At 31.8% G+C, this 57,671-nt stretch carries 44 protein-coding genes (2 of these 44 running past the window's edge); 36 read left to right on the forward strand and 8 right to left on the reverse strand.

The genetic code is table 11. From position 1 onward, the window contains the following. Positions 1 to 2,206, reverse strand: the 5' portion of a protein-coding gene (locus DWV06_RS03980; RefSeq protein WP_115480865.1) for a bifunctional metallophosphatase/5'-nucleotidase. It extends 98 nt beyond the left edge of the window; the window shows 2,206 of its 2,304 coding nt (coding positions 1–2,206); its start codon is at positions 2,204 to 2,206; its stop codon lies off the left edge, out of view. A gap of 228 nt (positions 2,207 to 2,434) precedes the next feature. On the opposite strand from DWV06_RS03980, the gene DWV06_RS03985 reads away from it, so the two are divergent. Continuing rightward, positions 2,435 to 5,035: a cation-translocating P-type ATPase gene (locus tag DWV06_RS03985; protein ID WP_115480866.1), complete on the forward strand. Its 2,601-nt coding sequence runs from the start codon at positions 2,435 to 2,437 to the stop codon at positions 5,033 to 5,035. A 103-nt stretch (positions 5,036 to 5,138) separates the two neighbouring features. On the opposite strand, the gene DWV06_RS03990 is transcribed toward DWV06_RS03985, so the two are convergent. After that, positions 5,139 to 5,867 (reverse strand): LytR/AlgR family response regulator transcription factor, encoded by a 729-nt coding sequence (locus DWV06_RS03990; protein WP_115480867.1) that lies wholly within the window; start codon positions 5,865 to 5,867, stop codon positions 5,139 to 5,141. 315 nt (positions 5,868 to 6,182) lie between these two features. On the opposite strand from DWV06_RS03990, the gene DWV06_RS03995 reads away from it, so the two are divergent. Next, positions 6,183 to 6,755 (forward strand): accessory gene regulator ArgB-like protein, encoded by a 573-nt coding sequence (locus DWV06_RS03995; protein WP_115480868.1) that lies wholly within the window; start codon positions 6,183 to 6,185, stop codon positions 6,753 to 6,755. A gap of 3 nt (positions 6,756 to 6,758) precedes the next feature. Here DWV06_RS03995 and DWV06_RS04000 read toward each other — a convergent pair whose 3' ends face one another. Continuing rightward, entirely contained in the window at positions 6,759 to 8,078 is a 1,320-nt protein-coding gene (locus DWV06_RS04000) for a sensor histidine kinase (RefSeq protein ID WP_115480869.1), read from the reverse strand. Between the two features lie 158 nt (positions 8,079 to 8,236). Between DWV06_RS04000 and DWV06_RS18315 the strand changes: the two genes are divergently transcribed. From DWV06_RS18315 to DWV06_RS04060, 14 genes are all read left to right on the forward strand, one after another. Beyond that, complete coding sequence (locus DWV06_RS18315; protein ID WP_155522616.1) at positions 8,237 to 8,398, forward strand: hypothetical protein; 162 nt, start codon at positions 8,237 to 8,239, stop codon at positions 8,396 to 8,398. A 369-nt stretch (positions 8,399 to 8,767) separates the two neighbouring features. After that, the gene (locus tag DWV06_RS04005) at positions 8,768 to 9,859 is read left to right on the forward strand and encodes a VanZ family protein (RefSeq protein WP_115480870.1); all 1,092 of its coding nucleotides are present in this window, start codon (positions 8,768 to 8,770) and stop codon (positions 9,857 to 9,859) included. 263 nt (positions 9,860 to 10,122) lie between these two features. After that, complete coding sequence (slmA, locus tag DWV06_RS04010) at positions 10,123 to 10,335, forward strand: salivaricin M family lantibiotic (RefSeq protein ID WP_115480871.1); 213 nt, start codon at positions 10,123 to 10,125, stop codon at positions 10,333 to 10,335. A gap of 35 nt (positions 10,336 to 10,370) precedes the next feature. Further along, positions 10,371 to 10,580: a salivaricin M family lantibiotic gene (slmA, locus tag DWV06_RS04015; protein WP_115480872.1), complete on the forward strand. Its 210-nt coding sequence runs from the start codon at positions 10,371 to 10,373 to the stop codon at positions 10,578 to 10,580. A gap of 42 nt (positions 10,581 to 10,622) precedes the next feature. After that, the gene (gene slmA / locus DWV06_RS04020) at positions 10,623 to 10,832 is read left to right on the forward strand and encodes a salivaricin M family lantibiotic (RefSeq protein ID WP_115480873.1); all 210 of its coding nucleotides are present in this window, start codon (positions 10,623 to 10,625) and stop codon (positions 10,830 to 10,832) included. A 45-nt stretch (positions 10,833 to 10,877) separates the two neighbouring features. Beyond that, a complete protein-coding gene (gene slmA, locus DWV06_RS04025; RefSeq protein ID WP_115480874.1) occupies positions 10,878 to 11,093 on the forward strand; it encodes a salivaricin M family lantibiotic in 216 nt (71 codons plus the stop codon). A 96-nt stretch (positions 11,094 to 11,189) separates the two neighbouring features. Next, positions 11,190 to 14,306, forward strand: a complete 3,117-nt coding sequence (gene lanM, locus DWV06_RS04030; RefSeq protein WP_115480875.1) for a type 2 lanthipeptide synthetase LanM — start codon at positions 11,190 to 11,192, stop codon at positions 14,304 to 14,306. A gap of 24 nt (positions 14,307 to 14,330) precedes the next feature. Continuing rightward, positions 14,331 to 15,083 carry an ABC transporter ATP-binding protein gene (locus tag DWV06_RS04035; RefSeq protein ID WP_115480876.1) on the forward strand — a complete coding sequence of 251 codons (753 nt, stop codon included), beginning with the start codon at positions 14,331 to 14,333 and terminating at the stop codon, positions 15,081 to 15,083. 1 nt (position 15,084) lies between these two features. Beyond that, the gene (locus DWV06_RS04040) at positions 15,085 to 17,109 is read left to right on the forward strand and encodes an ABC transporter permease (RefSeq protein ID WP_115480877.1); all 2,025 of its coding nucleotides are present in this window, start codon (positions 15,085 to 15,087) and stop codon (positions 17,107 to 17,109) included. Between the two features lie 25 nt (positions 17,110 to 17,134). After that, positions 17,135 to 17,257 (forward strand): hypothetical protein, encoded by a 123-nt coding sequence (locus DWV06_RS18890; RefSeq protein ID WP_268877868.1) that lies wholly within the window; start codon positions 17,135 to 17,137, stop codon positions 17,255 to 17,257. Between the two features lie 129 nt (positions 17,258 to 17,386). Beyond that, a complete protein-coding gene (locus tag DWV06_RS04045) occupies positions 17,387 to 19,540 on the forward strand; it encodes a peptidase domain-containing ABC transporter (protein ID WP_162300570.1) in 2,154 nt (717 codons plus the stop codon). A 12-nt stretch (positions 19,541 to 19,552) separates the two neighbouring features. Continuing rightward, a complete protein-coding gene (locus DWV06_RS04050; RefSeq protein WP_115480879.1) occupies positions 19,553 to 19,741 on the forward strand; it encodes a hypothetical protein in 189 nt (62 codons plus the stop codon). 14 nt (positions 19,742 to 19,755) lie between these two features. Next, positions 19,756 to 21,906 (forward strand): peptidase domain-containing ABC transporter, encoded by a 2,151-nt coding sequence (locus tag DWV06_RS04055; RefSeq protein ID WP_115480880.1) that lies wholly within the window; start codon positions 19,756 to 19,758, stop codon positions 21,904 to 21,906. Positions 21,907 to 21,997: 91 nt separating this feature from the next. Beyond that, on the forward strand, positions 21,998 to 22,261 hold the full coding sequence (locus tag DWV06_RS04060; protein ID WP_115480881.1) for a DUF3795 domain-containing protein: 264 nt from the start codon (positions 21,998 to 22,000) through the stop codon (positions 22,259 to 22,261). A 9-nt stretch (positions 22,262 to 22,270) separates the two neighbouring features. On the opposite strand, the gene DWV06_RS04065 is transcribed toward DWV06_RS04060, so the two are convergent. Then, positions 22,271 to 23,350, reverse strand: a complete 1,080-nt coding sequence (locus DWV06_RS04065; protein ID WP_115480882.1) for a CdaR family transcriptional regulator — start codon at positions 23,348 to 23,350, stop codon at positions 22,271 to 22,273. Between the two features lie 158 nt (positions 23,351 to 23,508). Here DWV06_RS04065 and DWV06_RS04070 point away from each other — a divergent pair, with 158 nt between their 5' ends. Both DWV06_RS04070 and DWV06_RS04075 read left to right on the forward strand, forming a co-directional pair. After that, positions 23,509 to 24,657 (forward strand): glycerate kinase family protein, encoded by a 1,149-nt coding sequence (locus tag DWV06_RS04070; RefSeq protein ID WP_115480883.1) that lies wholly within the window; start codon positions 23,509 to 23,511, stop codon positions 24,655 to 24,657. A gap of 12 nt (positions 24,658 to 24,669) precedes the next feature. Continuing rightward, positions 24,670 to 25,926 (forward strand): GntP family permease, encoded by a 1,257-nt coding sequence (locus DWV06_RS04075; RefSeq protein ID WP_115480884.1) that lies wholly within the window; start codon positions 24,670 to 24,672, stop codon positions 25,924 to 25,926. A 117-nt stretch (positions 25,927 to 26,043) separates the two neighbouring features. Here DWV06_RS04075 and DWV06_RS04080 read toward each other — a convergent pair whose 3' ends face one another. Next, complete coding sequence (locus DWV06_RS04080; RefSeq protein WP_115480885.1) at positions 26,044 to 26,499, reverse strand: Hsp20/alpha crystallin family protein; 456 nt, start codon at positions 26,497 to 26,499, stop codon at positions 26,044 to 26,046. 247 nt (positions 26,500 to 26,746) lie between these two features. Between DWV06_RS04080 and DWV06_RS04085 the strand changes: the two genes are divergently transcribed. The 5 genes from DWV06_RS04085 (at position 26,747) to DWV06_RS04105 (ending at position 33,156) form a co-directional block, all read left to right on the forward strand. After that, positions 26,747 to 27,412, forward strand: coding sequence for a response regulator transcription factor (locus DWV06_RS04085; RefSeq protein WP_115480990.1), 666 nt, complete (start codon positions 26,747 to 26,749; stop codon positions 27,410 to 27,412). Further along, on the forward strand, positions 27,409 to 28,413 hold the full coding sequence (locus DWV06_RS04090) for a sensor histidine kinase (protein WP_115480886.1): 1,005 nt from the start codon (positions 27,409 to 27,411) through the stop codon (positions 28,411 to 28,413). Before DWV06_RS04085 ends, DWV06_RS04090 begins: the two co-directional genes overlap by 4 nt. A gap of 113 nt (positions 28,414 to 28,526) precedes the next feature. After that, positions 28,527 to 30,419 carry a serine hydrolase domain-containing protein gene (locus DWV06_RS04095; RefSeq protein ID WP_115480887.1) on the forward strand — a complete coding sequence of 631 codons (1,893 nt, stop codon included), beginning with the start codon at positions 28,527 to 28,529 and terminating at the stop codon, positions 30,417 to 30,419. 27 nt (positions 30,420 to 30,446) lie between these two features. Further along, positions 30,447 to 31,199 carry an ABC transporter ATP-binding protein gene (locus tag DWV06_RS04100; RefSeq protein WP_115480888.1) on the forward strand — a complete coding sequence of 251 codons (753 nt, stop codon included), beginning with the start codon at positions 30,447 to 30,449 and terminating at the stop codon, positions 31,197 to 31,199. A gap of 1 nt (position 31,200) precedes the next feature. Beyond that, entirely contained in the window at positions 31,201 to 33,156 is a 1,956-nt protein-coding gene (locus tag DWV06_RS04105; protein ID WP_115480889.1) for an ABC transporter permease, read from the forward strand. Positions 33,157 to 33,237: 81 nt separating this feature from the next. Here DWV06_RS04105 and DWV06_RS18895 read toward each other — a convergent pair whose 3' ends face one another. Continuing rightward, entirely contained in the window at positions 33,238 to 33,372 is a 135-nt protein-coding gene (locus DWV06_RS18895) for a hypothetical protein (protein ID WP_268877869.1), read from the reverse strand. Between the two features lie 94 nt (positions 33,373 to 33,466). Then, positions 33,467 to 33,784 (reverse strand): winged helix-turn-helix transcriptional regulator, encoded by a 318-nt coding sequence (locus DWV06_RS04110; protein ID WP_115480890.1) that lies wholly within the window; start codon positions 33,782 to 33,784, stop codon positions 33,467 to 33,469. 104 nt (positions 33,785 to 33,888) lie between these two features. Here DWV06_RS04110 and DWV06_RS04115 point away from each other — a divergent pair, with 104 nt between their 5' ends. Next, positions 33,889 to 34,425: a flavin reductase family protein gene (locus DWV06_RS04115; protein WP_115480891.1), complete on the forward strand. Its 537-nt coding sequence runs from the start codon at positions 33,889 to 33,891 to the stop codon at positions 34,423 to 34,425. Between the two features lie 75 nt (positions 34,426 to 34,500). On the opposite strand, the gene DWV06_RS04120 is transcribed toward DWV06_RS04115, so the two are convergent. Continuing rightward, complete coding sequence (locus DWV06_RS04120) at positions 34,501 to 35,481, reverse strand: endonuclease/exonuclease/phosphatase family protein (protein ID WP_115480892.1); 981 nt, start codon at positions 35,479 to 35,481, stop codon at positions 34,501 to 34,503. 329 nt (positions 35,482 to 35,810) lie between these two features. On the opposite strand from DWV06_RS04120, the gene DWV06_RS04125 reads away from it, so the two are divergent. The 12 genes from DWV06_RS04125 to DWV06_RS04180 form a co-directional block, all read left to right on the forward strand. Beyond that, entirely contained in the window at positions 35,811 to 43,151 is a 7,341-nt protein-coding gene (locus DWV06_RS04125; RefSeq protein ID WP_115480893.1) for a non-ribosomal peptide synthetase, read from the forward strand. 63 nt (positions 43,152 to 43,214) lie between these two features. Beyond that, the gene (locus DWV06_RS04130) at positions 43,215 to 44,987 is read left to right on the forward strand and encodes a carbamoyltransferase family protein (RefSeq protein ID WP_115480894.1); all 1,773 of its coding nucleotides are present in this window, start codon (positions 43,215 to 43,217) and stop codon (positions 44,985 to 44,987) included. A 19-nt stretch (positions 44,988 to 45,006) separates the two neighbouring features. Then, the gene (locus DWV06_RS04135) at positions 45,007 to 47,145 is read left to right on the forward strand and encodes a hypothetical protein (RefSeq protein ID WP_115480895.1); all 2,139 of its coding nucleotides are present in this window, start codon (positions 45,007 to 45,009) and stop codon (positions 47,143 to 47,145) included. 41 nt (positions 47,146 to 47,186) lie between these two features. After that, positions 47,187 to 48,290 (forward strand): U32 family peptidase, encoded by a 1,104-nt coding sequence (locus DWV06_RS04140; protein ID WP_115480896.1) that lies wholly within the window; start codon positions 47,187 to 47,189, stop codon positions 48,288 to 48,290. A gap of 3 nt (positions 48,291 to 48,293) precedes the next feature. Further along, positions 48,294 to 49,319, forward strand: coding sequence for a methyltransferase (locus DWV06_RS04145; RefSeq protein WP_115480897.1), 1,026 nt, complete (start codon positions 48,294 to 48,296; stop codon positions 49,317 to 49,319). A 21-nt stretch (positions 49,320 to 49,340) separates the two neighbouring features. Beyond that, a complete protein-coding gene (locus DWV06_RS04150) occupies positions 49,341 to 50,681 on the forward strand; it encodes an MATE family efflux transporter (protein WP_115480898.1) in 1,341 nt (446 codons plus the stop codon). A 59-nt stretch (positions 50,682 to 50,740) separates the two neighbouring features. After that, positions 50,741 to 51,568, forward strand: a complete 828-nt coding sequence (aroF, locus tag DWV06_RS04155; RefSeq protein ID WP_115480899.1) for a 3-deoxy-7-phosphoheptulonate synthase — start codon at positions 50,741 to 50,743, stop codon at positions 51,566 to 51,568. An 11-nt stretch (positions 51,569 to 51,579) separates the two neighbouring features. Next, positions 51,580 to 52,281 carry an AroM family protein gene (locus tag DWV06_RS04160; RefSeq protein WP_162300571.1) on the forward strand — a complete coding sequence of 234 codons (702 nt, stop codon included), beginning with the start codon at positions 51,580 to 51,582 and terminating at the stop codon, positions 52,279 to 52,281. 159 nt (positions 52,282 to 52,440) lie between these two features. Beyond that, positions 52,441 to 53,274: an AraC family transcriptional regulator gene (locus DWV06_RS04165; RefSeq protein ID WP_115480901.1), complete on the forward strand. Its 834-nt coding sequence runs from the start codon at positions 52,441 to 52,443 to the stop codon at positions 53,272 to 53,274. 285 nt (positions 53,275 to 53,559) lie between these two features. Then, the gene (locus DWV06_RS04170; protein WP_115480902.1) at positions 53,560 to 55,362 is read left to right on the forward strand and encodes an ABC transporter ATP-binding protein; all 1,803 of its coding nucleotides are present in this window, start codon (positions 53,560 to 53,562) and stop codon (positions 55,360 to 55,362) included. Then, a complete protein-coding gene (locus DWV06_RS04175; protein ID WP_115480903.1) occupies positions 55,355 to 57,103 on the forward strand; it encodes an ABC transporter ATP-binding protein in 1,749 nt (582 codons plus the stop codon). The genes DWV06_RS04170 and DWV06_RS04175 overlap by 8 nt, the downstream gene beginning before the upstream one ends. A 203-nt stretch (positions 57,104 to 57,306) precedes the next feature. After that, on the forward strand, positions 57,307 to 57,671 hold the 5' end (the start) of the coding sequence (locus DWV06_RS04180) for a beta-glucoside-specific PTS transporter subunit IIABC (RefSeq protein ID WP_115480904.1). The gene runs 1,513 nt beyond the window's last position; only the first 365 of its 1,878 coding nucleotides appear in the window; it begins with the start codon at positions 57,307 to 57,309; the stop codon falls past the right edge of the window.

Here is a 57,671-nt window from a genome sequence, read left to right on the forward strand (position 1 = left end):
TAGGATTCGCAGTTGAAGAATTCTCCTTTTTTGCTGAAATACTCAAAGCAATCTCTTTTTTTGATATTAATAAAGAAGCATTGGCAATTAAGTCTTTTTGAGCTTCTGTTAGATTTTTAAAAGATTCTAATGCAGCATTAACGGTATCGACATTGGAGGAGGTAATATTAAAAGGAAGCGCTAATATTTTCTTCATCATATGATGAGCAATTTTTTGTTCGTCAGATTGTGCTGTCATTTCACTGGCAGCAGCTGTCTTACCGATTATATCGTTAACATAGGCTGCGTTACAATTATCGTTATGGTAGACATAAATAGTATGTGCACCTGAAGTGAGATTTGTTATTGTTAGTATACCATTTTCATCTGTAGTCCCATATGCGGCAGAAGTATTGTCTAAATTGTAAAGGACTTGTTTGTTAGCGATTGTACCATTTTTATCCGTCAATGTAATGGCAGCTATGTAATTTGGATAAATAAAATCTGTGTCTACACAAATACGATTTTGACTATTCGGGTAAGAGAAAGTTCCATTTCCCTGGTTGGTCAGTTTTTTTATATAATTTGCTGTGATAACATCCAGCGCATCACCTTCACCAATATTTTTTATATCTGAAAGCATGGTATAACCATCACCGCCAGCATTTTCATAGTCGTTAGTAGCAAGGACAATCTTGGTTGAGGTATCGTTGCGGTCTAATGTCTGCATATCACTTCCATCCGAATTGAGAAGTACAATCTGCTTAATACGGTTACCTGTCACAGCCGGAGTTAGCGATGTATTGGAAGGTGAACCATTTGGATTGTAAGAGAAGCGCATGCCCGAAACCTGAGGGAACCGCCCGTCTGCTCCAGATATGACGCCGGTGGTTAAATCCTGCCCGCCAATTTTTGAAACGCCATTTTCTAAAATTTGGTATAGTATGTTAGGAGTGACTTCTTTTAAAGAAAGAAGATTGCCAAATGGCAATACAGTACTCACATGTCCAAAAGTGATATCCCCCGCAGGGATAGATTCGCGTACCCCTCCACCATTTTCCAATGCAACGACAGGAAGATTTGCGACATTAGTATCAGCAATATGCTCTCTGGCATTATCAGCCATTGCATCTGCCACCAAATCACCCAGATTACTTTCTACTAATCGTGCAACTGATGTATCATCTACTACACCCCCCCATAATACAGAAGAGGTATGACCTATGACTTTCTGAAATTGTGTGGATTGTTTATTACTCAGATCTTCTGCAAGAGTCTTGATAGCAGGGTCGGGTGTATAGGTTTTTTGTGCATCGGCCGGATTGATCAGAGTTTCTTTTGATGAAACCTCCCCATTGTCTGAAACGGTAACATCAATTCTTCCAAGTGCTTCTCCATAACAACCTACTTGGGCTATTAAGGTACCATTAACAACATTATTCTCTACCGTATGGCTATGAGCATCAATCAATATGTTCAATCCAGAAAGTTGATTTGCTATGTCAATGCTGTTGGGTGAAGCTGTTGGTTCATTACCGATGTGCATGATTCCAACGATCACCTGAGCGCCTTCTGCTTTGAGCTTGTTGATTTCTTGTTGTGAAATGGTGATAGGATCTTCGAACGTTACACTGGATGTGGAGTCTTTTAGATAAGAAGGATTGGTTTTGTATGCGGTTTCAGGGGTCGTAATTCCAAAAAATCCCACTTTAATGCCATTTACCATTTTGATTAAATTGCATCCATTGTTTTCGGTTATTCCTATTCCTTTTATATCTTTTAAAAAAGGCAATTTATTGTATATTGTATTTGCCGAGAGGATAGGATAGTTAGCATTTTTAACATTGGTCAGCGCCGCGTTCAGCCCGAAATCGAATTCATGATTACCCAGTACTCCAACATCATAGCGTGCTGCATTGGTAAGTTTGATAACATCTTTACCCTTGCTGATGTTGGCAAATGGTACTCCTTGTGTTGAATCGCCAGCGTCGACCAGTAACGAATCAGGTACACTGTTACGGATGGCTGCTACATAGTCCATTCCAATTGTTGTCAATGTTCCAGCACTGTTGTATTCATCAATTAAATGGCCGTGTAAGTCATTGGTATGAAAAATCGTAATCGTAGTAGTAGCGGTATCGGCTATTACCATTGAAGATGTACCCGCAAAAATGAAGAATGTGATTGACATGAATCCTGTAAGAAATTTGATAAGATATTTTTTCATACTTCCCTCCAATTTTTTGATATAACCCATTATTTACAATTTATATTATATGATAGATTCAATTTTCAAGATATCATGATAAAGTAATTTTTATATTTAATCTAGGTAAAATTTATAAAAAGTAGCTAAAAATTAAGAAATATAGGAATGCTATTAAATATACACAGGATCAGCTTTACAAGATTGGAATAAAAGAAAAGAGTAACAGAAAGAAAGGAAGAAATCGCTATGGTGGATTTTTACAGAAAAACAGGTAAAGAGGTGATGCAGCAATTAAATATTACAGACCAGGGATTAAACACAGATGATGTAAATAACCGTAGAAATGACTATGGTTTTAATGAATTAGAAGAAAAAGACAGGCAGAGTGTAATCAAAGTTTTCTTTGAACAGTTCAAAGACTTTCTAGTCATTATTTTAATTATAGCAGCTGTTGTATCCGCTTTTTTAGGGAAAATTGAAAGTACTTTAGTTATTTTAGTTGTAGTTATAGTGAATGCTATTTTGGGAGCTGCCCAACATCTTAAAGCAGAGCAGGCATTAAAAAGTCTTAGAGCATTATCTTCACCCACTGCAAAAGTACTTAGAGATAATCAGAAGATCGAAATTCCTTCAAGAGAGATCGTGGTAGGTGATATTTTATTTATTGAAGCAGGGGACTATATTAGTGCTGACGGAAGAATACTTGAATCATATAGTTTACAGGCAAATGAAAGTTCATTAACCGGAGAAGCAGAAGGGGTACTTAAAATCACGGATGTCATTGAAGCAGAACATGTTGCTATTGGAGATAGAAAGAATATGGTATTTTCCGGTAGTTTTGCAACCTATGGAAGAGCGGTAGTGATAGTGACTGCAATAGGAATGAAGACTGAAATAGGAAAAATAGCAAGTCTTCTAGAAAGTGCCCAGGAAAAGAAAACACCTTTACAAGTCAACCTGGATATTTTCGGGAAAAGACTCGCTATCATTATACTGGCAATATCTGCTTTCATTTTTGGTCTAAATATTCTAAGAGGAACTCCTTTTGTTGAATCCTTGATGTTTGCTGTATCTCTTGCAGTAGCAGCAATACCGGAAGCTCTAAGTTCTATTGTGACCATTGTATTGGCACTTGGAACTCAAAAAATGGCTAAGGAAAATGCCATTATCAGAAAGTTACATTCTGTCGAAAGTTTAGGAAGCATCTCGATTATATGTTCAGATAAAACAGGGACACTGACACAGAATAAAATGACAGTACAAAAAGTATTTGTTGATGATAAAGTCAGAGATTATAATGAATTAGATCAAAGAACGGAACTTGAGAAAAAGCTTATTTTGACAGCGTTATTATGTAATGATGCTGTAACCATTGAGAATAAAGAAATGGGTGATCCTACAGAAATAGCACTTGTGAATTTAGGAGATTTATATGATTTAGATGAATTGGATATTCGGGAAAAATATACCAGGCTAGGAGAAATCCCCTTTGACTCCGATAGAAAATTGATGAGTACATTACACGAAATAGAAGGAAGAACTGTCATGATAACAAAGGGAGCATTGGATGTACTAATAGAAAGAACAATTTCAATAGAAAAGTCAGATGGTATATATTCTTTTACTGAAAAGGAAAAAGAAAATGTAAAGAGTATTAATTATGATTTTTCAAAAAATGGACTTAGAGTGTTGGCATTTGCCTATAAAGAAGTTGATAAAGATAAAAAGATTGAGCTTGAAGATGAAAAAGAATTGATTTTTATTGGGCTTATCGCTATGATGGACCCACCTAGAAAAGAATCCAAGCAAGCAGTAGCCGATTGTATGCAAGCAGGAATCAAACCTATAATGATAACAGGAGATCATAAGGTCACGGCGTCAGCAATTGCCAAACAGATTGGGATTTTAGCAGATGAATCAGGAGCAATGAATGGGCATGAACTTGATAATCTTACGGATGAGGAATTAAAGAGTAAAGTAGAAGAGGTCTTTGTATATGCCAGAGTATCACCAGAGCACAAGATCAGAATAGTAAAAGCCTGGCAGGAGAAAGGAAATGTAGTCGCTATGACAGGAGACGGAGTAAATGACGCACCAGCCCTCAAACAAGCTGATATTGGAATAGCTATGGGAATTACAGGTACTGAAGTAGCTAAGGATTCAGCAGCTATGGTATTAGCAGACGACAATTTTTCAACGATTATAAAAGCAATAGCGAACGGAAGAAGTATATATTCAAATATAAAAAATGCAATAAAATTTTTACTATCCGGAAATACAGCAGGTATACTTTCTGTATTATACGCTTCTATAGCAGCCCTCCCTATTCCATTTGCGCCGGTACATTTACTTTTTATTAACTTAGTAACAGACAGTCTGCCTGCAATTGCAATAGGACTTGAACCCCATAATGATAGCATCATGGAGGAAAAGCCCAGAAAAATGAATACTCCAATATTAGATAAATCTTTTGGTGTTACAGTGTTAATTGAGGGGACGCTCATTGCTCTAAGCACAATGACAGCATTTCATTTAGGATTATCCTATGGTGACCCACTGGTAGCAAGTACGATGGCCTTTGCTACTTTGTGTCTTTCAAGACTGCTTCATAGCTTTAATTCTAGATCCAAGGAATCTGTTTTCAAGATTGGTTTCTTTACGAATAAATATTTATTACTATCAGTAGCTATCGGATATTTATTACTTAAGATCGTTCTGATATTTGAACCAATTAAAGATACCTTTGAGGTCGCCTCATTGTCTGGGGAACAGTATGCTATTGTATATCTACTATCTTTTATGCCGCTTGTTGTGGTTCAAGTTTATAAGTTGATTTTTAAGAAATGAGTATTAGCTAGAATCCTTTGATTATTAGATTGTATATATAGCCTAAAATAAAAAAGACATTGTAAGTTTAAACGCTTACAGTGTCTTTTGATTTAAATGAGTATTATTTATCGAGTAATCCTTTAGCTAAACGATTAGAAATAAGACAATTATCATAGTTTGACATATGTACAACATGATTTTTTAAATCAATTTCTTTTATATGTTCCCGATTAATCAAAAAAGAGCGATGACACCGATAAAACCGTTCATCTAGTGTATCCGCAATTTCTTTTAATTTTCCGCTAAATTCCAATACACGCGTTTTTGTATGAATCATTATTTTATGAACGTTGAGAGATGTTTCAAAGTAAATAATATCATTATAATCAATGCTGATTCTTTTATCTCCAAATTTGAATGTAAAATTCTTTTGAATAGAATTATTGGAAGACGAGTATCTATCTACTGCATCTAAAATACATTGATGAATTCTTGTATGAATTTGATCTATATCATCTTTAAGTATAAAATCCATAGCTTCTACTTTATACATAAAAGTCATATAGCTCATTTCGGAGTGAGTGGTTATAAAGATAATGAATCCACGTGGATCATATTTTCTGATTTCTTGTGCTAAAGTTAGACCGGTCAGATCCGAATTTAAATCAATATCAAAAAAATAGATCCCTACTTCTTTAGAGAGTTTAACCTTTTCTAGTATTTTATGAGGATTTGTATCGGCTAATGCAAGCTGTAAGTCTAAATCTTCAATCAAAAGTACATTATTTACAATATCTGAAATTTTTTTTAGTTGTTTAGGATTATCTTCGCATATAAAAACATTCATCATTGCACTTTCCTCCATTACGTAATAATAAAACAGTATAATACCTGTATTTTAGCAGCAATCATTTATGTAAACATTTTAATATAAGTATAAGAAATGTGTCTAGATATGTCAATTAAAATATTAAAAATGCGCTTAAGATGCTTTATTGATATTTATGACAAAAATAATCGACGTTTAAGATGTAATTAACGACGTTTAGGACAATAAAATTAATTGCTGAAGATATATGATATGCTGTATAAAATACAGAGATTTTACAAAATAGTTATATTTATATAGTAAAATTGTTAAGATAAAGGAAGGAAATATCGATATATGGATAAGTTTGAGCACATGTTAGCATTAAAACTCACAAAGTGGATGAATCGATTTTATCCAAGAGAAGAATGTGAACAAGTTGTAATCGCCTATGGAATAGAAGTTTTTATAGATAACATATTTAAATTAATTGTATATATGTTTATTGCAATATATTTAGGAATTGTAAAAGAAAGTATTCTAATGTTATTGCTTTTTGCTATTCTTCGTAAGTTGGCAGGAGGAATGCATTTTGATAAAAATATTGTATGTTTTTTAGTTACAGGTATTTTTATAGTAGGTGGAGCATATCTTAGTAAAATTATTTCTATTAATTATATAATATCGAGCATCGTATTATTGATATCCGGTTTAATATTGTTAAAATATGCACCATCTGGTACGAAGAAAAACCCGGTAGTACCAGAAAAAATGAAACCACTAAAAATAAAAACAGTAATTACATTTGTTGTCTATGTAATTACTGCTATTATTTTAAAAGATAAAATTTTATATAACATGGTAATGATTGTTTCAGTAGTAGTAAGTATAGCTGTTTTACCGGTTGTAAATAGAAAATATAAAGAATAAATATTATAAATTCATAATTTCTAAATGCTGAATAAACAAATCATTTGGCATAGAAGTTTCGTGAAGGACATTTTTATATGTTTTTAGTATTTGTTTTACATTATATAAACCAAGTCCGCGATTTGACCCTTTTGTTGAAACGGAAATTTGGTTTATCTGTGTAAGGGAAATCTGATGATTTATAAAATTATTTGTAATTATAACAGCAATTGAAGTTTCAGTTTTTATTATACTAAAATTTAACTGAGGTAGTTTTGTTTCTAAAGATCCTTCAATAGCATTATCAAGGAAAATACCAAGTATTCGAGATAAATCAACGATATCCATAGATATATTTTCAATTGGTTCTGAAATATCAATAAATACTTGAATACCAAGTTCATAAGCATAGATAAATTTGGATGAAAGCAGACCTTTTAATGCAGGAATTTCAATTTTTCCAAGTTGAGACAGTCTTTCATTATTTACAGTTATTTGTTCCTTTGTTGGAAGTATTTTTTCATTAAAATAAGTTTCTAATCCATTATAATCTTTGGATTCTATGTAACCATATAAGGAAGATAAAACATTAATGTAATCATGTTTAAATGTACGTAGATTAGAGTACATAGTTTCTATATTTGAAGTATATTCTTTTAAGTTTTTGAATTCAGTTTCTTTTAATGCAAGCTTACTTTTTTCGGAGTAAGTGCGGAATGTTATAATTAAAATTATAGTTGACGATAGAAAGTAAAGTAAAAAAAGAATAGAATTAAAAGTCGTATTTTCATCGGTGTATCCTACTTTTTGCCCCCAGATAATATTAAAAGCATAAATAAGTGCACATATACTAAGGTGAGACAGGATAAGAATCCAAGCTTCTTTGCGGAAAATGGAAGTGTTTAATTTTCTCATATAATAACGAATAAGTTTTCCAACAAAATAGGAGAAAATTGCGGAAATAATTATAATACTTATACAATATATCAAATAATAACGGAGTATTATTGTATCTGCTCTACTAAGTGAAACATTAAACAAATTTTGGATTATATGCGTACATAAATTGGATAATTGTACATTTATGATATAAGCAGCAGGTATAATAAAAAAATTTTTAATTGTATTTTTGATAAAGAAAATATGGTATAAAATTAAACTTAATAGTAAGCTAATAATTACAATATTGCCCAATTTAGTAGCTATTATAGCATTTAATAGAATAAGTAAAAAAATATAAAATTTATTTTTAAAAGTATATGTAAATAATGATAAATTTAAAATACATATATAATATGATAAAACACTACTGGTTAGAGATAATAAACTTATTAATAAATTCATTTTAAAGGAACTCCTTTTTTATAATTAAATAATATTATAACATAAATGCACTAGAAATGAACATTTAAGATAAAAAAAAAGTCGTTTAGGAAGAATATGTGATATTTTTGAAAATATATAATAGAATTAAAAAAGATAAATATTGAAGGAGGATAATTATGAAGGTGATATTAAAAAAAGTTATATGTAGTTTAGGAAATAAGATTATTGAAAATGAAGAAAAAATGGAAGGTAAAAGTACTTCAATTTTTTATTATGAAAAAGAAATTCCTAAAGAAGTTGAAATATTGAGGTATGGAAAAAGAAATAAAAGATTTTAGTAGTATGTTGTTTAAATAGTAAAATTGTTTGAAATAAAAAGAAAAAATAGAGTCCTGCATTTTAAATAAGTGTTATAGGCTCTATTTTTTTTACCTATTATTGCATTAACTTATAAGGATGAATTAGGTAAAAATCTAAATAACTAAAAGAAGTAGTATAATAAGTGTAAAAGATAAATTATCTATCGATTGTGAATATTCTGAAAAAGTTTATTTTACTTGCCAATTTTTGGTTGTCATAATATAATGAATTTTGCTGATCTGATTATGTTTACTTTAATTTGCTGAGGTAAATGTAGTATTAAAAACATTTAGGGAGTTTAAAAGTTACACAAATGTCAAAAAACATTAAGAAAGGGGTATTATAGTATGTATGTTTATTTAAATCCTATCGCAAATGGTATAATGATATCATTACTATTATTGTATGCACTTTTTATACCATTGACTATTTATCAATATCGAAAGGATGGAAGACTTCAATTTAGAAAAAATATAGTTATTGGATCTTTTGTGCTATATATGATTACAGCTTGGTTTATGACTATTTTTCCATTACCGGACATAGAACAAGTGAGACAAATGAAACCAATGCAAGCAAATTTTTGTCCATTTTTATTTGTTAAAACGTTTTTAAATCATTCTGGATTTGTTTTAAGTCAACCTTCGACATGGTTAAAATCGTTATCAACCAAAAGCTTTTATACCGTAGCATTTAATTTCGTTCTTACGATGCCGTTTGGAGTATATCTAAAAAAGTATTTTAAGTGTAGTATATTCAAAACGATTATGTTTGGTTTTTTACTAAGCTTTTTCTATGAAATGACACAATATACGGGGCTTTATGGAATTTATCCCAAGGCTTACCGTTTTCCTGATGTAGATGATTTGATTGTTAATACACTTGGAGCAGCAGGAGGATTTTATTTAACTAATCGTATTGAACGGTTTTTACCTAATATGGATAGGGATAAAAACAATTTGGTTTATAAGAATGTTGGATTGTTTCAAAGAATAATAGCATTTTTGCTTGACACATTATTAGCACAGATGTTATATACGATAAGTTGTCCTATAATAAACATTATGTTAGGAATTCCATCATCTTGGAATATTATATTATTAGTTTTATTTGATTGTATTATTTTTTTATTTATTCCACTTATATTTCAAGGAAGTACATTGGGAATGGTTATTCTAAAAGTCAGAGTTGACAGTGAAGGTGAACGGCCAATTACTTTAGGGCAGATATGGGGCAGAAATGGATTAGTGCTGCTTATCTTTCGTTTGTTACCGGATTTAAGTGTAAACTATAACAATAGTACGATGCTGCAATTTGGTTCACAGATTTTGGTGCTTCTATCATTAGGCTGTCTTTTCATTGGTATAATAAGAAAACAGAAAAATTTAATTTTTTATGAGCATTGGACCAAGACTACTCTAAAAAAATTAAGTTCCTAATTAGATGAAAAGAGTTATTTATTATGATACAAAATATAAGGAGCTGTTGTTATATGACTTATTTATTGTCATTGAAGCAACAGCTCTTTTGCTTTTAACTTTAAAGTAATTACAAAACGTTTATGACGAATAAAAGTAAATTTTTTGTCTTGTTTATTCACTAATTCAATAAACTAATATATTTATTACAAGTATAATTATAAAGAGTATTCCTTTGATATACTCTCCTTGTAAACAAAAACAACAAAAAAGGAGAGAGAAAAATGAGCAAAGAGACATTAAGAAATCCATTAAACCAAAACGAAGAAGGAAAAAGTCCAATTAATGGAGTAGTAGAAGAAATCAAAGACCAAGATTTGGATGAAAAGGCAGGAGCAGGAATATCCACAGCAATTCAATTGACACTAGCGGGAAAATGTGGAAAAATGCCAACAGTTTCATATGAGTGTACAACAAATCATGTGTCTTGTAAGTAAAGAATGATAAAACATACTATAAAGGAGAGAGAAAAATGAGCAAAGAAACATTAAGAAATCCATTAGATCAAAAAGAAGAGGCAAAAAGCGCAATTAACGGAGTAGTAGAAGAAATTAAGGGACAAGATTTGGATGAAAAAGCAGGAGCAGGAATATCCACAGCAATTCAATTAACAATAGCAGGAAAGTGTGGAAAGATGCCAACAATTTCATATGAGTGTACATCAAATAATGTATCTTGTTAGTAATTAGTAAAATAAAAAACATGTCATAAAGGAGAGAGAAAAATGAGCAAAGAAACATTAAGAAATCCACAAAATCAAAAAGAAGAGGGTAAAAGCCCAATTAACGGAGTAGTAGAAGAAATTAAAGGACAGGATCTGGATGAAAAAGCAGGAGCAGGAATATCCACAGCAATTCAGTTAACTATAGCAGGAAAGTGTGGAAAGATGCCAACAATTTCATATGAGTGTACGTCAAATAATGTATCTTGCTAATTATATGGTAAAAGAATAATAAGCAACTATAAAGGAGAGAGAAAAATGAGTAAAGAAACATTAAGAAATCCATTGGACCAAAAAGAAGAAGTAACAAGTCCAATTAACGGAGTGGTAGAAGAAATCAAAGACCAAGATTTGGATGAAAAAGCAGGAGCAGGACTTATATCCACAGCACTTCGATTGACAATAGCAGGAAAATGTGGAGCAGTGCCAACATATTCATATGAGTGTACACATCCTCATCGTTCATGTGCATAATTTCAAGTAAAAATAGATCTAAGGCTAGATTCTTCAATACTAGAAAATCTAGCCTTGGATACAAGAAACAAAAGGAATAGAGGTGGAGGAAGTATCATGGAGAATTGTATAGAATATAGTCAAAAATACGAAACTGAAAAGGAAAAAATTCTAAGTTTTTGGAATCGATTATTTCCTGAAAAAAAAGAGAATAATGTACTCGGAAATCTTTTAGAAAAAATATCTGGAAAAACAGCAGAAGATTTCTTGAACAATTATTTTAAGGAAGAAGAAGTTTTAGATGAAATTAAACAGATGTTTTCTGATATAAATAAAAGTTACTATATTGACATATTAGATGAAATTTTAACTAAACAAAAAAACAGATGGTCATTTTTCTTTAAACCAATATTACTTTTGCATATGGATAAAATAATGGAATTAGTAAAATTAGGTGATATTTTAGAAAATGAAGAATGTTTTATAGAAAGTGTGCTTGAGAATATTATTGGTAAATTGACAGCATTAAGTTATCGAACTATTATTCAAGAAATAAATGTAGCAAAAATAGATGAGCGCTTAGAAGGAAAGACAAGCGTAGAACGTGGTACATATTATACAAATAAACTATTAAAAGATATGCAATATTTAAAAGAGGTATATTTGGTATATCCGGAATTGTATAAAGAAATGAGAAGGACAGTTTCTTATAGTATAAACTATGTACATGAAATTTTATTGAATACAAAAAAGTATATAAACGAGTTAGAAAGAACATTAAATGATGGAAAGCCATTAGGTAAAATTAACAGCATTATCCTAGGAAATGGAGATACACATAATAATGGTAAAACAGTAGCAACAGTAAAATTTGGTCAAAAGATACTTATGTATAAGCCTAGGAGTTTTGCTATGGAAAGAAGCTATGACGCATTTTTAAATTGGGTAAATAAAAGAATACCAGACTTTAGTCCATTAAAAAGCTGTAAAACATATAGTATCAAAGAAGCAGGATGGATGGAATTTGTTGAACATAAGGAATGTAAGACAAAGCATGAAATAGGTGAATTTTATTTAAAAACCGGTGAATTATTATGCTTGTTGTATACATTAAATTCAAAGGATTGTCATTGTGAAAATTTAATAGCAAATGGTAAATATCCGATTTTTATTGACTTGGAAACATTACTTCATACAAATGAATATGATAAGGAAGAAGAATATGATTCTGTAGAGGCATATATCCATAATTATATTCAAAATTCAGTTAACAGTGTATTAATTTTGCCATCATTATTGCAGAACTTTAATACGAATGAAGTAATGGAAATAGGAGCTATAGGATCAGGAAAAGCCAAAAAGTCTCCATTTAAAACTCAAAAAATCACTAATTTTGATAGTGATACAATTTCAGTAGAAAATGTTTATAAGGAAATTCCAGAATCAGGTAATTACCCTCTTTATAAGGGTGAACAAATTGGTGGTAATGGATATATAGGACATGTAAAACAAGGATTTATCAGTACCTATCAATGGATATTAAATAATAAAGAAGAGTATATTGAGAAAATAAAAGAACTATTTAGTAATGTAGAATGTAGAGTCATCTATAAAGCAACAAATGATTATACACAATTAATGTCAACAAGTTATCATCCTGACTTATTACATAATAAGATGGATCGTATAGTTTATTTTCATAGAATTGGTATTTTAATAAAAAATAATGAAAAATTTGATGAAAAGAAAATTTATCAGACTGAAATTGAAGCAATGCTCAATGGGGATGTGCCTTCATTTAATATCATTGCAGACAGTAAAAAAGCAACAAATTTTAAAAATGAAGTAGTTTATGATAAATATAAAAAAAGTATCATAGAAACAGTGGAAGAAAAAATACAAAAGTTAAGTGCGATAGATTTAGAAAGACAAGCAGCATTAATATATTTAAGCTATATAGGCTGTAAAATGAAAACAGATCTACCGGTAAAAACAAATACTCAATTTACATCGACTGGTTCTTTAGATATCAATTGTGATTATTTAAAAGAAGCTCGTATAATTGGAGAAAAAATCATAGAGCGAGGTTTTTCGGTAACAGTAAATAATAAAGTAGAAAATAGTTGGATTTGTTATATTGGTTTTGGAGATGATTATTATTCGATAAACCCGGTTGGGTGGGATTTATATAAAGGAAATTGTGGAATAGCTTTGTATTTCATGTATTTAGGGAAGACATTGAAAGAAGAAAAATATATTCAATATGCAAAAGATACATTGAATTCAGTAGAAAGAATGATTAATTTGAATCATGTGGAAGATATTGAAACAATGGGACTTGGTGTATTTACAGGGATATATTCATATGTTTTTGTTACTCATAAGTTTATTAAATTAAATGTTTATAATAAAGCTGAATTAAAACAAGTATGGAATTATATTTACAAAATATTAGAGTTTACAGAGGTTAATATTAGTAAGCAGGACAGAATTGATATTCTTTCCGGGATTAGTGGAATTATGGGTATCTTAATTTCAATTTATGATAACCTTGATAAATTGTATCAGGATGTTGTAAAAAATATTCTAATTAAAATTGTAAATAAATTAAAGCAAGAAGCAATTCAAATATCTGAAGAAGAGATTTCATGGACTGATAATGGTGACATTGGTTATGCTCATGGGAATGCAGGCATTATGAGTCAATTGGCTAGGTGTTATGATATTATAAAGGATCCTGAGATTTTAATTATAATACATAAGTCGCTAAATTATGAAAGAAATATTCGTTTCAATAAGGAAAGTAATATGTGGATAATTAGAGAGAATACGCATTATTACTCATGGTGTAATGGAATTGCAGGGCTATTATTATCTAAAATAATATTACATCAATCAAGTGCAAAAGATGAAAAATTAATGGGAGAGATTAAATTACTTATTAATCAGCTTAAAAAATATGGATTTGGAAATGATTACAGCATTTGTCATGGAGATATAGGAAGTGTTTCTATTTTAAGATATGCAGCAGATTTCATGTATGATAATATGCTGGAAAAGCAATGTGCTTATACAGTGAATAATTTTGTTCAAAACCATCTTTTTGGACAAGCTGACAGTTTATATGCCCTCGAAGATTGGGGGTTAATGGTTGGAAGTGCAAGTAAAGGCATGGGATTATTAGATGAATTTAATCATGGTAATATAATTGCAGATTTATTATGTTTAAAATAAATAATTATAGAAAAGAGGAAAAATATGAGCAAAATATTACAAGTAACAAATATATATAAAGAATATGGAACAAAAGAAAATCGTACAAAAGCGATAAATGATATTTCATTTCAAGTAGAAACAGGCGAATTTGTTGGAATTATGGGACCTTCAGGTTCTGGAAAATCTACGCTATTAAATTGTATTTCAACTATTGATACGATTACAGCAGGACAGATAAAGATCAGCAATAGAGAAATTACCTCTTTGAAAAGTCGTGAAGTTGCTGCATTTCGAAGAGAAAATCTTGGATTTATATTCCAACACTTTAATTTATTAGATACTTTAACAGCATATGAAAATATAGCATTAGCATTATCTATTATGAAAAGATCGACAGACGAAATAAAAGCAAAAATACATAAGGTAGCAAAAACACTGGATATTGAAGAAGTATTACATAAGTATCCCTATCAAATGTCAGGAGGACAACAACAGAGAGTCTCAGCAGCAAGGGCTATTGTAAGCAATCCTTCTTTGATATTAGCAGATGAACCAACAGGTGCACTGGATTCACGTTCTGCTAAGATGCTTCTTAATAATTTGGAGACGATGAATGAACAGATGAAAGCTACGATTTTAATGGTAACCCACGATTCCTTTACTGCAAGTTACTGTAAAAGAATACTTTTTATTAAAGATGGTAGGATTTACAAGGAATTACTTCGTTGTAACGACAACAGAAAATTATTTTTTGATAAAATAATGGATGTGGTTGCTGATTTAGGAGGTGAATAGAATGTACTTGAAAATGATATGGAATAATGTAAGGAAGAATTTTAAAGATTATAGTATATATTTTCTGACTTTAATGATAGCGGTAGCTTTATTCTATGCATTTAATTCATTGGGATCTCAGTCTGCATTTCAAACAGAAACTAGTAATGCTGCATCTAATATGTCAAAACAGTTAGTATCTTTACTTTCAATATTATCTAAGTTTATTGCTGTTATTTTAGCTTTTCTAATCATATATGCGAATAACTTTTTGTTAAAGCGAAGAAAAAAAGAGTTGGGTATTTATATGCTCTTAGGAATGGAAAATCGTAAAATTTCCAGTATATTTGTAGGGGAAACAATTCTGATCGGTGTAATTTCTTTTATAACCGGAATTGCAGTCGGCTGTGTATTATCTCAAGGGATTTCAGCGATAGCATTGAAAATGTTTGCAATTGATTTATCAAAATACCAGTTTGTATTTTCGGTGCCATCATTAATCAATACACTTATTTGTTTTGCAATTATATTTCTGGTAGTCATTCTTTTTAACGTAAGAACTGTTTCGAGGGTTAAATTAATTGATTTATTAAATGCAGGAAGAAAAAATGAAAGTTTGACAATTAAAAGTATGAAAGCATTATTGAGTATTCTATTGCTAGGAATTCTTTTACTTTCTATGGTTGCATTTTTTGTTTACAAAAAAAATGGGTTAAGTCCAGATTCGCCAATATTTACAATCAGCTTTTTACTTGCCATTTTAGGTACTGGGTGTGTGATTTATTCTTTTTTTGGAGTTTTGTTATATATTCTACAAAGAAATTCGAAATGGTATTTTAAAGATATAAATACATTTTTGATTCGACAGATTAGTTCTAAAATCCAAACAAATTATCTGACGATTACAGTGGTATGTTTATTGCTGACAGCAACCATTTGTATAGTATCAACGGGAATGGGTATGGCTTTTACCTTAAACAGTAATTCAAATGCCGCTACTCCATATGATGTATCTATCATACAGGATTTAGATAAAGAAAAAGTAGGTGAAGGAGAGACCATACAGGAGTATTTATTAAGTCAAGGAGTAGATTTAAATAAGTATTTAGGTGAACAAGTAGAAATAAGCACATATGAGGATAAAACATGTACTTATACTCAACTGATCGAAGAGACAGATGATTTGTGGGATTTCGATAAAAATCTTCCGGATAAAACGGTACCTATAATATCTATTACTGATTACAATAAAATATTGAAAAGTCAGGGAAAAAGTCCATTGGATTTAGAGGAAGGGACATATCTATTAAATTGTAAATATAAAGGAACGGAAAAGTTGTTACAGTCTTTTTTAAAAAATAGCGGAGTGATTAAAATTGCAGATAAAACATTGAAACCCGCACAAGATAAGATAAAAGAAGAAATTTATTATTTGACAAGTATTGGATTAAATGATCAAGGAACTTTAATTGTACCGGATTCAGTTGTTATAAATCTACATAAAATTAGGGTTATTGAAAATGGAATGATTAAAAAAGGAAGTGATCCGCAGAAATTTGATAATGCATTGGTTCGTCTTATTGGAGATCCCCAAAATCCGTATACATTTTTGACAAAAACGCTTATATGTGATGCATATTATGGAATGTTTGCAATGGTTGCATTTGTTTGTTGTTATATTGGAATTGTATTTTTAATTATTTGTGTAGCAATATTATCTTTACAACAACTAACAGAAACATTCGATAATGTTTATCGTTATAATCTATTACAAAAATTAGGTGTGGAAAAGAAAGTTTGTAGACAAACAATATTAAAACAAATTTCGGTATATTTTGGAGCACCGTTAGTCTTAGCAGGTATCTATGCAATTGTGGGACTACCTAAAATTATAGATAAAATTAGTATTTCATTAGGTCTGAATATAGGAGCGAATGCAGGGGTTACCATTATATTATTGTTAATTATTTATGGGGGATATTTTTTAGTAACTTATTTTAGCTGCCGCAATATGATTGCAGGAAAAGTGGAATTAAAGGATGAATAAAAGGAATTAGAAAGGAGAAATTGGTATGCATAATTGGGATAATGTGATGCAAAGTATTAGAGAAGTATGGGTTCCGGCTGGTGGAGTTCTGGCTGTTATCATTATTGTTACCGTTATATTTATGATTTTAAAGAAGAAGGGTAAGTAAATACTTTGAAACATAAAAGAGAGTGGCCATAGTATAGTTTGGATAGTACTATGGCTATTTTTTAAAATTAATTTATTTTTACTACGTCGAGATCAATAGAAATCAATTATGAGAAAGAGGGTGGATTGCATGAAACATTTAAGAAAAGTTCCATACGTTGAACAAATGCAGCAAACAGAGTGTGGGTTATGTTGTATTGCTATGATTTTGAAATATTATAAAAGTAATGAGACCTTGGGAAATATTCGAGATGAACTAGAAGTAGGAAGAGATGGATTAGAACTTTCTAATATGGAACGTTTTTTCCAACAAAAAGGAATGGATACGGAAATATCTACAGTAAGTATAAATAAATTACATCAGGTTAAGCTGCCTGCGATTATTTTATGGAATGAAGAACAATATGTTATTTTAGAGTCAATAAATCAAAAAATGGCAGTTATAATAGATCCGGCATATGGAAAAATCAAAAAAACGTATGAAGAAATGAAAGAAGAATATTCAAATGTAGTAATGACAGTAAGTCCGACTAAAATGTTTGTTCCAGAGAAAAAAAAGCGTTGGATTTGGGGTAGTTTACTAAAAAGAGTGGGACAAAGAAAAGAAGTTTTTATAAGAACAACAGTAATATCAGTTATTACTTATGGTATACAACTTATTTTACCCATATTAATTGAAAGTATGATAGATTTAACAACACATAAAACAAACAAAATGCAGGTGAAATATTGTATATATTTTGTTTTGGCAACTATACTGATTTATGGAATTATGTCATTTATTAGGCAAAAAAGTGTTATTGATTTACAGATGGAAGTGGATACGCATTTGACGAAAGAAACCTTCAGCAAATTGATGAAATTACCTTATAAATATTTTGAAAGCAGAGCGAATGGTGATTTGCTATTCCGATTAAATAGTTTAAATATTATTAGAGATCTTATTTCACAACATATTATTACAGGGGTAATTCAATTAGGCTATGCAATTGTAATTATTGGTTATTTATTAGATAAATCCGTTTTGTTAACCGGAGTTACAATTGGAATTTTCGTTATAAATGGATTGTTCATATTTTTAATGAGACCGAAGATTTTAGAAGCAAATCAAAACCAAATTATAGAAAATACAAAACTGCAATCAATTCAATCAGAAACAATATATTCTATGTTTGGTATTAAAGCAGCTGGAATGGAATCAGAGATTGAAAATAATTGGAGCAATAGATATCGAAGAAGTATGAAAGCTTATAAAAAAAAGAATATCATTTTAAACATATATACGACTATTATTACAGTATTTCAGACAGTAGGCCCCTTTTGTATTTTGTTATTAGGATTAAAGCTCTGTATTATGGGGCACGTGACGATAGGTGCGGTAATTGCCAGTTATTCTCTGGCAAGTACATTTATTGGTACAAGTGTTTCATTATTTAATATGTGGAATGATTTCAGTTTAGCTTCTTCTTATTTAGAGAGGATTAATGATATTACAGAAGCAAAAGAAGAAGTGAAACCGCAAAATCCAATGAAGGTAAATATTACAGGGGAAGTGGAATTTCAAAATGTATCATTTGCATATACCAATACTTCCGATTATGTAATAAAGAATTTAAGCTTTAAAATAAAAAAGGGGGAAAAAACAGCAATAGTTGGAACATCTGGATCTGGAAAAAGTACATTAACAAAACTTCTGTTAGGATTATATGAACCGACAGAAGGAGAAATCTTTTATGACGGGGTAAACATAAAAGATATAGATAAAACAGAGTTAAGAAAGCAAATTGGTGTAGTCCCTCAAGATATGTCTCTATTTAATAAGACTATATTGGAAAATATAGTTTTAAACAGTGAAGATATTGATATGGAAATTATTAAAAATGCGACTGATATAGCTCAAGTAAGACAAGAAATTGAAGAAATGCCAATGAAATATAATACCCTAATATCTGATATGGGGATGAATCTTTCAGGAGGACAAAGACAGAGGATTGTTTTGGCAAGAGCGGTTGTAAATAACCCTAAGTTAATTATTTTGGATGAGGCTACCAGTTCATTAGATACTGTAAACGAAAGAAAAGTATCAAATTATTTTAAAAAGAGTGGTAGTACTCGAATTGTAGTAGCTCACAGAATGTCCACAATTATTGATTCAGATAAAATATTAGTTTTGAACAATGGTAGTTTGATTGAAAGTGGAACACACCAAGAATTGTTGCAAGTAAACGGAGTTTATAAGAATCTTTATAATAGCAATGAAAGCAATGGACTTAAATTAGCATAGGAGGGAATTTACATGTTTGGAAAAAAAAAGAAGAAAGTTGATATAAATGGAGAAAAAAGTATTATTGAGTTATCGGATATAGAGGTAGATGGAATTGTAGCAACTGGCTTTTATAACTCAAATATTGATTACATGAAAGAATGTTATAGCAGTCGTGTAAGTGAAACAAGATCGATATTATCTAAATTGCATATGAAGTAGGAAGGAGCGAAAGGATGAAAGAAGCTCATATGAAAAGAGTTCCGTATATTCAACAAATGCGTCAAACAGAATGTGGTTTATGTTGTGTTGCAATGATTATGCAATATTATAAAAGTTATGATGGAATCCGAAGAATTCGTGAAAGTTTAGAAGTCGGGAGAGATGGTCTAAAAATCTCACTTTTGTCAAAATATATGAAATCCAGAGGCATGGAAACAAAGGTGTATAGAGCTAATGCAAAGGCTTTGGAACAATTAACACTTCCAGCAATAATTTTTTGGCATAATGAACATTTTGTAGTTTTAGAAAAACTTGAAGGTAAAAGTGTGACAATAGTAGATCCAGCATTTGGAAGGAGAAAAATAAAGTATAGTGAGTTCTGTGAAAACTATTCGGATATTATTATGGTTGTAAGACCTACCGAAAAATTCAAACCTTATAATGTGAAAACTAATTTATGGATTAATGCATTTAGAAATATAAAAATTAAAAAATCACTTTATTTAAAACTAGGGATAGCATCTGCTGCCATGTATTTTATTCAAATGATAATTCCAGTGTTGGTACAACATTTAACTGACAATATCAATGGAATGACAGTGGGTATGTTTAGTGGTAATTATTACTATTATGCCATAGGAATAGCTGTACTATTAGCTGGGTTTTCGTTTTTTAGAGGAATGAAGATAATTGAATTACAATTAAATATTGATAGGTATTTGACTAAAGGAACATTTAAAAAAATGCTTAATCTACCTTATAAATTTTTTGAAAGTCGCTCTAATGGTGATTTGTTGTTTCGGTTAAATTGTTTATCAGTAATTCGTGATTTAGTTTCTGAACAAATAATTCAAGGTGTTTTACAAGTGGGTATGATGCTATGTATTATGGGATATATGTTATCAAAATCAATCATACTTACAGGAGTAGCCGTATTATTTTTGTTACTTAATATATATTTTATTATAAAAATGAAACCAACATTAATGGAAGCAAATCAAAATGAAATTGTAGAAGATACTAGATTGCAAGGAGTTCAGGTTGAGGCAGTTTATTCTGCATTTGGAATCAAAATTGCCGGAATGGAAAACGAAGTATTAGAGAGTTGGACAAAACGGTATAAAAAAAGTCTGGCTGCTTACAAGAAAAAAAATATGATTAAAAATATAAATGATACAGTGTTGTCAGTACTTCAAATGGCAGCTCCATTAATTATATTATCAATAGGTATCTTCCAATATATGGATGGTTTTGTTACAATTGGAGAAGTGATTGCAATTTATACTTTAGCAGGCAATCTATTTTCAACAGGTATCTCAGTATTTAATATTTATAACTCATTTGTTTTAGCATCATCATACTTAGAAAGAATTACTGATATAACCGATGCGAAAGAAGAACAGGTACCAGATGAACCTATTCAATTGCAAATCTCGGGAAATGTACAATTAAAAGATGTATCCTTTTCCTATACAAGCAATTCAGAGAATGTATTGAATAATATTAATCTTGATATTAAAAAGGGGCAAAAAGTTGCAATTGTAGGAGCATCAGGATCAGGAAAAAGCACTTTAGCTAAAATTATATTAGGATTATATGAACCCAAAAATGGAGAAATATATTTTGATGGTGTTAATATGAAGAAGTTGGATCGAGGAGTTTTAAGACGTCAAATAGGTGTAGTTCCACAAGATATGTCACTTTTTAATAAGACAATTTATGACAATATATGTGTAAATAAAAAAGTAGATAATGAATTGGTACGAAGAGTCGCTCAAATTGCACAAATAGATGAAGAAATACAGCAGATGCCAATGAAATATCAAACTTTGGTTTCGGATATGGGTATGAATCTGTCTGGAGGTCAACGACAAAGAATCGTATTAGCAAGAGCATTATTAAATAGGCCCGAATTAATGATTTTAGATGAAGCAACCAGTGCGCTTGATTATGTAAATGAAAAAAAAGTAACAAGTTATTTTCAACAAGCAGGCTGTACTAGAATTATAATTGCACATAGATTGTCTACGATTATTGATTCTGATATTATTATTGTATTAGAAAGAGGAAGAGTGGTGGAATCAGGTACACATGAGCAGTTAATTAAAAAAGGTGGATTGTATGCTAACCTCTATATTAGCAGAGAACAAGCAGTTGCAGTATAATTACAGCTATCTTATATTATTGACAAATATTGCAAGAATATATATAGTATAGTGATACTAGAAAATTAATAAATATAGAAAGAGGTAGAGGATGAAATTTGAATCACGTTGTGGTGTATGTTGTAAAAGCTGTGAGCGAAAAGAAGCAGTAAAGTGTAACGAATGCCTTAATATGGAACTTCCGTTTTGGGGCGGTAAGTGTGAGGTAAAATTTTGTTGTGAGAGCAAAAATCTAAATCATTGCGGTGAATGTTCAACATTTCCTTGCGATATGCTTAGTAATATGGGGAAAGATCAAGGATTTGATCCACTGCCTAAAATTGAACAGTGCAGAAAATGGGCACAAGGAGAATAAGCAGAAACTTCACAACAGCTTTACCCCCATATATAAAATAGCAGCATCTTTGAACGAACGTGGATTATAGCCACAGCTACGCCATATTTTATCTAACTGGTACTGTAACGTGTTCTTATGAAGGTACAATGTTTCACAAGTATTTTTTAAAGACATGTCGCATTGGAAATATGTTTTCAATAGTACCAGTTCCTTTTTGCTAAGTTTATTGATTGTTTTTCGTAGAAATTGTTCTTTTGCATCGTTGGATACACTTCCAAGAAGTATTTCTAAATCAAGCTCGTCAAAAAAAGCAAGGTTTTCATTGACTTGAAGGCTGTATAGGGCAAGTTTAGCAGCTTCATAAGAATGATGCTGTTTGGTTAAAGTGGTTTTGCTGCCGACCCCGACCTTCAAAAACTCTTTATATTTTTTTGTAAGATCTTCAAATAAATAAGCCCATTTCTGAAAAGTCTCATCTTCAAGAATAAGTACATATTCATTTGGATAGTTGAACGTATAAAAATTGCATCCGGTAAAATCAAAGACCTGATAAATCTGATGTTCTACCATGGAAAGATTAGATGGATTATATCGGGAATTTAAAATAATTAGAATGGTTCGATAACTACTTGTGAAAGAAATATTATTACTTTCAATAAAACCCATAAAAAAATCGTGGTTCATATTACTATTTGTAATTAAAGAACGAATCACATAATCAAGTTGTGCTTTTTGATTATGATTTTGTACGTTTAATTCATGTTCTCTTAATATAAGAGATGTAATCTTTTGGGCCAGATAAGCATATTTACGCACTTCTTTAGGAATTCCGCTAATTCCTATCACGGCGATTACTTCCCCATTATGAATAAAAGGAATATTTACCCCTTTATGTGTACCTCTAAAGCTATCATTATTTTCAACTTCCAGAGACTTACAACTTTGGATGACTTGTTTACCGATTTCGTGAAAATCTCCAATTCTGCTAATGTCGGTACTGGCAAAAATGATACCATCTGTATTCATAAAATTAACATTATGACCGCATACATCTTTTACCGTTTCAACAATTTGCTGCGCTATTTTCTGATTGATTTCTGCTGGCATGATAATTCCTCCAATTTATAACGTTATGTTAATTATAACATATATAAAAGATTAAGTTGTAGTATATTTATTACAGATACCATATTTTTTGCTTCTGTAATTTGATAGTATAAAAATATGAAAAAGATTTCGAACGTTTTAATGAAAGCAGGGTAATTATGAAGGTAGTAATAGCAATCGATTCTTTAAAGGGGAGTTTGTCATCTCTTGAAGCAGGGAATGCAATTAGACAGGGGATTCAAAATGTAATGCCGGAGGCTCAAATATGCGTGAGACCTCTCGCTGATGGTGGAGAAGGGACAGTAGAGGCATTAACATTAGGAATGAACGGTCATATAGAACGTATTGAAGTTACAGGACCTTTAGGGGAAAAAGTGAATTGTGACTATGGTATATTAGGAGATGGAAAAACGGCAATTATTGAGATGTCAGGAGCTGCAGGAATTACATTAGTAGAGGAAAAGGATAGGAATCCTCTTAATACCACAACGTATGGCGTTGGAGAGGTAATAAAAGATGCGATTTTAAAAGGCTGCCGTCATTTCATTGTAGGAATTGGTGGAAGTGCTACGAACGATGGTGGAATAGGAATGCTGCAGGCATTAGGTTTTGGTATTTTAGATAAGGAAGGAAAGCAGGTTCCATTTGGTGCAAAAGGATTAAAAGATATTAAGGCAATAACAGACGAGTCTGTAATTCCTCAGTTACAAGACTGTACCTTTCGTATTGCATGTGATGTAACGAATACTTTATGCGGTGAACAAGGATGTAGTGCTATCTATGGTCCTCAGAAGGGTGCAACTCCAACTATGATTATGCAGATGGACAAATGGTTGGCTTATTATGCAGAAATTTCAAAAGAAAAAAACCCAAAAGCAAACACAAACCAGGCTGGGACAGGAGCAGCAGGCGGATTGGGATTTGCATTTCTTAGCTTTACAAATGCAGTATTGGAATCAGGAATTAAAATAGTATTGGAAGAAACAAAGTTGGAGGAATACATTAAGGATGCGGATATAGTAATTACAGGAGAGGGAAGACTGGATGGCCAGACAATCATGGGAAAAGCTCCGATTGGTGTTGCTGGTATTGCCAGAAAATATGAAAAAATGGTGCTTGCATTTTCGGGCTGTGTAACAGAAGATGCAGTAGTTTGTAATGAGTATGGAATTGATGCTTACTTCCCGATTGTCCGTGGTATTTCTACTTTACAGGAAGCTATGAATAGTGATGTTGCCAAGAAAAATATGATAGCAACTGTAGAGCAGGTTTTCCGTCTAATTCAGTATAAACGGAAATTAACTTAGGAGGGGTAGTATATGTCATATGAGTTTACAACAATTGGAGCTTTAATAGGATTAGCCATAGCGATTTTTCTTATTATAAAAAAGGTACAGCCTGCATATAGTCTGATTCTTGGGGCTTTAATTGGAGGTATTATTGGTGGGGGAGGTCTTGTAACTACTGCAAATACAATGGTTACAGGAGCTCAAGGGATGATGTCTTCCGTCTTGCGTATTTTGACATCAGGGATACTTGCCGGAGCGTTGATAAAAACAGGTGCTGCAGAAAAAATAGCAGAAACAATTGTCGATAAGTTAGGACAGAAACGATCTATAGCGGCTATATCCATAGCGACTATGATAATTTGCTCAGTAGGTGTATTCATAGATATTTCTGTAATTACTGTAGCTCCCATTGCTCTGGCAATAGGTAAAAAAGCAGGTTTAGCAAAAAGTGGTGTTTTATTAGCTATGATAGGTGGAGGTAAGGCTGGCAATATCATATCCCCAAATCCAAATACGTTAGCCGCTTCTGAAGCGTTTAATATTGATTTAACTGCCCTTATGATTAAGAATATATTTCCAGCTGTCTGTGCCTTGATTGTAACCGTAATTCTTGCAACACTGCTTGCAAAAAAGAATAAAGAGATGATAGATGAAAAAGAGATGGAACTTAAGGAGGATAAGGAGCTGCCTGGTTTTCTTCCTGCTATTTGCGGTCCCTTGATCGTTATCATTCTTCTGGCACTTCGTCCGCTCTTTGAAATAAGTGTAGATCCATTAATCGCTTTGCCGATCGGTGGGGTTTTAAGCATTCTGATAACAGGAAATAGAAAGCATTTGATTGCATACACCGAATTTGGGTTAAGTAAGGTGATAGGGGTTTCCGTTCTCCTAATTGGTACCGGTACAATCGCTGGAATTATCAAAGCTTCGGCACTTCAATATGATGTAACCAATTTATTGGAAATAATGAACATGCCAGCTTTTGTTCTGGCTCCTCTATCAGGAATTCTAATGGCTGGTGCAACGGCATCTACAACTGCAGGGGCAACCATTTCTTCACAGACATTTTCTTCAGCTTTACTTTCTGCAGGTGTACCTGCAATATCAGCAGCAGCTATGATTCATGCAGGGAGTACTGTAATCGATTCGCTGCCGCATGGTTCATTTTTCCATGCAACAGGAGGTTCTGTAAATATGAGTATTCGTGAGCGGATGAAGCTTATCCCTTATGAAGCTTGTGTTGGTTTAGCTAGTACTATTGCGTCGGTAATTATTTATTTAATTTGAAATTATTATAGAACAAACCTATGAAATTGAGTTTTCATAGGTTTAATTCGTTTCAAGTCTCTTATTGCCAGTTTAATATAAGAGGCATATCAGTACATTTACTGATATGCCTCTATACTATTCTACGTCTATTATAATCGAATGGTTAGGTTTTTCTTCTTTTGGTACAATAATTCTAAGTAATCCATTATCAAGTTTTGCTTTGATTCCATCAGCTTTCGCATCCTCTAAATAAACGGAACGGCTCATAGAAGTATAACGTCTTTCACGATGGATGTAATTCTTGCTTGAATTTTCATTCTGTTCGTCTTTCTTAATTGAAATTAGAAGTTTACCTTCATTGAGTGCAACATTAATATCATTTCGAGCAATGCCAGGGACTTCAGCTTCTACAACATATTGATTGTCTTCTTCCATAACGTCTACCTTGAAGGTATCATATGTTAGAGACCTTCTGAAAGGCCAATCGCTTGAAAAAAAGTCATCAAGCATGTTATTAAAGCTATCAAAGCCAAAGCCAGTTTGTGTTGAAAGTTCTTTTTTTCCTTTGTTGAAAGGTATCAATCCTGTCATGGTCAACAACTCCTTTTCTATTTATTGTTAGCACTCTATTGTGATGAGTGCTAATTATGATATAGCATATTATTTTGGTTTTGTCAATAGGCTAAAGTGTTTTTTTGAAAATTATTTTACGAAAACAAACGCTGAGTTTTATTGGCTAAAACCTTTCGTAAATTGTTACCAAGTAATTAGAAAAATATGATAATATAATTCATAAGTGGAAGACACTAATTATGATTTTGTGAAAGGTCGTGATATATTGTATAAAATTATGATTATAGAAGATAATGAAAGGCTTAAGGATAAGTTAAAAAAGCTTCTTGTCCAATATGGGTATTCAATTTTAGCCCCTTCTTTGGATGAACATATCATAAATAGTTTTAAAGAATCTATGCCGCATCTTGTTTTGCTCGATATCAATCTACCATGTTTTGATGGCTTTCATTTTTGTAGAGAAATAAGAAAAATTTCCAATGTTCCTATTATTTTTGTGACAAGCCGTAGTAACAGCATGGATGAAGTAATGGGAATGACATTAGGCGGGGATGATTTCATAACGAAACCCTATAAACCAGAGGTTTTGCTTGCAAGAATAGGTGCTCTGTTAAGGCGGAGCTATTCTTCTTCAAGTGATATTTTGGAACATAACGGACTTACATTAAACCTTGGAAGTTATACCGCTGTATATAAAGAAAAATCTGTAGATCTATCAAAAAATGAATATAGAATTTTATACTACTTAATGAAGAATAATGGGAAGCTTATTTCGAGAGAAGAGTTGATGAAACAGCTGTGGAATGAGGATGTTTTTTTGGATGATAATACACTTACTGTCAACATAAACAGACTCAGAAGAAAGCTAGAAGATATTAAAATATATGATTATATTATTACAAAACATGGACAGGGGTATATGATAACATGAGTTTTATAAATTTTTTAAATGGAAGAAAAAGTATTATAGTATTACATGTTATTGGAATGATAGTACTTTACTCTTATCTGAGCATATTTGACATACCAAAGCTTGCTGTGTTCTTTATTGTATTTATGTGGGCAATTGTATTTTTAATTTATCTTATAGTCACATTTATTAAACGTCGTAGCTATTTCACTCATTTGCAGGAATTTATTGAGAATTCTACAGATCTTAATTCTTTAGCAAACAGCCTAAGACCTCCGGAAAATTCGGATATGAAAATATTTTTTGACTATATACAGAGGTTAAATGAAGATATAGAAGAGAAAATGGATGCCATAAAAAATAAGCAAAGTAATTATCAAGAATATATTGAATCATGGGTACATGATGTAAAAACACCTATAGCGGCTATCAAATTAATTATCGAAACTGATTTAAAAGGAATTTCTTATGAGGAGCTTTTGGAAGAGGCTAATAAAATTGAGCATCTTGTTGAGCAGACTCTTTATTTTGCCCGAAGCGAAAATGTGGAAAAAGATTACTTTATAAAGGAAATTCCTGTAATGAAATGTGTCAAATCTGCGATAGAAGATAATGCTGTACTTATTGAACGCAAAGGAATAACAATGGAGGTAAAAAATAGTGGTGAAACAGTAATTTCTGATGAGAAATGGCTTCGATTCATATTCAACCAGATATTTATAAATGCAATAAAATATTCTAAAAAGGATTCTCCATATATAAAAATATGGGTAGATAGAAAAAATGAATCTGTTATTTTAAATATTGAGGATAACGGCATAGGTATTCCCAAGAAAGATATTGATCGGATTTTTAATAAAGGCTTTACCGGAGAGTCGGGACGTAAATATGAAAAATCTACAGGCATGGGTCTTTATCTAGTAAAAAAGCTTTGTATGAAACTAGGTCATGATGTTTATGTCCAATCTTCTCGAGAAAAATTTACAAAAGTATCAATTGCTTTTCCTAAAAATAAAATTTAACTTTTCTAAATGTGACAATTATGTTCGTTATTTGTAATGAAAATCGATGGAAAAATATAAAACGATAAAATAAAATAAACACATATTCTGTAAGTTTTGCAAGGAGGAATGATATGCAAATTAAAAAGATTATGTGTTTTATATTACTTATTTTTATTATTTTTTCTTTAAGTCAGAAAAGTATTGTTTATGCGGAGACTTCAGAAGAATCTGTAGATACCTTCGAAAGAATGACGGATGATTACATGAAGAAGGTTCTTGAAGAGTATCATGTGGCTGGGGTTGCGGTTTCTATTGTAAAGAATGGACAGGTTTTTTTTGAAAAGGGTTATGGATATTCAGATATAAAGAAAAAAATTCCAGTAGACCCTCATACTACTGTTTTCCAAATTGCATCTGTTTCAAAGTTGTTTACAGCAACTGCAGCTATGCAGTTGGTCGAGCAGGGTAAGTTGTCTCTTGATGAGGACGTGAACAATTATTTGACCGCGTTTAAGCTTAATAATCCTTTTTCAAAGCCGGTCACCCTTAGAAATTTGTTAACTCATACCGCAGGGTTGGATGACAGGGTGCCATTGTACCTGAAAAGTTCGGGAGATATACTTTATGATTCTCTAGAACCATTAGAAAAGGAATTAAAGAAAAACATGCCGCCGGTCATAAGAAAGCCCGGGACTTTTTGTCAATATAATGTTTATGGTATGGCACTTGTGGGTCATTTAGTTGAAGAGGTATCGGGTAAGTCGATAAACGATTATATAACGGAACATATTCTGAAACCACTTCATATGAAAAATTCATCATACGGATTGAACAGTTCTATTTTTAAGAATATGACAAAGCCTTATAAATATAAGGATGGTAAGTATATAGAAAATTCATATACAGTAATCAGTGACCATCCAAGTGGATCGATTTGTGCTACAGCTTCTGATATGGCTGCTTTTATACTTATGCACCTAAATAATGGTGAATACAACGGAATAAGAGTGCTGAATAAAAGTACTGTAAATAACATGCATCGTAATCATTATCCGAATGACGGTAGATTAACAGGTTATGGTCTTGGATTTTATGAAACAGTAAGAAATGGAAAAAGAACTATAGAACATGGAGGCTATCTTCCTTCATTTTCCTCAAAATTATCAATATTACCAGATGAAAATATTGGTATGTTCATATCCATTAATACAGATTCTGAAGGAAGTAATAAAGTGTGCAATGAATTTGTTGATAAATTTTATGAATTCTTTACAGAGAAAGGTAAAGATGTCGAACCTGAAAAGCTTCTAAAGCAGAACATTCCTATGGATATGAATGTAAAACGAATAAATGGGAGATATGTATTTGGATCATATGGGCAAACCGATAAAACAAAATTGAAATCATTACTGATTACATGTAATGTTCAATGTGATAAGGCAGGCAACCTTATGTTTAACGGTGGACAACTTAAATGTAAGTTCAAATATATAGGTAAGGGATATTTTTATAGCAAAGAGAGTGGAAACTACTGCAAAATAGCAGAGAAAAATAACAGGATGGTTTTTAGCTTTATGGGTTCCGACTATGAGAAGTTATCTGGTTTTAATCATAATTTAATGATAGCTGCAATTGTCTTTATACCGCTTTTACTGTTATCAATTATATTGCTGCCTATCTTCATGATTCGTAATAGAAAAGAACAGACAGGTAAGTCTCTGATTTTCAAATCTATATTACTTTTATTAAGTATTCTAATACTTACTTATTATGGATTAAATGGAATTATGGCAATAAAATGCATGGCAGCAGACACACTTATTGTACATACATATATTATTCCGTTAATATCTGTAGTGTGTTACTTTTCATTTGGACTTACAGTAGTTTCTGTAATAGTTATTGTAAATGGTTGGCTTAAGAAAAAATACTTATTACGGTTAAGGTTATATTACTCTATAATCACTGTCGCATCTATAATTAATCTGTTATTTATGTATGTTATGAATGGATTTAAGCTATAATTTTTTGAAAAAAGAAGGAGAAAAACTTTGGACGAGATATTAAAGGTAGAAAATGTAAGAAAACAATATGGAGGCAGATATAATAAAACGCCTGCACTAAATGGGGTGAGTTTTAGTGTCAAAAGGAGTGAATTTACGGGAATTATGGGACCTTCAGGTAGTGGAAAAACAACTCTGCTTAATGTAATTTCGACAATCGATTCCGCAACTTCCGGCAATATAATACTTGATGGTCAGGAAGTTGTTAAGATGAATGCTAACAAATCAGCTAAGTTCAGAAGAGAAAAGTTAGGTTTTATATTTCAAGACTATAATCTTCTTGATACACTGAATGTACATGAAAACATTGCGTTGGCACTTTCAATTCAGGGAGAAAGACCGGAACTAATTGATAAAAACGTAGAAAATATAGCCAGAACATTAAATATTTATGATATACTTAATAAATTTCCTTATCAGATATCAGGGGGAGAAAAACAGAGAGTTTCAGCAGCAAGAGCAATTGTTACGAATCCTAGTTTAGTTCTAGCTGATGAGCCGACAGGAGCGCTTGATTCTAAATCCGCTCAGATGCTTATGGAAACGATGCAGACAATTAACTTAGAGATTGGGGCAACGATTTTAATGGTCACACATGATATATTTTCAGCTAGTTTTTGTAAAAGAATACTATTTATAAAAGATGGGGTTGTTTTTACAGAATTAGTTTGCGGAAGTGACACACGCAATCAGTTCTTTGATAAAATTCTAAATGTAATTTCTCTTTTGGGGGGACTGTAAAATGTACTTTAAATTAATGATAAGAAATATAAAAAGAAGCTTTGGAGATTATTCGGTATATCTTTTGACACTTTTCTTTGCAGTTGCTGTTTTTTACATTTTTAACGCAATACCATATAATCAAGGAATCCAGTCTTCATCAAAAGAAATAAGAGAAACATTGCCAATTTTTATCAATGCATTATCTATTTTCATTAGTATAATTTTGGGATTTCTTATTATCTATGCTAACAGTTTTATGATGAAAAGACGCAGTAAGGAACTTGGGACTTATATGCTGCTAGGAATGTCGACACATAGAATATCGGTCATGCTGTTTTTTGAAATGTTATTACTTGGTATTGTTTCACTGGTGTCAGGAATTTTAGCAGGACTATTTCTATCCCAGGGGATATCCTTTATTATAGCAAGGATTTTTAAACAGGAGCTTGAAACAATAAAGTTTTCTTTTTCTATTGCATCAGTCATAAAAACAGTATTTTTCTTTCTGCTCATTTTTATTGTAGTTGCTGCATTTTTTTCATATAAGGTTGCTCGTATTAGAATTGTAGATCTTATACAAATAGACAAAAAAAGTGAGAAGATAAGATTTGCAAAGACGTGGGTATCAATTACATTATTTATAATTTCTGTTATTCTTCTTGTAACAGCTTATATTACAGCACTTAGTAAAGACTTTCGCTTTAATGATGTAACGAAGGTTATCCCTGTTTTTATTCTTGGAAGTACGGGTACATACTTATTTTATTTCTCTGCTTCCGGTTTTTTATTGACAATATTGACGAGTACCAAAAAGCTATATTATAAGAAATTAAATATTTTTTCACTTCGCCAGGTTGCGAATAGAATAATGACATCTACGATATTAATATCTACTATTTCTATAATGCTTCTTGTTACTGTATGTGCTTTTGCAGGAGGTTTTGGTTTGAACGATTTTGCAATTAACAAACTAAAGCGTGCAGCACCGAACGATTTTGAATTTACGGCTGGAATCAATACAGATATAGTTCCAATCGGTAACTATATTAAATCTGAAGGGTATGATAAAGCATCAATTTCAGAGGCAGATGTTTATCCGTCTGGAGTGTCATTATCCAATACCGTAACAAAACAGGCATTGAAAGAAGCTTCTAAGAAAAATAAAAATGCATATCATAATCTTCTTAATCTAAAGTTAGTGCTAGTTAAGCTGACTGATTACAATAATTTGAGAAAGCAAAAAGGGCTTGATGAGATATCCCTTGATAAAGGTGCAATTGTATTGCATGTAATAGAATCAGAACTAAAGCCATTTGTTCAAGAATTTATTGATTTTAATAAAACAATGCGAATTGCAGGATGCAAACGAAAAATAGACGGTGTGTATGATGAAAACCTAGTAGCACACTATTTAGAATTTGCAGTTATTAATGATGAAGAACTAGCAGAAACAACTCCTATAAATAAAGTTGTTTCTGTTAATATAAATAGTAAATATGAGGAAACATTTTCAGAGAAAGTGACAAATGAAATTAAGAAATACAAAAAGGGTTCGTTGATTGTTCGATTTGAGGTTCTACAAAAGCTTTATGGTATGTCAGCTCTCGCTATATTTGCAGGTTTATATATTGGTATTACTTTTTTGATCATGAGCAGTGCTATATTGGCACTTAAACAACTTACGGATGCTGCACAGCATAGGCAAAGATACAAAACGCTTAAGGATATTGGAGTTGATGATGAAATGATTCATGGTTCAATATTTATTCAAATGGCAATTTATTTTTTTGCACCAATACTTTTAACAATTAGTAATAGTGCCGTTGCGTTGATTGCTATAACAAATTATATTCAAATTGCTGGGAATTTTTCTATCATAAAAATGGTTTTATTTACGATTATTGTATTTACGGTATTCTATGGATTATATTTTAATGCCTGTAAGCAGGGATTTAGTAGGATTATCTTTTATTAAATAATATAGAATGAAAAATAAGAAAGCTAGTATAATTTGAAGGTGATGTTCAAATTATCACTAGCTTTCTTTTGACTATGGCTAAACATCGTTATGTGGGATGGATTTATGTTTAGCATTCCTATTTTTATTTTGGTTTTCTCTTGTAATTGGTGTTTGACCATTACATTTTTCCATTCGTGCTTTTTTGTTATCAGGCTGGCTATCTTTTGGCATAATGTCCCTCCAATAATTATTAACTACCTCAATAATATGTTCATTTTATGTAAGAATTATACTTATTCCTTCATCCTGAAGTTTATGAGTATTATTAATCTTCAATATGTGCATGGCCCCATTCACAAAGTGAATGTAAGACCGGCATTAAGCTTAACCCTCTTTCTGATAATGAATATTCTACTTTGGGTGGGATTTGAGGGTATTCTTTTCGGATAACTAAATTGTCTGCTTCTAATTCCTTTAATTGAGTGCTTAGCATTTTATGAGTTATTGTTGAAAGATAGCGTTTTAGTTCTCCATATCTTAGAACTTCTTTTTTCCAAAGCCAAAACAATATGTGCATTTTCCACTTGCCGTCTATCAAAGACATTGCATAAGCAAATGGTTTTACATTAACTTCACTAGACATTATTACTCTCCTCTTAGATAGTATCACACAAATAAGTGCGTACTTCCATTTTGTTGTACATTAGTTTATCATTTAGACATTAAAAAAACAAGGAGGATTATATAATGAAAAAAGAAATTGAAGTTTTTGAGTATACTAAGGATATTTTACAAGCACTAAAAGAAGGAGTACTACTAACAACAAAATCAAAGGAAAAAGTAAACACTATGACGATATCCTGGGGAGCACTTGGTATCCAATGGTCGAAACCTATTTTCACATTATTTATAAGAGAAAATCGATTTACGAAACAGATACTTGAAGAGAACCCGGAATTTACAATAAATATTCCATATGGAAACGTTAATAGGGAAATAATGAAATTTTGTGGAACAAAAACAGGTAGGGAAAACAACAAGATAAAAGAATTAAATTTAACATTAGAAGAACCAAATGTGATTTCAGTGCCGGGGATAAAAGAACTTCCACTGACGCTTGAATGTAAAGTAATTTATAAACAGAAACAGGATAAACAATTAATTCCTGAGGAAATTAAGAAAGAATTTTACCCACAAGATGTAGATAGTTCATTTTGTGGTAAGAATAAGGATTTTTCCACTGTATTTAACGGTGAAATAGTCAATGCATATATAATAGAATAACTATAAAAGCATCTCTTCGGAGATGCTTTTAATGTTTTTTGGGTAATGAAAGTTTAGAAACGTGATAGAAGCAATCTATGTAATAAAACGAATGGTAGCAACTACTTGACCATGATCAGATTGCCATTTGGGTAACTTATCTTTTGATAAAGTATTGTCTATTAAATGATCGTCTAAAATATGTACAAAATCTAAGTCACCTATTCGTTCTTGGTTTCGGAAAAAGAATTCCTGTGAAAGTAAGATATGGTCTAGTTCTTCGTAGTGACCATTATAAATATAGGTTGGCCAATCAGTTTTAAATGATTTCTGTGAAATGATATCAAAAACACTATATAACATACAATCCCAATGTTGTTTTTTGACTTCAATAGGATCAAACTTCCAAGGAGATGGTCCGGCAATAATATTTGTTGTCACAGAGCGCGTAGAGTCATTTAGGTCGCCAATTAATATTAGAGGATTATTATTGTTAGATATCTCATCTAATACTATTTTTCTGATTCCCGAGGACTCGATGGATCGTCTTAACAATGATCTTGTTTCTCCTAAAGCCTGAATCATTAAATCATTATCATCCTCACCTTTCATTATGATTGGTCGTTTGGATTTTAAGTGACAAACAATTACAGTGATATTGATCCCTTCAGGTAGTGATAGTTTGACTTTTAGAGGTGCCCTTGAGAATTTTTTGAATTCTTCAGGTAATCCGTTAATAGCTTTTGTAACTTCGGTGGGGATATTTTCGATTGATTCAGGCTCATTTATAACAGGGAATTGTGAAGCCAGACCGACGACAGGAGAACTTCCTGTTTCTCCTAAAACGTGAATTTGTTCAGAATTAAATTGCGTATTATCTAACGCAGCTACTAGAGCTTCCTTGTGGAAAATTTCTTGAAACCCTATTATTTGGGCGTCCATTGTTTGCACTTGAGATCGAATCCATTCCAATTTCTTCTTATAATCGATGTCGGAATAAGAATTGTTATCATAGTAAGTATGATTGGGTAATACGAGATTGTACAAATTAAACGATCCTACCTTTAAAGTTTTCATATATTTCTCCTTTCAAATGACTTAATTAAGTATTTTCTCGGGAGTATGAATTTTTATTTTATATCTATATTAACATAATTGTGTACTAAGTTTTATTAATAAATTCTTAATGTGAGTGGCATACATTGCTGCTTTTTTAGATACATCTCATTTAAACGTATCATCTAATTACTAACAATTAAAAAACAAGAGAAAGTTACGATAAAAGTATTAATTATTACACGATAGGAATACTAGGAAAATAAAATGCTATAATTTGCGATTAGAATCAATAAAAGTAGAAAAATAGGATAATTTGCATTATTAATAAGGACAAGGAGGATAATGCTATGACTAGAAATCAAATGAAAAAAAATAATCCTGAAACTACAGATGAGATAATCGATTGGATACGAAATTATTGTAATTCTATATTGAATACCGAAGGAATGTTGTATAATAAAAAAATTCCTGAAGATTTTTTGTCTGAAGCAGGAAAGAGATGTTTATTTGGGATAAGGCTTCCTACAGAGTATGGGGGATTGAATCTGCCTATGTCAGATACAGTAAAAATAGTGGAACAGCTTGCAGCTATCGATATTAACTTGGCTACATATCTGATAGTACAACATACATTTAGTTATCCAATATTATTATTTGCAAAACCACAATTTCGCGGATTTTATCTTCCACAGATTGCTGCTGGAAACAATTTGGGATGCTTTGCGCTTAGTGAGCCGGAAGCTGGTTCGAACCCAAGGAAAATGAGAACTAGTATAGTACCAGCAGGGAGAGGCAGGTGGAAAATAAACGGAACTAAATGTTGGATTACAGGTGCAGCATCTGCTGATATGTTTCTTGTTTTTGGTCGTCATCCAGAAGATTCTGGTTATAAAGGAATTAGTTGTTTTGCAATTCCAAGAAGAACAGTTGGGATAAATGTAGAAGAACCGAAAGAAATGTTAAGCATTAATGGGGTAGGATTACGAAGTATAACTTTTAAAGATGTTGAAGTAGGGGAAGAATACCTAATTGGTGAATTAGGAAAGGGTATGGTGGTTGCTGAAAGCGGGTTATTGTTTGGGCGCTTTTTTACGACTGCTATTTGCACAGGTATTATGAAAAGATGCAGCCAGTTTATGCTTCGTTATGCTTCACAAAGAAATATTGGTTCGGGGATGTTAGTGGATAATCCTGTAACGATATCCAGATTAAGGGAGATTGATAAAGCGGTGGGAGCTATAGAGGCGTTAGGCTTCTTCATTGCTGAAAAAATAGATTGTAATGAAGAAATACCAGAAGATATTGCTATAGCTTGTAAGGTATGTTCTTCTGAACTTGCATGGGAATCCGCGGATAAATTAGTACAATTATTAGGAGCAAGAGGCCTTGATGAAAGAAATTTTACTTCTCAAATTTTACGTGATACAAGGTTTTTTAGAATTGGAGAAGGACCGTCAGAACCATTATTAGTTAAATTGGGAGCAACATTATCATTAACTAATTCTAAACTAATGAGATATATACGCGAAGAAATGAAGGCTAAAGAAGCATATGAACATCTAGTAACTGATATTAATCAAATAAAAAAAATGATGAAAGAAATGTCAGTGAATAAGGAAATAAAAAGTATATTTTATTATGCAATTGGAAAAGTTGGAATGTGGAGTGTTTTGGAAGCTGGACTCATGTATCGATATAATATAAAATCAAACACTAATTTATATCAAGTAATAGAATGGGTAAGATGTAAATCTGATCAAGTATTATGTGAAGTAAAGTGTGATATTAACAATGTTTGCAAAGAAACGACTCCATTTGATTTTAATACAGAACCGTATGAATATAGCATAGGAACGATTGATGAGACTATGCCGAAAACGAGAGAGAGATTGGATGAATTTCTGAAAAATCCTTATGAATATTCGACCAAATTGAAATGTGATGAGAGTAGTAATTATGCAACTGTTATAGACTTATTCGAACAAAATGTTAAAAAAAATAGCCAAAGCAATGCCGTTATAAGTCCGAGTCATACAATTTCTTATGCGAAACTGAATCATGAAATAAATAAAGTCTGCAATATTTTAAACGAGAAAGGAGTGGCGCCAGGGGATGTTGTTGGACTAATTATGGATAGAACACCACTACTTATTATTAGTATATTGGCAGTATTAAAAAGTGGATCAACTATTTTGATGCTTAATGCGCAGGAGCCCAAAAAACGTAATCAGTTAATATTGAAGAAAGCAAATGCAAAAACTATTCTTTCGGTTTGTCAATTAAAAGAATATACATCAGATATATTTGATAATGTTTTATATATTGATTCAGAAATTGAATCAAGTAGTGAGAATGCTGAAGAATTTCACAATAAGGCGAATCCTTTCACAATAGCATATATAGCTTTTACATCAGGTTCTACAGGAGTACCCAAAGGGGTCAGAGTTACTCATAAGGCAATATGTAGTCAAATATTAGCACGTCTTGATAGTGCAGAGATAAGCTTTGGAGACAGAATTTTGCATTCTGTAGCCCCTAATTTTGATATCGCAATTTGGGAGCTGCTCGGTCCGTTTGTCTATGGCTCTTCCATCGTTTTAAGTAATGAGAAAGTATTTAATTGGGAACCAAGGAAAATTATAGATTTAATTATAAAATACGAAGTGACACATATGCAAATAACACCTACACAATTAGAATTAGTGCTAACAAACTTACCATCTAATTGTGATAGTAAATTAAAATGTATTTTTTGTGGCGGTGAAGTATTACCTGATAATGTAAAGGATCAGTTTCGAAAAAAATTACCAAAAGTAGAACTGATACATATGTATGGACCTACAGAAGCTGTTATTGATACATGCTATTGTAAACCTCTTACTGAAAAAGATTATTCGTTGGGAGAAATAGGATTACCATTTTTAAATAAGAGAGTCTATATACTTGATGAAGATGGAAAGATAGTTCCGCCAAATACACCAGGTGAATTATATATAGGTGGGGATATAGCAGAAGACTATTTAGATGAACCTTATCTTACAGAGAAAAGTTTTATTAAAGATATATTTTCAAATAGTCCAAATGCAAAAATGTACAAAAGCGGTGATATAGTTACAAAACTATCCTCTGGAAGGTTTAAATTTTTAGGAAGGCAAGATCAACAAATCAAAATAAATGGGGTTCGAATAGAGTCAGGTGAAATTGAAACAGTTTTAGAAAAATACCCTAATATAAAACAATTGAAGGTAGTACTTCAAAAAGCCAAAGAAAATGAAAAATTGGTGGCATATTATGTATTGGATAAGCAAGGTAGTTTAAATGAACAAGAGTTACGGGATTTTGCATCTCAACATTTGTCTAGAGTTATGGTACCATCAAATTTTATTCAATTAGAAGAATTTCCGGTTACGGGAACAGGAAAAATAAATTTAAGTTCCCTTCCTGAGACTGTTGATATTAATACAAAAGAAATGTTAGGCAAAGAAGAAAAAGAAAATCCTATCTTTGAATCGATTGTTCAAGTTTGGGAAGATGTATTAGAATGCAAAGTAAATAATGATACATCGGACTTTTTTGAAATGGGTGGTAATTCTTTAATGGCAATACAAGTACTTACTCGTATTTGGGAAATATATGCAGTTGAAATTGATGTCATTGATTTTTATGAAGATCCGACTATAAAAGGACTTGTTCAAAGAATATTTGCTCAGCAAAAAAAAGCACCATTGGCAGGAACGCAAAAAAATTATTGGTATCTGTATAAAATGGATATGGAATCAGCTGCTTATAATTGTCCGGAAGCGGTATATTTCAAAGGGGAATTGAATGTTGAATTTTTAGAATGGTCTATCGCTAAAATAATAAGCAGGCATGAAGCATTGAGAACTATTTTTGTTGATGATGAAGGGGAACCTTTCCAAACAGTTCTTGAAACCAAAAAATACATGCTGCCGGTAGTCGATATTACTAGGGCGGATAAAAAGGCTCAAGAAGCTGAATTATTAAAGTTACTAGAAGTTGAAGCATCAAGGCCTTTTAATTTGAGTGAAGTACCTCCATTTGCTGCAAAATTATTTAAATTGAATATGGTTGAGTATGTCTTCTTCTGGAATTTTCACCACATTATTGCTGATGGATGGTCATCTGCTCAAGTATTTACGAGTGAATTAAATGAGTTGTATCAGTCTAGATGTGAGAGTAGAGAACCTGTTTTGCCCAAATTACGAATGCAGCCGATAGACTATATGGAATGGCAGGAAAAAAAACATACACCTGAGATAATGGATAAACAAAGAACTTATTGGCTGGAAGAACTCGAAGGAGTACCTTCAGAGGTGGATCTTACATTAGGGAATAAGTTTGCTTTATCTAAAGGTGGTATAAAAGGGCGTCGAATTTCGTTTGAAATACCGGAAACTTTGTATAAATTACTAAAAGAATTTTCTATAAGACAAGGGTTAAGTACTTATAATGTACTTGTGACTGCGTTTGCAGCCTTGACTCATGTATTAAGTGGTTCTAACGATATTTCTATCGGAACTGTAGTAGCGGGAAGGAAAAATTCTGAAGTTGAGCACGTTATGGGAAACTTTGCAAATGTTGTAGTGTTACGTTGTATTTTCGAACCGGAATCTACGGTTGAAATGGTTTTAAGACAGATGAAGAATAAATTACTCAATGCTTTGAGATATTCTGATATCCCGTTTGAAGAGGTAGTATCCGCCTTAAAACCAAACAGAGAAAAAAATAAAAATCCATTATTTAATATATTTTTTTCATTATTTAATGGAAATGAAGTGAATTTGGATTTTGAAAACTTAGAGTCAAAACCAATCCCTATGGATCCGGCAATTGCTCGGTTTGATTTTAGTGTAGCTATGTTTGAAGTTAATCAGAAATTAAATGGATATGTGGAATATAAAGTAGATCTTTTTGAAGAAAGGACCATTAAAAGAATAATTAAATATTTTATAAAAATGTTGTCTTATGTAATTGCTTTTCCGAGTCAATATGTAGATTCAGCAGAACTAGTAGACAATGAGGAAAAGAAGTTGCTTTGCCAAACCTGGAATGATTGTCACACACCATTTCCAAGAGATTTATGTATGCATCAGATGTTCGAACAACAAGTAATACGAGTTCCTGATAAGATTGCGGTTTTCTTTGAAAATAAATCGCTAACATATTTTGAATTAAATTGCAGAGCAAATAAACTTGCGAATTATTTACGTAGGGGAAATATACAAACCGGGGATTTTGTAGGAATATGTGTTAAGTCTTCCATAGAAATGATAGTGGGAATTTTGGGTATAGTGAAGGCAGGAGCGGCCTATGTTCCAATTGATCCGGTTTTACCAAAAAAGCGAGTAGAATTTATTCTTAATGAAATTGATTCGAAATTAATTGTTACACAGTGTGAGTTTGCCAAAACACTATTTGAAAATGAAGAAATAGTTTGCCTTGATAAAGATTGGGAGATTATAAATAAAGAAAGTGACGAAAATTTAAACCTTTCTATGAAGTCAAATCAAATTATTTATATGATATTCACTTCAGGTTCGACTGGAGTTCCTAAAGCAGTCCGAACGATGCATTATAATGTTGCGGCGCTTTTGTGTAATTCAAACCATATGCAAGTTTCTGAGAATGACAGAATCCTTAAAGTAAATAATTTTGCTTTTGATATTTCAACATGGGAAATATGGTCACCGCTAATTAATGGTGCTATTATGATAGGCATGCCGGATGAAATTAAACTAAAACCTATACAATTTGCGGAATTTGTGGATAAAAATCAGATTTCTATGGCTTACTTGCCAACAGCGATATTTCATGCAATTAGTGTTGAAGTGCCTTCTGCATTTAGAAAAATGAAATATCTTATTGTTGGAGGGGAAGCGTTGGATCCAACACGAGCAAGAGCCGTATTAGAAGACAATCCGCCAGAAGTATTTGTAAATGCATTAGGACCTACTGAAGTGACTTGTTCGGCAGTGTGGTATAACGTACGTAACTTACCGAAAGATGCTATAACGGTTCCTATAGGAGGACCGATATCAAATACTCAATTATATGTTTTGAATTCCCAAATGCGAGTATTACCGATTGGGGTCACTGGAGAATTATATATTGGTGGAGCTGGTGTTTCAGATGGTTACCATAATAGACATGAATTAACAAAAAGAAATTTTATTCATAATCCATTTGATCATGATGAAAAATTTTGCCGTCTTTACCGCTCAGGTGACTTGGTTAAATATCAGGAAGATGGAAATCTGATATATATGGGAAGGAAGGATCATCAAATAAAACTCCGTGGTTTTAGAATTGAAATTGGAGAAATTGAAAATGCAATAAGAGAGTATGAGGCAATAAATACGGTTGCAGTTTTGGTAAAAGGCAGTCATGTAGATGATAAACAATTAGTAGCATTTGTTTCATTGAAGAGTGGATTTGATGATACCTGTGTTGACTCGATTAAAAATTATCTTAAAGAACGTTTACCATATTATATGGTGCCAGCTGTACTGAAAGTTTTAGATGCATTACCTTATAACAAAAATGGAAAGATTGATAGGAAAGAATTGTCTGAAATCGATGTTTTTGTAAATGATACAAAAAGTAATATTATGTATCCAAGAAATACAGAAGAGGCTCAAATAGCTAAGATATGGGAAGAAGTTATAGGCTTTAAAGCACCTGGTATACAATCCGATTTTTTTGAGTCGGGCGGTGATTCATTAAAAGCAGTCAGGCTATTAACAGTAATTAATCAGGAATTTTCAATAAATTTACCTATGGAAACATTATATGATCATGGAACGATTGAATCGTTATCAATTATGATAAGAAAAGAAAATATTAGTCTTCATAATACAGCTCTCATACCATTCAATCATAAAAAAGCAACAAATAGGTCATTGTTTTTAGTACATCCATTAAGTGGAAGTGCATTATGTTATAGCCAACTGGCTAATTTGATTGATTATCCGGTTTTTGGTTTACAACAACTTGGTAATAAAGAATTGAAAGATGCAGGGGTAAATTCCATTGAGAAATTAGCAGAATACTACTTAAAATCTGTTTATACGATTCAAAATAAGGGGCAATATCTTTTAGGAGGTTGGTCTTTAGGAGGTCTTATATCCTTTGAAATGGCTCGGCAGCTTGAACATGAAGGACAATTGGTTGAAAAAATTATATTGTTTGATAGTGCTGCACCAGGAACACATCAGAAATCACTTGATATGCGTGCAATATTAAAATTATGTTTAGAAGAAGCAGCAGAACAATATGGAGCTAGTATAGATTTAGATTTAAACCAAATCGATACTGCAGATTCTGATGCGATGTACCAGATGGTGTTAAAACAATTAAAACTAAATAAAGTTATTTCAGAAGATGCAGATATAGATGAATTAAAGGAACTGGTTGAGATTTGTACTAGTAATATTAGAATGCTAAATTCATACGATGGGGGAAAAGTGAATTGCAATATTGTACTTATACATCCTAATCATCATATACCATATTCGAAGAATGTCGAAAATGAAGAAAAGTATCTTGATTGGATGAATTATACAAATGGTAGTGTAGAACTAATTGAAGTTGATGGAAGCCATATGTCAATGATTTTTGAACCATATGTTAAATCATTGGTTAAAGTAGTGCAGGGGTGTTTGAAATAATTGAATAAAAGTATAATGCAATTTCAATTGCGATTAATACTGTAAGAAAGAAGGAAAAATATTATGAATGTAATTGGTATTTCGGCATATTTTCATGATTCTTCATGTGTACTGATCCGGGACGGAAAAGTTGTATGTGCAGCATCTGAGGAGAGATTTTCACGTTTTAAAAATGACTCCAGACTTCCTGTCCGAGCATTTCGGTATTGTCTGGAAGCTGGTGATATTACAATAACAGATATAGATTGTATTGCATATTATGAAAATCCATATAAAAAGTTGTCACGTCAAATAGAACATAATTTCAACCAATCTGCTGATAAAGAACTTAAGTGGATAGACTGTCAAAGATCATTTCGTGAAATTAAAGAAATCTTAGGATATGAAGGAGAAATTAAATATTACGATCATCATTTATCTCATGCTGCAGGAAGTTACTTTTTTTCAGGGTTTGATAATGCGGCAATATTAACAACAGATGGTGTTGGTGAGTGGGATTCTACTACATTTGGTGAAGCGAAAGGTCTTAATATAGAATTACACGGGGGTATTAAGTATCCGAATTCTGTAGGATTGTTTTATAGCACAATTACGAATTATCTCGGTTTTAAAGTCTTGAGTGGTGAATATAAGGTTATGGGTTTAGCGCCTTATGGTAAACCAGTATATGTAGAAAAACTTCGTAAATTGTATTCAATGCCGAACGAATTAGATTTTCAATTAGATATGAATTATTTCGATTTTGGACAAATTCAAAGGATGTATACAGATGAATTTATCGAATACATAGGCTTTGAACCAAGAATTCCTGAATCAGAATTGAAACAAGAGCATAAAGATTTGGCGAAAAGCTTACAAGTGGTTTTAGAAGAAATCTTATTAAAGCAAGTTTGCGAATTAAAAAAAAGGGTCAATTCCCCTAATTTATGTTTATCAGGTGGCGTCGCATTAAATTGTGTTGCGACACATGCAATTCGTGAATCACGCATATTTGATCATATATTTGTTCAGCCGGCAGCTGGAGATTCCGGATCTGCATTTGGTGCAGCAGCCCTAGCTTACATAGAATTAAACGGACATAAAAGTGGATGCGAACCTTTTAGTCATGTTTATTTTGGTCCTGAATATGAAAAAGAAGAGATATATAATATTTTAAGTACAATGGAAATTGAAGCAATTGATCTTAGAGACAACAGACAAAAATTAAATGAGGAAGTTGTTGATAGAATCATTCAGGGTAAAGTGATTGGCTGGTTTCAAGGGCGGATGGAATTTGGTCCAAGAGCTTTAGGACACAGAAGTATTCTCGCAGATCCAAGAGATCCTGCTATGCGTGAAAAGCTGAATGATTTGGTTAAAAAACGAGAAGGGTTCAGACCATTTGCTCCTGCAGTATTAGAAGAGTATACGAAGCAGCATATAGATTTGGAAATGTCATCTCCATACATGCTAGAGACTTGCCAGGTAAAATCTAATTTAGATTTGCCTGCGATTACACATGTGGATGGTTCTTGTCGTCCACAAACGGTTACTGCTGATACAAATCCAGAGTTTCATTCTCTTATCACAGCATTTTATAAACGCACAGGCTGTCCGATTTTAGTAAATACATCATTTAATGTTCGCAGCGAGCCTATTGTTTGCAGTCCAATTGATGCATTGAGATGTTTTGGGAATTCAGGAATTGATGTTCTTGTATTAGGAGATTTTATTATTGATAGAACTATGCTATCTGAAAAGTTTATTCAAATGGCAAAAAGTGATTTTGATTTTGTAAAGCCCCCTGAAGATCTTTTTAATGGAAGGCAAATTGAAGCTATTTATACTTTTATTTGATAAGTGAGGTGGAAAAACTATGAATTCATATATGGAAAAATTAACACAAGTGTTACAGGCAGAAGATGAGTCGGGATTGGAATTATTAAGACTTATGCAACTGCAACTTTTTAGTGAAGATGATACAAATATAATGACAAGTAATATCCCCAAAACTGAGAAAGATGAGAATGGTTTCCATGCAATTGGAACCTGGCACCCAGCGAAACAAGATGAGGAGATTGTATTTAAAAGAATAGTACAATCGGATTCAGTTTTTTGGGAAAGTACATGCGGCCAGTTTAAGTTAAGAAAAAAAGAGGTTGATAAACGGGTTTGTTTTATAGGAGAATCCGTTGCTGCAGGAATGTTTTTCACGCCAGCGATAACTCCGGCTAAAGTGTTATCTAATTATCTAAAAGTTAATTCCAATCACTTATGGGAAGTGATGGATTTGACTAAAAATTGTATGAATGCCGGAGCACTGATAGAAACTTGTAAAAATTCTTTACAACTAAAGCCCGATTATATTGTTATAGTAGCAGGAAACAACTGGTTTTCAGACCTTATGGTCGAACACAATGGGGCTTTTTCAAGGCGGAAAAAGTATGCCGATTCTATAGACAAAAATGGTCTATTAGGAGTTATTGAAACTTATCGAAAAAATACAAAAAAGTTAGCTAAAAATATTATGAAACAAATTAATAATATGGCAGCTGACAATAGAAAAACAAAATTTATATTTGCTATCCCTCCATTAAATTATTTTGATTGGGAAAGAAGAGTGCCATTGCATTGGCTTAATAATGACAAAACATTGGAATGGTATCAAAATTATCGTTTAGCAATAGAATCATATAATACTAGAAATTTTGAAAGTGCGTTAAAATTTGGAAAAAGAATGTACGAGATAGATGAAGGATATAATTCTACATCGAGTAGAATTATTGCAAACTGTTATACTGCATTAGGAAAGAATGAGGATGCTTATAAATACTTTGAATCGGAATGTGATAACTCCCTTATATTTGATGAATTCACATCATTTCCTGGTGTCTCAACATTTATTCGCAGAGAATACAATGAGAATAATTCTTCTTGTCCTAATATAGAGTTTATTGATCTGGAAAAAATATTAATAGAATATTCTGGTATTACAGTGTTAGGTAAAAAAGTATTTGTAGACTACTGTCATCTTAATCCAGAAGGTTTCCATATAGTAATGGCTCCCATTGCTAGTCTAATTATAAATAGTGTGAATGATAATAAAAAAGATTGGACTTATTTAATAGAAAATACTTCTTCATTAGAGACTGACCCATCTGCGTTAGCAGTATCATATTTTTGTGCGGCTTTATATAATTCGCATTTAAATAGGCCTGTTACATATGAATTTGATATTAAAAAATATTGTGATTTATTTCAGAAGGCGGTTGACTACGATAAAACAGTACTTGATATTATGGAATTATATGTAAAAGCGAGGAGTTGTGCAAAAGGGGCAGGTTTTACTTTAAGTAAATCTGGTCAAAAATTATTTGAACTTATGAATTCGCCATTAGATTTTCCGGTAGCACAAGAGGCGCCGGGAGTTGATGCATTGACTATTGAAGCGATTTGCAGAACGTTAGAAGATAATGGATATAAAGGGAATAACTTACGAAAGGAATATCAGACCCCTTATATAAAAGCATTGGATAGAGGAATTGATTTAACTGAGCCAGCGTATATTGAGTGGATTAATTCCCACATAAGAATGGCAATGGATTCAGAAAATGGAACACGTAGAATTCTTCCTTTTTACAGGTCATGGTGGCCAAGTTCTTTCTTTTCATTGGTTGCAGATGGAGAACAAGATTTAAAAGTAGAATTAACATGCAGATTGCCAATAGGTAATAGTCGAAAAAATAATACAGTCCAAGTTTTTATAAACAACCATGAAGTAGGTACAATGACTGTGAACACAATGTGGACGAAGCAAAGTTTTGTTATTTCATCTGAAGTAATTAGAAAAGGTTTTAACAGACTTTCAATAGAATGGCCAATTATACAACAGAATGAAAAACAAAAATTATTAGAACTAAAACAAAGGTATTATAAAGGATTAAACGTTGATTTTTTCCCGATTTTAGGGGAAGTCCATTCTTTTATTGTACAGAAATATGGTATTAATCAATAATAGAAAAGGAGGAAGGGATTTTTAAATCCCAAGATATATATATGAAATATTATAGTATTCCGGCTGATTTTAAATTAGAAACGATTGATAAATATGTAGAATTAAATGAGAAATACACGAATTCGAAAGTGCAGGAAACATATGGAAATATTACACTTGGAAATATATATGGTTCAGGAAGATCGGCCGATACACTTCCTGAGTTAGACAAAAATAAATTAAAACAGTATGTTAAGTATTCTATGAATCATGGAATTGGGTTTGACTATACACTAAATGCACCTTCGATTAAAAATATGGAAATTACAAACTCCGGACTTATAAGAATTAAAGAATTTTTAAAAGCAATATGTGATATAGGAATCGATTCAATGACAGTAAGTTTACCATCTTTAATTGAAATTATTAAATCAGTAAATCCTGAATTGAAAGTAAAGGCTTCTGCTATTTCATCTATTAATACTCCTAATAAAGCACGTGCATATAAAAATTTGGGAGTTGATAGAATCGTTGCCGAAGAAGCGGTAAACAGAGATTTTAGAACACTTAAAGAGATAAGAAATAGTTTTGGGGATAAGGTAGAAGTCATTACCAACGTTGTATGTTATAAAAATTGTATATATAGACAGTTTCATTACAATAGCTATATTTTTGATTCAGTTGAATATGATTCCAGCTATAAATATTATATAACAAGATGTAGTCAGAGAATGTTAAATGATCCAAGTATTTTTCTAAAAAATAGTTGGATCAGGCCGGAAGACATCAAAGAATATGAAAAAATAGGCATTAAGTATTTTAAAATACAGGGGCGAGATGTAATAAAAACTGCTGATCCGGCCAGAGCGGTCGAATATTATTTTAAGGAGTCATTCGAAGGGAATCTCTGGGAATTAATTATGCTCTTTGATAAAAATTTTATACCATCTGTATATATTGATAATAAAAAGCTAGATGATTTTATACGACCTTTTATTGAAGAAGAAAATTTTTGCAGAAATATGTGCGATAAGTGTGGGTACTGTGATAGTTTTATTGAAAAAGTGATGGACTTACATAATGTAGAAAGAATCAGAAATTACGTTAATTCTGATAAATATGATAAATTTAGCAAGGATTTAAAGGAATTAAGAGGGGAGAAATGATAGATGATAGCTAGGAATGGATTAAGAAAAATAATTGATACAGGATTTGCTTTTCAACAAGCAAAGGTATTATTGGCAGCGTTGGAATTTGATATGTTTACAATACTTGACAAAGGTGGAATGACAGGTGAGCAAATAAGAGAAAAACTAAAATTACACCCGCGTGGACTGTGGGACTTTTTAGATTGCTTACTTTGTCTTGGCATTTTAAAACGTGATGGTGTAGGTGTGAAAGCGATTTACAGTAATTCAGAGGAGGCTGAATTATATTTAAATAAAAAGAGTCCTTATTATGCAGGTGGTATTCTTGAACTTGCTAATTCAAGACTATATAATTTATGGGATAATTTGACAGATGCATTAAAAAATGGGAAACCTCAAAATGAAATTTTATATAAAGGAAAAACATATTATGAAAATATTTATTCGGATCCAAAACTCACAGAAGACTTTGCAAATGCAATGGCAGGTGCTTCAGGTGAAAACTATCGGTTATTATCCAAAAAATTTGATTTTTCAAGATATAATTCTTTATGTGATATAGGAGGATCTACAGCCTTACTTTCAATATGCGTTGCAAAAGAATATGACAATATAATTTGTACAAGCTTTGATTTAGACGCTATGGAGACTATTGCAAAGAAAAATGTAATAAGGCATAGATTAGATGAAAGAATAAAGATTGTCTCCGGCAATTTTTTAAACGATCCGTTACCAAAAGCAGAAATCATTACGATGGGAATGATATTACATAATTGGAATTTGGAAACCAAAAAAAATCTAATTACAGCAGTTTATGAAGCATTACCAAGTGATGGCGTATTTATAGTGATAGAAATGATGATAGATGATGAACGTAGGGAGTGTTGTGCTGGGTTTTTACAATCGCTAAATATGTTATTGGAATTTGGCGAAGCATTTGACTTTTCGATACAAGAGTTAAAGTCGTGGTGTAACAAAATAGGTTTCAAAAGATACGATGTAATAAATCTAAATGGACCGTTTTCTGCTGTAATCGCATATAAATAGTTAAAATTTAGGAGGATTATTTTGAACGACAAATTAGATGTTACAACAGATAATGTTATAAGATTATTTTTCACTTATGCAATACCTACTATACTTGGAATGATGGCGATTTGTTCTGCATCAATCATAGATGGTATATTTTTAGGGAGATATATTGGTCCTAAGGCTCTGGCTGTTATTAACTTGATTGTTCCATATGTTTCTTTTCTACTTGGAATTACAACTATGTTGAGTGCAGGAGGTTGTGTACTTAGTGGCAAATTAATTGGTGAGAGAAATAATAAAGGTGCTTCCGAAGCATTTTCAAAAGTTATTCAAATAATGGTATTTTTTATAGTTATTACATGTATTTTAGTTCTAATATTTCCATATCATCTTGCACATATACTGGGGGCTAATAAAGATATCATAAATGAGGTAGTAGTATATATAAAAAATTATACATACTTTTTACCATTTCAGTTACTAGGGATTGGAATCAGTTTTTTTGCAAGAGTTAATGGTAAACCTGGTTTGTCTTCATTTGCGTTATTATTTAGTGCGATAATGAATGTGATACTTGATTTTGTATTAATAGTAATATTCAGTTTGGGAATAAAGGGTGCTGCATTGGCTACCGGAATATCACAGTCTATGACATTTTTTATTTTAATCCCTATTTTTTTTAGTAAAAAAAGTACTTTGCACTTCGTAAAGTCGGCAAAATTCACAAAAGACATTTTATTTTCAATGTTTAATGGAATTTCAGAGTTTTTAAATGAAACTTCAAGTGGAATTGTAGCTTTTGCTTTTAATCATGTATTAATGATACAGTCAGGAGTAGAAGGTGTAGCAGCATTTACTACGATTAATTTTTTCCTGTATAGTAGCTGCCTTATTGACTATGGAGTTGCAACATCAATGAATGGTCCGATTAGTATCAACTATGGTGCAGAAAAACTGAAGCGAGTTTATAAATTTATGAAAGTATCAATACTATTCACTTTGATGCTGGGGATTTGTATTGCAAGTACGTTATACTTACTTGATGATATTTGGATTACTATCTTCTTGAAGAATAAAGAGGAAAAAATATCTGAATTGGCATTAGCTTATATTGGTATGTTATGGCCGGCTTTTTTAATTAATGGAATCAATATTGTAATAACTGGTTATTTTACAAGTACATTAAAACCAATGTTATCATTTGTCTTTTCTATTCTTAGGTCATTGTTATTGCCTATCATATTTATTTTAATATTAAATTATTTGTTTATGAATGAAAAAGTGTTTCTATCGATTCCCTTGGCAGAAGTGATAACGCTGTTCATTTCGTTGACATATTTATATCTTAAGAAAAGGAAAGAGTTAATTAATAGATAGGCAGCCGAAATAATTCTTTATAGACTAAGTAGAGAATAGTTTTATAAGGAGGAACGAGATTGGAAGAGTTAAAATATTCATTAGAAAAGCTTCATTTTAACACATATAAAATAAAGGAGTTAAAAATTGGAAGAGATTTTATAATAATTGGAGGACCGTGTAGTATTGAATCAGAGGAACAGATTATAAGAATCGGTAAATTGATAAAAAAATATGGTGGTAATGTTATCAGAGGTGGCGCTTTTAAACCGCGTACATCTCCATATTCCTTTCAAGGATTAGGTATGAAAGGGTTAGAATACTTGAAGGAAGCTGGAGATATTACCGGTTTACCTGTAATAACTGAAGTCCTGGATGTTAGGGACTTAGAAAACGCAGTGAAGTATGTGGATATGATACAAGTTGGAGCACGTAATGCACAATGTTATTCTTTGCTAAAAGAATTAGGAAAAATTGATATACCGGTAGTTTTGAAAAATGGGTTAAATACTTCTATACATGAATGGCTATGTAGTGCAGAGTATATTTTGAGTGGTGGTAATCATAAAGTGATTTTATGTGAAAGGGGAATCCGGACATCAGAGAATTATACCAGAAATACAATGGATTTAAGCGCTGTAGCTGCAATAAAGTATTTAACAAATTTACCAATTATTACAGATCCCTCACATGGAACTGGTAAAAGGGAACTCATAGAAAAGATGAGTCTTAGCAGTATAATGGCAGGAAGTGATGGTATTATGATAGAAGTCCATGATTATCCAGAAAAAGCACTAAGTGATGGAGAACAGGCACTGTTGCCTAAAGAATTTGGTGCTATAGTAAGTAAGTCGGCATCACTGGTTTCAGTTCGAGAAAAATTATATCAGGAAGATAATATATGTTAAGGAGGTTTTGTATGATAAAACATGAATCCAAAAAGCAAAAAACGATTGGATTGATATCCATTGGACAATCGAAAAACAGTGAATTGATAGACGAAATAGAAGGAGTACTTGATAAATCTATAAAAATAAAACGAATAGGAATTTTAGATTCTTACAATAGAGAGGAGATAATAGAAAAATTTAGGTTGGACAACCCTCACAGATTACTCATATCAACATTGGATGATGGTACAGAGGTTGTTATGAACGAAGAGATAGTGATAGATGAAGTTCAACGTTGTATTAACCAGATTGAAGATTCTGTAGACTTGATGTTATTATTGTGTACGTCAGAATTTCCAAGATTGAATGCTAATAAACCACTCATTATTCCTAATGAAGTGTTACATGAGGTTGTTAAGAACTTCGCACAAGAAAGTGATAAAATAGGTGTGGTGGTACCTGATCACGGACAAATTGAACACTGCAAAAAGTCATGGATTAAAATTGGTCTAAATCCCATAGTAAAGTCTATACCCCCATATTCACATAAAAATAAGTTGATGGAAGTTGCAAATGCGTTTAAATTTGAGAATAATTTAAATCTAATTGTGTTAGATTGCATGGGATATACCGCAGAGATGGAGACTTTGCTAAGAGAAGAAACCGGTAAAACAGTTATACTATCAAGAGCAAGTATTGCCTATAAGGTGAAAGAACTGATTTATTTTTGATATGAAATATTAAATTTTAGTATCAGATTTTAATAACGAATATAATATAAGATCAATAACTCCTTGCCCCTTCCAAATGCAAAAAAGTATAGTTATCTTCTTGTAATATAAAATTTATTTATGTAAAATGATAACAGAAAACACTGGGAGAAATGTATTATGATAAAGAACAAATTAGTTAGTCGTGGGATAGATTATATCATGCAACATCTTAATGAGGATATTACCATTGAAGATGTTGCATGTTATTGTCATTTTTCTAAATATTACTTTAGCAGAGTCTTTAAAGAGGAAACTGGAGAAAGTATTTATGCATTCATTAAACGATTAAAAATGGAGCAAAGTGCATTGAGACTGAAGATTGAAAAGGATAGAACCATTACAGACATTGGAATAGTTTTTGGATATAGTCCTTCCAATTATAGTTCTGTGTTCAAAAAACATCATAATGTCTCTCCAGCAGAATTCAGAAAGCGTATAAATACTACCTGTATCCCCCATCCTTTTTATCAGAATAAGAGTGCTGGGTTTAAATCTTTTGAAGAATATGATCGAAAAATTAAAATACAGGAATTAGATGATTTCTTTGTTATTTATGAAAGACATATTGGAAACTATATTGAATTGGGAAGAAATTGGTTTAATTTTTTGGAAAAGTATAAAGACCTTATTAATGAAGATACACTTATGATTGAAAGATCCTATGATGATCCTTCGATAACTAGTATAGAGCAATGTTTGTATGATATTTGTATTACGGTCGATAAGAACTGTTCCCTTGATAATGTTACTATGATTCAAGGGGGCAAATTTGCTGCTTGCCGTTTTAAAGGATCTATAAAAGATATTTTTTATTCATATCAAGGGCTTTTTAATATTTGGCTGCCAAATAGTGGTTATGAAATGGATGAAAGGTATGGATTGGATATATATCGGTCGGTAGATTGTGAAAACATGCATGTTGTAATGGATATATGTATACCCATAAAATAGAGTAAATTTAGAAAATATAAGAAAGTATTGATATAATTTCTCAAAAAGGCTGGAATTTATGAAATAACTTGACAATGTTTTTTACAAAAGATAAAATATAACAGTGTTATTTTAGTTTTAATAAAGTTTATCTATGAGGTTCTAATGAACCTCAAAAAAATGCAATAAGGTTAGATAAAACTAACTGCAAGGCATAGAAATTTTTTTAGGGGGGTGCTATTCGTATTAGTAGAATAAAAAGACTAGGATATTATTTTAACATATTTAGATGGGAGGAGAAACAGTATGTCAACATCGAAAAAAAGTTTTATTTTAAAAAGGTTTATACCCTACATGGGTAAGAAAAAAGTTCTTTTACCTTTGTCGTTAATCTTATCAGGAATATCTGCGATTCTTAATATCTTGCCATTTTTACTTGTGTGGTACATAATACGCGATATTTTATCTTCGAAGTCGATAGATATTACAAATATTAGTTTTTATGCGTGGTTAGCATTTGCAAGTGCAATAGGAGGAATCGTTATATATTTTTTAGCGCTTATGAGTTCGCATCTTGCTGCTTTTCGAGTTGAGGTGGGAATGCAGAAAGTTGGAATGGAAAAAATACTTGATATGCCTCTTGGATTTTTTGATAAACATTTAAGCGGTAAAATACGAAAGATCGTTAACGATGGAGCGGCAACGACTCATACATTTCTGGCACATCAGCTCCCAGATATGGCTGGCAGTATTGTGTCACCTGTTATTCTTATGATTCTGATTTTTTTTGTGGACTGGAGAATGGGTGTAGCTTCGTTAGTCCCAATCGCTTTAGGTTTTGTAACGATGAGATTTATGATGAGCGCTGAAGGGAAGAAGTTTCAAAAAATGTATTATGATTCTTTAGAGGAAATGAGTTCAGAATCAGTGGAATATATCCGTGGGATTCCGGTTGTAAAAACATTTGGTCAGACTATTTTTTCTTTTAAACGATTCTATAACAGCATAATGAAATATAAAGAGATGGTTCATGCATATACGCTGCTTTGGCAAAAGCCGATGTCATTTTATAGTACTGTTATGCAATCTGCGGCATTCTTTCTGATTCCAATGGCTATTTTTTTGATAGGAAGAGGAGAAAATCTCCCACTTGTGCTTGCTGATTTTGTTTTTTATATTCTTATATCACCAATTTTTACGATGTTATTAATGAAATCGATGCATTTTCAGCAAAATACTATGATAGCAGAGCAGGCAATTGATAGACTGGATAACCTTTTAGATTATCCTGGTATGAAATATTCCAAGAAGGAGAAAAGAATAAATAATTATAGTTTGGAGTTTAAAGATGTAGTGTTTTCCTATGAAGGAAGTGAGAAGCGGGTTATTGATAAAATCAGCTTCCAATTAAAAGAAGGAGAAACGATTGCACTGGTAGGAGCTTCTGGAGGAGGAAAAACAACAATTACCCGATTAGCTGCACGTTTTTGGGATGTAGATGAAGGGGAAGTATTGATTGGAGGAATCAATGTTAAGGATATTTCTAAAAAAGAGCTGATGGAAAGTATTTCTTTGGTTTTTCAAAATACAAAGTTATTTAAAGGTTCATTAAGAGAAAATATAATTTTTGGTAAAGAAAATGCGAATGAAGAAGAAATCAATAAAGCAATTGAATTTTCACAATCAAGAGAAATTATTGATAATCTCAAAGACGGAATTGATACGGTAATTGGAACGAAAGGAACTTATCTTTCAGGAGGGGAGCAACAAAGAATTGCGCTTGCCAGAGCAATGGTAAAGAATGCACCCATTGTGCTTTTAGATGAAGCTACTGCCTTTGCAGATCCAGAAAATGAACACTTGATTCAAAAAGCTCTTAAAGAACTTAGCCGTGGAAAAACAACAATTATGATTGCGCATCGTCTCACAAGTGTACAAAATGTAGATCGGATATTAGTTGTAGATAATGGAAAAATTGCAGAAGAAGGAACGCATGAAGAATTGTTGAATAAGGGTGGTGTTTATAAAAAGATGTGGGATGAATATCAAGAATCTGTTGCATGGAAAATTGTTTCTAAAGATGTCAATATAGGAGGTCAATATGCTTAAGTATTTTCAAAATAAATATGCCATGTCAGAAAAAGGCGCAAAAGACCTTTTTCGTGCAATTATTTGGACTGTCGTAGTTGATATTAGTTATATGCTTCCGATTATGCTTGGTTTTAAATTTCTGGAAGAATACATGAGTATGGTTATAAAATCTACAGATAGTCCGAAAAGTAGTTTGATATATTATATGGTTATGTCGGTAGTATTTTTTATTGTAATGCTAGCTATTGCATATTTTCAGTATAATTCAACCTATACCAAGATATATGAAGAAAGTGCAAGAAGACGGATAAGTTTGGCTGAAACATTGAGAAGGCTGCCGTTAGCTTTTTTTGGAAAGAAGGATATTGCGGATTTAAGTTCCACGATAATGGAAGATGCTACACAGATAGAAATGCTCTTTTCTCATTCAGTTCCTCAAATTTATGCAGCCGTAGTGACTGTTTTTATTATGGGAGTAATGATGTTTTTTTATAATTGGAAGTTGTCATTAGCTGTATTTTGGGTAGTGCCGGTCTCAATTTTAGTTTTCTATTTGTCGAGAAAGCTTCAAAATAGCATGCATGAAAAATTCTATCATATAAAGAGGGATATTTCTGATAAAATTCAAGAGGGATTAGACTCTGCTCAAGAAATAAAATCTTATAATAGAGAAGATACTTTTTCAAATTCTTTGAATTCCAAACTTGACAATTATGAAAAACTTTTGATTAAAGGAGAACTTTTGATAGGAGCGTTTATTAATCTGTCCTATGTGTTTTTAAAACTAGGTCTTCCAAGTGTTATATTATACGGTGCGTATCTATTGTCAACGGGTGAAGTGAGTATTTTTACATACCTAGTATTTCTTGTGGTTACAGCACGTATTTATAATCCAATTATGGATGCAATGAATAATTTTGCATTACTTTTGTATCTGAACGTACGTATAAAACGCATGAAAGAGATGGATGAAATGCCAAGACAAAATGGAAAATCCGAATTTAACCCTAAAAACTATGATATCGAATTTAAAGATGTTAGTTTTTCATATCAAGAGGGAGTGCAAACATTAAATAGAGTAAATTTCGTAGCAAAGCAAGGAGAAGTGACAGCACTTGTAGGTCCTTCCGGTGGAGGGAAAAGCACAATAGCAAAGTTGACTGCAAGATTTTGGGATATAGAAAAAGGTGTTATTACTTTAGGCGGTGAGGATATTTCATTAATTGATCCTGAAACGCTTCTGAATCATTACTCAATTGTTTTTCAGGATGTTACACTTTTTAATTCAAGCGTTATGGATAATATTCGTCTTGGAAAAAAAGATGCAACTGATGAAGAAGTAATAAAAGCAGCAAAGCTTGCGCAATGTGATGAATTTGTTGAAAAGCTTCCGCAAGGATATAATACCTTAATTGGCGAAAACGGAGAAAGATTATCCGGAGGTGAAAGACAACGAATATCAATAGCAAGAGCGATATTAAAAGATGCACCAATTATCTTGCTTGATGAAGCCACAGCATCTCTTGATGCAGAAAATGAAAGTAAAATTCAAAATGCACTTGGCGCACTTGTAAAAAATAAGACGGTTTTAATTATTGCCCATCGTATGAGGACTGTTTTAGGAGCAGATAAAATTGTCGTTATGAAAGATGGTTTTATTACAGAGACGGGCACACCTTTGGAATTGAAAGAAAAGCAAGGTACTTTTTCATCAATGCTAAAGACGCAATATCAAGATAATTCTTTGATATGCAGCTAAAAATTTATATTTTCACTTGTTAACTGTGCCTAAATGTTATATAATAAAACTAACAAAATAAAGAATCGGACATGTTACTGGTGAAGCAGGCAGGATCCCTAAAAATAATGATATCATTATTATTTTTAGAGATCTTTTTTTGTTAGTTATTGTTTTGGCCAAAATTTAAGTTTATTCAAATAATTCGAAGAGGAGAATTTAATATGGATTACAAAAAAACAGCAACTGACATTCTAAATTACGTTGGTAATGTGAATAATGTTTCTCACTTAGAGCATTGTTCTACAAGATTAAGATTTTCACTTATTGATAATAAAAAAGTTGATGTAAAAGCTCTAGAAAAGGTTCCGGGCGTTTTGGGCGTATCTATGGCAGCCCAATGTCAAGTTATCGTAGGAAACAATGTAGTTGAAATTTACGATGAGATACTAAAACTTGGACAATTTGAAAAGAATGCCAAGAAAACAAGTACAGAAAAGAAAAAAATAGGAGATTTTATTTTAGATTTTATAATCAGCATTTTTCAACCTATTATTCCGGCTGTTGCTGGTGCTGGAATGTTAAAGGC

This window comes from Anaerosacchariphilus polymeriproducens (assembly GCF_003363435.1).
GTDB lineage: Bacteria > Bacillota > Clostridia > Lachnospirales > Lachnospiraceae > Anaerosacchariphilus > Anaerosacchariphilus polymeriproducens.

What these genes read in the sequence shown, in the direction of transcription:
- DWV06_RS03985 (WP_115480866.1), top strand. Translation starts at nt 2,435, where the DNA reads ATGGTGGATTTTTACAGAAAAACAGGTAAAGAGGTGATGCAGCAATTA.
- DWV06_RS03990 (WP_115480867.1), bottom strand. Translation starts at nt 5,867, where the DNA reads ATGATGAATGTTTTTATATGCGAAGATAATCCTAAACAACTAAAAAAA.
- DWV06_RS03995 (WP_115480868.1), top strand. Translation starts at nt 6,183, where the DNA reads ATGGATAAGTTTGAGCACATGTTAGCATTAAAACTCACAAAGTGGATG.
- DWV06_RS04000 (WP_115480869.1), bottom strand. Translation starts at nt 8,078, where the DNA reads ATGAATTTATTAATAAGTTTATTATCTCTAACCAGTAGTGTTTTATCA.
- DWV06_RS18315 (WP_155522616.1), top strand. Translation starts at nt 8,237, where the DNA reads ATGAAGGTGATATTAAAAAAAGTTATATGTAGTTTAGGAAATAAGATT.
- DWV06_RS04005 (WP_115480870.1), top strand. Translation starts at nt 8,768, where the DNA reads ATGTATGTTTATTTAAATCCTATCGCAAATGGTATAATGATATCATTA.
- slmA (WP_115480871.1), top strand. Translation starts at nt 10,123, where the DNA reads ATGAGCAAAGAGACATTAAGAAATCCATTAAACCAAAACGAAGAAGGA.
- slmA (WP_115480872.1), top strand. Translation starts at nt 10,371, where the DNA reads ATGAGCAAAGAAACATTAAGAAATCCATTAGATCAAAAAGAAGAGGCA.
- slmA (WP_115480873.1), top strand. Translation starts at nt 10,623, where the DNA reads ATGAGCAAAGAAACATTAAGAAATCCACAAAATCAAAAAGAAGAGGGT.
- slmA (WP_115480874.1), top strand. Translation starts at nt 10,878, where the DNA reads ATGAGTAAAGAAACATTAAGAAATCCATTGGACCAAAAAGAAGAAGTA.
- lanM (WP_115480875.1), top strand. Translation starts at nt 11,190, where the DNA reads ATGGAGAATTGTATAGAATATAGTCAAAAATACGAAACTGAAAAGGAA.
- DWV06_RS04035 (WP_115480876.1), top strand. Translation starts at nt 14,331, where the DNA reads ATGAGCAAAATATTACAAGTAACAAATATATATAAAGAATATGGAACA.
- DWV06_RS04040 (WP_115480877.1), top strand. Translation starts at nt 15,085, where the DNA reads ATGTACTTGAAAATGATATGGAATAATGTAAGGAAGAATTTTAAAGAT.
- DWV06_RS18890 (WP_268877868.1), top strand. Translation starts at nt 17,135, where the DNA reads ATGCATAATTGGGATAATGTGATGCAAAGTATTAGAGAAGTATGGGTT.
- DWV06_RS04045 (WP_162300570.1), top strand. Translation starts at nt 17,387, where the DNA reads ATGAAACATTTAAGAAAAGTTCCATACGTTGAACAAATGCAGCAAACA.
- DWV06_RS04050 (WP_115480879.1), top strand. Translation starts at nt 19,553, where the DNA reads ATGTTTGGAAAAAAAAAGAAGAAAGTTGATATAAATGGAGAAAAAAGT.
- DWV06_RS04055 (WP_115480880.1), top strand. Translation starts at nt 19,756, where the DNA reads ATGAAAGAAGCTCATATGAAAAGAGTTCCGTATATTCAACAAATGCGT.
- DWV06_RS04060 (WP_115480881.1), top strand. Translation starts at nt 21,998, where the DNA reads ATGAAATTTGAATCACGTTGTGGTGTATGTTGTAAAAGCTGTGAGCGA.
- DWV06_RS04065 (WP_115480882.1), bottom strand. Translation starts at nt 23,350, where the DNA reads ATGCCAGCAGAAATCAATCAGAAAATAGCGCAGCAAATTGTTGAAACG.
- DWV06_RS04070 (WP_115480883.1), top strand. Translation starts at nt 23,509, where the DNA reads ATGAAGGTAGTAATAGCAATCGATTCTTTAAAGGGGAGTTTGTCATCT.
- DWV06_RS04075 (WP_115480884.1), top strand. Translation starts at nt 24,670, where the DNA reads ATGTCATATGAGTTTACAACAATTGGAGCTTTAATAGGATTAGCCATA.
- DWV06_RS04080 (WP_115480885.1), bottom strand. Translation starts at nt 26,499, where the DNA reads ATGACAGGATTGATACCTTTCAACAAAGGAAAAAAAGAACTTTCAACA.
- DWV06_RS04090 (WP_115480886.1), top strand. Translation starts at nt 27,409, where the DNA reads ATGAGTTTTATAAATTTTTTAAATGGAAGAAAAAGTATTATAGTATTA.
- DWV06_RS04095 (WP_115480887.1), top strand. Translation starts at nt 28,527, where the DNA reads ATGCAAATTAAAAAGATTATGTGTTTTATATTACTTATTTTTATTATT.
- DWV06_RS04105 (WP_115480889.1), top strand. Translation starts at nt 31,201, where the DNA reads ATGTACTTTAAATTAATGATAAGAAATATAAAAAGAAGCTTTGGAGAT.
- DWV06_RS18895 (WP_268877869.1), bottom strand. Translation starts at nt 33,372, where the DNA reads ATGCCAAAAGATAGCCAGCCTGATAACAAAAAAGCACGAATGGAAAAA.
- DWV06_RS04110 (WP_115480890.1), bottom strand. Translation starts at nt 33,784, where the DNA reads ATGTCTAGTGAAGTTAATGTAAAACCATTTGCTTATGCAATGTCTTTG.
- DWV06_RS04115 (WP_115480891.1), top strand. Translation starts at nt 33,889, where the DNA reads ATGAAAAAAGAAATTGAAGTTTTTGAGTATACTAAGGATATTTTACAA.
- DWV06_RS04120 (WP_115480892.1), bottom strand. Translation starts at nt 35,481, where the DNA reads ATGAAAACTTTAAAGGTAGGATCGTTTAATTTGTACAATCTCGTATTA.
- DWV06_RS04125 (WP_115480893.1), top strand. Translation starts at nt 35,811, where the DNA reads ATGACTAGAAATCAAATGAAAAAAAATAATCCTGAAACTACAGATGAG.
- DWV06_RS04130 (WP_115480894.1), top strand. Translation starts at nt 43,215, where the DNA reads ATGAATGTAATTGGTATTTCGGCATATTTTCATGATTCTTCATGTGTA.
- DWV06_RS04135 (WP_115480895.1), top strand. Translation starts at nt 45,007, where the DNA reads ATGAATTCATATATGGAAAAATTAACACAAGTGTTACAGGCAGAAGAT.
- DWV06_RS04140 (WP_115480896.1), top strand. Translation starts at nt 47,187, where the DNA reads ATGAAATATTATAGTATTCCGGCTGATTTTAAATTAGAAACGATTGAT.
- DWV06_RS04145 (WP_115480897.1), top strand. Translation starts at nt 48,294, where the DNA reads ATGATAGCTAGGAATGGATTAAGAAAAATAATTGATACAGGATTTGCT.
- DWV06_RS04160 (WP_162300571.1), top strand. Translation starts at nt 51,580, where the DNA reads ATGATAAAACATGAATCCAAAAAGCAAAAAACGATTGGATTGATATCC.
- DWV06_RS04165 (WP_115480901.1), top strand. Translation starts at nt 52,441, where the DNA reads ATGATAAAGAACAAATTAGTTAGTCGTGGGATAGATTATATCATGCAA.
- DWV06_RS04170 (WP_115480902.1), top strand. Translation starts at nt 53,560, where the DNA reads ATGTCAACATCGAAAAAAAGTTTTATTTTAAAAAGGTTTATACCCTAC.
- DWV06_RS04175 (WP_115480903.1), top strand. Translation starts at nt 55,355, where the DNA reads ATGCTTAAGTATTTTCAAAATAAATATGCCATGTCAGAAAAAGGCGCA.